46 protein-coding genes and 1 pseudogene (1 of these 47 only partly in view) are annotated in these 57,217 nt (G+C 73.3%); 20 read left to right on the top strand and 27 right to left on the bottom strand.

Annotation, left to right across the window (positions count from 1 at the left end; translation table 11 throughout):
* Positions 1-455: 455 nt before the first annotated feature.
* Together ACSNN8_RS31700 and ACSNN8_RS31695 are read right to left on the bottom strand one after the other, a co-directional pair.
* Positions 456-863, bottom strand: a complete 408-nt coding sequence (locus ACSNN8_RS31700; RefSeq protein ID WP_436653648.1) for a four-helix bundle copper-binding protein — start codon at positions 861-863, stop codon at positions 456-458.
* Positions 864-918: 55 nt separating this feature from the next.
* The gene (locus ACSNN8_RS31695; RefSeq protein WP_436653647.1) at positions 919-1,257 is read right to left on the bottom strand and encodes an STAS domain-containing protein; all 339 of its coding nucleotides are present in this window, start codon (positions 1,255-1,257) and stop codon (positions 919-921) included.
* Between the two features lie 271 nt (positions 1,258-1,528).
* Between ACSNN8_RS31695 and ACSNN8_RS31690 the strand changes: the two genes are divergently transcribed.
* On the top strand, positions 1,529-2,062 hold the full coding sequence (locus tag ACSNN8_RS31690; protein WP_436653646.1) for a LytR C-terminal domain-containing protein: 534 nt from the start codon (positions 1,529-1,531) through the stop codon (positions 2,060-2,062).
* Positions 2,063-2,079: 17 nt separating this feature from the next.
* Here the strand turns inward: ACSNN8_RS31690 and ACSNN8_RS31685 are convergent, their stop codons facing one another.
* The 4 genes from ACSNN8_RS31685 to ACSNN8_RS31670 form a co-directional block, all read right to left on the bottom strand.
* Positions 2,080-5,631, bottom strand: a complete 3,552-nt coding sequence (locus ACSNN8_RS31685) for a TIR domain-containing protein (RefSeq protein ID WP_436653645.1) — start codon at positions 5,629-5,631, stop codon at positions 2,080-2,082.
* Between the two features lie 76 nt (positions 5,632-5,707).
* On the bottom strand, positions 5,708-8,659 hold the full coding sequence (locus tag ACSNN8_RS31680; protein ID WP_436653644.1) for a BTAD domain-containing putative transcriptional regulator: 2,952 nt from the start codon (positions 8,657-8,659) through the stop codon (positions 5,708-5,710).
* Between the two features lie 266 nt (positions 8,660-8,925).
* Entirely contained in the window at positions 8,926-9,948 is a 1,023-nt protein-coding gene (locus tag ACSNN8_RS31675) for a glycoside hydrolase family 11 protein (RefSeq protein ID WP_436653643.1), read from the bottom strand.
* A gap of 361 nt (positions 9,949-10,309) precedes the next feature.
* A complete protein-coding gene (locus ACSNN8_RS31670; RefSeq protein WP_436653642.1) occupies positions 10,310-11,260 on the bottom strand; it encodes an SDR family oxidoreductase in 951 nt (316 codons plus the stop codon).
* Positions 11,261-11,444: 184 nt separating this feature from the next.
* On the opposite strand from ACSNN8_RS31670, the gene ACSNN8_RS31665 reads away from it, so the two are divergent.
* Both ACSNN8_RS31665 and ACSNN8_RS31660 read left to right on the top strand, forming a co-directional pair.
* Positions 11,445-12,290: a helix-turn-helix transcriptional regulator gene (locus ACSNN8_RS31665; protein WP_436653641.1), complete on the top strand. Its 846-nt coding sequence runs from the start codon at positions 11,445-11,447 to the stop codon at positions 12,288-12,290.
* Between the two features lie 104 nt (positions 12,291-12,394).
* Positions 12,395-13,189 (top strand): hypothetical protein, encoded by a 795-nt coding sequence (locus ACSNN8_RS31660; RefSeq protein WP_436653640.1) that lies wholly within the window; start codon positions 12,395-12,397, stop codon positions 13,187-13,189.
* Positions 13,190-13,234: 45 nt separating this feature from the next.
* Here ACSNN8_RS31660 and ACSNN8_RS31655 read toward each other — a convergent pair whose 3' ends face one another.
* Positions 13,235-14,122: an alpha/beta fold hydrolase gene (locus ACSNN8_RS31655; RefSeq protein WP_436653639.1), complete on the bottom strand. Its 888-nt coding sequence runs from the start codon at positions 14,120-14,122 to the stop codon at positions 13,235-13,237.
* A gap of 49 nt (positions 14,123-14,171) precedes the next feature.
* On the opposite strand from ACSNN8_RS31655, the gene ACSNN8_RS31650 reads away from it, so the two are divergent.
* A complete protein-coding gene (locus ACSNN8_RS31650) occupies positions 14,172-14,840 on the top strand; it encodes a TetR family transcriptional regulator C-terminal domain-containing protein (protein ID WP_436653638.1) in 669 nt (222 codons plus the stop codon).
* Positions 14,841-14,936: 96 nt separating this feature from the next.
* Here ACSNN8_RS31650 and ACSNN8_RS31645 read toward each other — a convergent pair whose 3' ends face one another.
* Together ACSNN8_RS31645 and ACSNN8_RS31640 are read right to left on the bottom strand one after the other, a co-directional pair.
* Positions 14,937-15,464 (bottom strand): hypothetical protein, encoded by a 528-nt coding sequence (locus ACSNN8_RS31645; RefSeq protein WP_436653637.1) that lies wholly within the window; start codon positions 15,462-15,464, stop codon positions 14,937-14,939.
* Positions 15,465-16,305: 841 nt separating this feature from the next.
* Complete coding sequence (locus ACSNN8_RS31640) at positions 16,306-17,349, bottom strand: amidohydrolase family protein (RefSeq protein WP_436653636.1); 1,044 nt, start codon at positions 17,347-17,349, stop codon at positions 16,306-16,308.
* A 180-nt stretch (positions 17,350-17,529) separates the two neighbouring features.
* Here ACSNN8_RS31640 and ACSNN8_RS31635 point away from each other — a divergent pair, with 180 nt between their 5' ends.
* The 3 genes from ACSNN8_RS31635 to ACSNN8_RS31625 all read left to right on the top strand — a co-directional run bounded on the left by ACSNN8_RS31635 (position 17,530) and on the right by ACSNN8_RS31625 (position 21,347).
* The gene (locus ACSNN8_RS31635; protein ID WP_436653635.1) at positions 17,530-18,930 is read left to right on the top strand and encodes a hypothetical protein; all 1,401 of its coding nucleotides are present in this window, start codon (positions 17,530-17,532) and stop codon (positions 18,928-18,930) included.
* Between the two features lie 63 nt (positions 18,931-18,993).
* Entirely contained in the window at positions 18,994-20,472 is a 1,479-nt protein-coding gene (locus tag ACSNN8_RS31630) for a gluconokinase (RefSeq protein ID WP_436653634.1), read from the top strand.
* Between the two features lie 65 nt (positions 20,473-20,537).
* Complete coding sequence (locus ACSNN8_RS31625) at positions 20,538-21,347, top strand: alpha/beta fold hydrolase (RefSeq protein ID WP_436653633.1); 810 nt, start codon at positions 20,538-20,540, stop codon at positions 21,345-21,347.
* Here ACSNN8_RS31625 and ACSNN8_RS31620 read toward each other — a convergent pair.
* Entirely contained in the window at positions 21,344-22,843 is a 1,500-nt protein-coding gene (locus tag ACSNN8_RS31620; RefSeq protein WP_436653632.1) for a diguanylate cyclase domain-containing protein, read from the bottom strand. The genes ACSNN8_RS31625 and ACSNN8_RS31620 overlap by 4 nt on opposite strands.
* Before the next feature lie 95 nt (positions 22,844-22,938).
* Positions 22,939-23,274 carry a response regulator gene (locus ACSNN8_RS31615; protein ID WP_436653631.1) on the bottom strand — a complete coding sequence of 112 codons (336 nt, stop codon included), beginning with the start codon at positions 23,272-23,274 and terminating at the stop codon, positions 22,939-22,941.
* A gap of 182 nt (positions 23,275-23,456) precedes the next feature.
* Here ACSNN8_RS31615 and ACSNN8_RS31610 point away from each other — a divergent pair, with 182 nt between their 5' ends.
* Positions 23,457-24,095: a hypothetical protein gene (locus ACSNN8_RS31610; protein WP_436653630.1), complete on the top strand. Its 639-nt coding sequence runs from the start codon at positions 23,457-23,459 to the stop codon at positions 24,093-24,095.
* 42 nt (positions 24,096-24,137) lie between these two features.
* Here ACSNN8_RS31610 and ACSNN8_RS31605 read toward each other — a convergent pair whose 3' ends face one another.
* Entirely contained in the window at positions 24,138-28,328 is a 4,191-nt protein-coding gene (locus ACSNN8_RS31605) for a polymorphic toxin-type HINT domain-containing protein (RefSeq protein ID WP_436653629.1), read from the bottom strand.
* A 471-nt stretch (positions 28,329-28,799) separates the two neighbouring features.
* Between ACSNN8_RS31605 and ACSNN8_RS31600 the strand changes: the two genes are divergently transcribed.
* Complete coding sequence (locus tag ACSNN8_RS31600; protein ID WP_436655472.1) at positions 28,800-29,759, top strand: carboxypeptidase-like regulatory domain-containing protein; 960 nt, start codon at positions 28,800-28,802, stop codon at positions 29,757-29,759.
* 56 nt (positions 29,760-29,815) lie between these two features.
* Here ACSNN8_RS31600 and ACSNN8_RS31595 read toward each other — a convergent pair whose 3' ends face one another.
* The gene (locus tag ACSNN8_RS31595) at positions 29,816-30,568 is read right to left on the bottom strand and encodes a DUF2382 domain-containing protein (RefSeq protein WP_436653628.1); all 753 of its coding nucleotides are present in this window, start codon (positions 30,566-30,568) and stop codon (positions 29,816-29,818) included.
* Positions 30,569-30,744: 176 nt separating this feature from the next.
* Between ACSNN8_RS31595 and ACSNN8_RS31590 the strand changes: the two genes are divergently transcribed.
* The 4 genes from ACSNN8_RS31590 to ACSNN8_RS31575 all read left to right on the top strand — a co-directional run bounded on the left by ACSNN8_RS31590 (position 30,745) and on the right by ACSNN8_RS31575 (position 34,172).
* Positions 30,745-31,023, top strand: a complete 279-nt coding sequence (locus tag ACSNN8_RS31590; protein ID WP_436653627.1) for a hypothetical protein — start codon at positions 30,745-30,747, stop codon at positions 31,021-31,023.
* A gap of 131 nt (positions 31,024-31,154) precedes the next feature.
* Complete coding sequence (locus tag ACSNN8_RS31585) at positions 31,155-31,931, top strand: hypothetical protein (RefSeq protein ID WP_436653626.1); 777 nt, start codon at positions 31,155-31,157, stop codon at positions 31,929-31,931.
* A 127-nt stretch (positions 31,932-32,058) separates the two neighbouring features.
* Positions 32,059-32,565, top strand: a complete 507-nt coding sequence (locus ACSNN8_RS31580; protein WP_436653625.1) for a PH domain-containing protein — start codon at positions 32,059-32,061, stop codon at positions 32,563-32,565.
* On the top strand, positions 32,562-34,172 hold the full coding sequence (locus ACSNN8_RS31575; protein ID WP_436653624.1) for a PH domain-containing protein: 1,611 nt from the start codon (positions 32,562-32,564) through the stop codon (positions 34,170-34,172). Before ACSNN8_RS31580 ends, ACSNN8_RS31575 begins: the two co-directional genes overlap by 4 nt.
* Before the next feature lie 16 nt (positions 34,173-34,188).
* Here ACSNN8_RS31575 and ACSNN8_RS31570 read toward each other — a convergent pair.
* Positions 34,189-34,413, bottom strand: a pseudogene (locus ACSNN8_RS31570) (hypothetical protein); the annotation flags it as partial.
* A gap of 197 nt (positions 34,414-34,610) precedes the next feature.
* Positions 34,611-34,892, bottom strand: a complete 282-nt coding sequence (locus ACSNN8_RS31565) for a hypothetical protein (protein ID WP_436653623.1) — start codon at positions 34,890-34,892, stop codon at positions 34,611-34,613.
* A gap of 34 nt (positions 34,893-34,926) precedes the next feature.
* On the opposite strand from ACSNN8_RS31565, the gene ACSNN8_RS31560 reads away from it, so the two are divergent.
* Positions 34,927-36,318: a YcaO-like family protein gene (locus ACSNN8_RS31560; RefSeq protein ID WP_436653622.1), complete on the top strand. Its 1,392-nt coding sequence runs from the start codon at positions 34,927-34,929 to the stop codon at positions 36,316-36,318.
* 19 nt (positions 36,319-36,337) lie between these two features.
* On the opposite strand, the gene ACSNN8_RS31555 is transcribed toward ACSNN8_RS31560, so the two are convergent.
* The 3 genes from ACSNN8_RS31555 to ACSNN8_RS31545 all read right to left on the bottom strand — a co-directional run bounded on the left by ACSNN8_RS31555 (position 36,338) and on the right by ACSNN8_RS31545 (position 38,427).
* Positions 36,338-37,120 carry a phytanoyl-CoA dioxygenase family protein gene (locus ACSNN8_RS31555; protein ID WP_436653621.1) on the bottom strand — a complete coding sequence of 261 codons (783 nt, stop codon included), beginning with the start codon at positions 37,118-37,120 and terminating at the stop codon, positions 36,338-36,340.
* A gap of 31 nt (positions 37,121-37,151) precedes the next feature.
* Positions 37,152-37,409: a hypothetical protein gene (locus ACSNN8_RS31550; RefSeq protein WP_436653620.1), complete on the bottom strand. Its 258-nt coding sequence runs from the start codon at positions 37,407-37,409 to the stop codon at positions 37,152-37,154.
* Between the two features lie 91 nt (positions 37,410-37,500).
* Positions 37,501-38,427 carry an SDR family NAD(P)-dependent oxidoreductase gene (locus ACSNN8_RS31545; RefSeq protein ID WP_436653619.1) on the bottom strand — a complete coding sequence of 309 codons (927 nt, stop codon included), beginning with the start codon at positions 38,425-38,427 and terminating at the stop codon, positions 37,501-37,503.
* Positions 38,428-38,534: 107 nt separating this feature from the next.
* Between ACSNN8_RS31545 and ACSNN8_RS31540 the strand changes: the two genes are divergently transcribed.
* Positions 38,535-39,200 (top strand): TetR/AcrR family transcriptional regulator, encoded by a 666-nt coding sequence (locus ACSNN8_RS31540; protein ID WP_436653618.1) that lies wholly within the window; start codon positions 38,535-38,537, stop codon positions 39,198-39,200.
* Between the two features lie 2 nt (positions 39,201-39,202).
* On the opposite strand, the gene ACSNN8_RS31535 is transcribed toward ACSNN8_RS31540, so the two are convergent.
* Genes ACSNN8_RS31535 through ACSNN8_RS31525 form a run of 3 tightly spaced genes read right to left on the bottom strand, consistent with a single transcriptional unit; the run spans position 39,203 to position 42,281 of the window.
* On the bottom strand, positions 39,203-40,078 hold the full coding sequence (locus ACSNN8_RS31535; protein WP_436653617.1) for a carbohydrate ABC transporter permease: 876 nt from the start codon (positions 40,076-40,078) through the stop codon (positions 39,203-39,205).
* Positions 40,075-40,965, bottom strand: coding sequence for a carbohydrate ABC transporter permease (locus tag ACSNN8_RS31530; RefSeq protein ID WP_436653616.1), 891 nt, complete (start codon positions 40,963-40,965; stop codon positions 40,075-40,077). Before ACSNN8_RS31530 ends, ACSNN8_RS31535 begins: the two co-directional genes overlap by 4 nt.
* Positions 40,962-42,281 (bottom strand): ABC transporter substrate-binding protein, encoded by a 1,320-nt coding sequence (locus ACSNN8_RS31525; protein ID WP_436653615.1) that lies wholly within the window; start codon positions 42,279-42,281, stop codon positions 40,962-40,964. The genes ACSNN8_RS31530 and ACSNN8_RS31525 overlap by 4 nt, the downstream gene beginning before the upstream one ends.
* 173 nt (positions 42,282-42,454) lie before the next feature.
* Between ACSNN8_RS31525 and ACSNN8_RS31520 the strand changes: the two genes are divergently transcribed.
* Positions 42,455-43,531, top strand: coding sequence for a magnesium and cobalt transport protein CorA (locus ACSNN8_RS31520; RefSeq protein ID WP_436653614.1), 1,077 nt, complete (start codon positions 42,455-42,457; stop codon positions 43,529-43,531).
* Here ACSNN8_RS31520 and ACSNN8_RS31515 read toward each other — a convergent pair.
* Entirely contained in the window at positions 43,498-44,088 is a 591-nt protein-coding gene (locus tag ACSNN8_RS31515; RefSeq protein ID WP_436653613.1) for a GNAT family N-acetyltransferase, read from the bottom strand. The genes ACSNN8_RS31520 and ACSNN8_RS31515 overlap by 34 nt on opposite strands.
* Positions 44,089-44,247: 159 nt before the next feature.
* On the opposite strand from ACSNN8_RS31515, the gene ACSNN8_RS31510 reads away from it, so the two are divergent.
* Positions 44,248-45,243 (top strand): DUF4331 family protein, encoded by a 996-nt coding sequence (locus ACSNN8_RS31510; protein WP_436653612.1) that lies wholly within the window; start codon positions 44,248-44,250, stop codon positions 45,241-45,243.
* Between the two features lie 24 nt (positions 45,244-45,267).
* Here ACSNN8_RS31510 and ACSNN8_RS31505 read toward each other — a convergent pair whose 3' ends face one another.
* The gene (locus tag ACSNN8_RS31505; protein WP_436653611.1) at positions 45,268-45,801 is read right to left on the bottom strand and encodes a sigma-70 family RNA polymerase sigma factor; all 534 of its coding nucleotides are present in this window, start codon (positions 45,799-45,801) and stop codon (positions 45,268-45,270) included.
* A 294-nt stretch (positions 45,802-46,095) separates the two neighbouring features.
* Here ACSNN8_RS31505 and ACSNN8_RS31500 point away from each other — a divergent pair, with 294 nt between their 5' ends.
* From ACSNN8_RS31500 to ACSNN8_RS31490, 3 genes are all read left to right on the top strand, one after another.
* Positions 46,096-47,625, top strand: coding sequence for a M4 family metallopeptidase (locus tag ACSNN8_RS31500; protein ID WP_436653610.1), 1,530 nt, complete (start codon positions 46,096-46,098; stop codon positions 47,623-47,625).
* Positions 47,626-47,768: 143 nt separating this feature from the next.
* Complete coding sequence (locus ACSNN8_RS31495) at positions 47,769-48,167, top strand: hypothetical protein (protein ID WP_436653609.1); 399 nt, start codon at positions 47,769-47,771, stop codon at positions 48,165-48,167.
* Positions 48,168-48,234: 67 nt separating this feature from the next.
* Positions 48,235-49,263, top strand: coding sequence for an extracellular catalytic domain type 1 short-chain-length polyhydroxyalkanoate depolymerase (locus ACSNN8_RS31490; RefSeq protein WP_436655470.1), 1,029 nt, complete (start codon positions 48,235-48,237; stop codon positions 49,261-49,263).
* Between the two features lie 1,002 nt (positions 49,264-50,265).
* On the opposite strand, the gene ACSNN8_RS31485 is transcribed toward ACSNN8_RS31490, so the two are convergent.
* From ACSNN8_RS31485 to ACSNN8_RS31470, 4 genes are all read right to left on the bottom strand, one after another.
* Positions 50,266-51,675 carry a cellulase family glycosylhydrolase gene (locus ACSNN8_RS31485; RefSeq protein ID WP_436655468.1) on the bottom strand — a complete coding sequence of 470 codons (1,410 nt, stop codon included), beginning with the start codon at positions 51,673-51,675 and terminating at the stop codon, positions 50,266-50,268.
* Between the two features lie 288 nt (positions 51,676-51,963).
* Positions 51,964-52,572: a dihydrofolate reductase family protein gene (locus tag ACSNN8_RS31480; protein ID WP_436653608.1), complete on the bottom strand. Its 609-nt coding sequence runs from the start codon at positions 52,570-52,572 to the stop codon at positions 51,964-51,966.
* Positions 52,573-52,659: 87 nt separating this feature from the next.
* A complete protein-coding gene (locus ACSNN8_RS31475) occupies positions 52,660-53,913 on the bottom strand; it encodes a calcium-binding protein (RefSeq protein ID WP_436653607.1) in 1,254 nt (417 codons plus the stop codon).
* A gap of 56 nt (positions 53,914-53,969) precedes the next feature.
* A protein-coding gene (locus ACSNN8_RS31470; RefSeq protein ID WP_436653606.1) for a family 16 glycoside hydrolase crosses the window boundary here: on the bottom strand, positions 53,970-57,217 show its 3' portion. It continues 112 nt past the right edge of the window; the window shows 3,248 of its 3,360 coding nt (coding positions 113-3,360); the start codon falls outside the window, past its right edge — the gene reads right to left on this strand; the stop codon is at positions 53,970-53,972.

Genomic DNA, 57,217 nt, shown 5'->3' with positions numbered 1-57,217 from the left:
CGGGGCAGGGCCGTGCGTCGCGCTGCCTCGCGGGGCAGGGCCGTGCGTCGTGCGCCCTCGCGCGGTACGGCCGTCCGTTGATCGGCTTCTCGGGTGGGAGACGGCCGGCGCTCCGCTTCGCGAGGGTGTGCGGCGTCGCGCGGTACGGCTGCCCGGGGCTCCACTTTGCGCGGCTCGGTCACCCGCTGGGCGACCTCGTCCCGTACGGCGCCCGGCAAGCCGTCGTCGGCGCGGGCGGCACGGTCCAGGAGGCTCAACGCGAAGTAGGCGGCCACCACGAGGCCGAGCAGGGACAGGAGGCGGGCGGTGCGCTGCAGGGCGGCCGCCGCCGTCTTCGCGCGCAAGGGGTCACCTCCCGCCGGCGCGTTCGTCAGGCATCGATGGGTGCCTACCCCCTGGGCGCGGGCTGACACCGGTCGGGCAGTGCCAACTCCAACGCCGTACGTCGATGTCTGTCAGCCCATGGCCTCGAGCAGGTCGCGGCAGGCCTCGCCGCAGGCCCGGCACGACCGGGCGCAGATCCGGCAGTGCTCGTGCATGTCGATGTGCCGCCCGCACTCGTCGCCGCAGGCCTTGCAGACCGTGACGCAGGCCTCGAGCAGGCTGCGGCTGACGTTGGCGTCGTAGCCGGTGTGCCGCGACAGCACCCGGGCCGTGGCGGCGCAGACGTCGGCGCAGTCCAGGTTGGTCCGGACGCACTTGGTGAGGCCGGCGACCTGGTCCTCGCTGAGGCAGGCGTCGGCGCAGGCCGTGCACGCCTCGGCGCACGCGGTCAGCGCGTCGATGGCGGCCGCCAGCCGGGACCGGTCCAGGTTGATCGGCTTCGGATAGGTCTCGATCATCGGCATCGCGGTGCCCGTCATCGTTCCTCCCCGGGGGTGGGCTCGACGGGTGCCGCCTACCCCCGGGTGCCGGGCTTCATGCGTGTGCGGTGGGGATCCCGCCGATCCGCAACACCTCGCGGACGACGGGCCGGGCGTTGGTGACGTCCAGCCGGCAGTCGCCGCGGGCCAGGCGGTACGCGTACGCCGCCAGCGGCCGCAGGCCCGCGGCGCCCAGGAAGCCGACACCGGCGAGGTCGACGACGACGCGCTGCGGGCGGCCCCGTCCGGCGAGGTCGAGCAGATGGCTCAGATGGTCGGCGGTGTCGAGGTCGACCTCGCCGTGCAGGCGCAGCAGGACGGTGGGCTCACGACGTTCGACGGAGCCCCGCAGCATCGCGGAGGGGCAGCACTCGAGGGAGTCGACGAGTATCACGAGGCAACTTCCGGCAGAGGCGCACGCCGGATGCCCTCGGTGTTGAAGACTTCGGCTCGCCGCCACCCAGCGTCGCATCCCGGGCCGCCGCGGCGCCACGGGGGAGCGCTGTGGGTCTTCTCCCGCCCGGCCCCGGAATAGGCCGCGCGACGGACCGGGCGGGTCACGGCTGAGCATCGGTGGGTTGTGACCACGACCCGTCCGGTGTGTCATTGGTCATGAATCCGGGTGCGGAGTGCACGAAATGGGGGCCGGGCGCGTCATGGCAGGCATGAGCTTCACGCGCGTGCGCGCGACCCTGGTCGTGGCCTTCCTCGTCACCGTCGCCATCGTGGCCGTGGTGGTGACGGTGGTCCGCGACAGCCAGGCCGGGGCCACCGCGCGGCGGGACTGCCCGCCCGGGGTGCCGCTGGTCGACCTCCGCCTTCCCGACCAGGCCTCCCAGGTGACGCTCCGGGTGCTCAACGGCACCGGCACCGCGGGGCTGGGCGAGCGGGTCACCACGGACTTCCGGGACCGCGGCTTCCGCATGCAGCCGACCGCCGCGAGCCGCAACAAGTACGCCGGGATCGCCGTCGTCCGCTACGGCCCGCGCACGGTCGGCGCCGCCCAGTGGATCCGGGCGTTCTTCCTCGGCGAGGCGGAGCCCCAATACAGCGCGTCCCGCACCAGCGACGTGATCGACGTCGTTATCGGCCGCCAGTACCGCCAGCTCGCGACGAAGACCGAGGTCAACCAGTCGCTCGCCCAGCTCAGCGTGCCCTCGCCGCCGCCGGGCACCTGCGCGGCTCCCACCAACCGCTGAGGGCCGGCAGTCCGGGCTCAGCAGGTGCGCCGGTACTTCACCTCCGGGATGTAGCGGGCCCACTCGTCGGCGGTCAGGCCGCGGCCGGTCACGGCGCAGGCGTAGTGGGCCGGGTCGGCGCGGAGGGTGTTCAGCTTGCTGTAGCTCCACAGCGAGACGGAAGCGGGTTCGTGGACGCGCCTGCCGGTCACCGCCAGGGTGCGCCCGTCGCTCCGGAAGGTGACCCCGCTCGCCGTGGCGCCGACGCCGGCCTGCACGGTGGCGAGGCGGACCGGTTCGGCCGGGACGGTGGTGTCCCAGATCGTCGCCCGGGACTCCGCGCCCGCGGTGACCAGGGTGCGACCGTCCGGGCTGAACTGCAAACGGCTCGCCCACCTGCCCTCGCCGGTCAGCGTGGCCAGCCGGTGCGGGCGGGCCCGGTCGGCGACGCCCCACAGGATCGTGGCGTCGTCGGAGGAGCCGCTCGCCAGGGTGCGCCCGTCGGGGCTGAACGTCAGCGCGTCCACCGATCTGCTGTGGCCGGTGATGGTGGCCCCCCGGGCCGGAGCGGAGCCGCCCGCCAGGTTCCACAGGTTGATCACCGGGCGTTCCTCCTCGGCGGTGGCCAGGGCGCGCCCGTCGGGGCTGAAGGCCACCGCCGCGCCGAAGCTCGCGCCGGTCACCTTCGCCCGCAGGACCGGACGGGACAGATTTGCCACGTCCCACAGCAGCAGGGTGGTGTTGCTGTCGACCACGGCCAGCGTCCGCCCGTCGGAGCTGAACGCCATCGCGTTGGTGCCCCAGAGCTCGTCGGTCAGGGTGGTCAGCTTCGTCGCGGCGGCGGGCCGCCTGGTGTCCGCCACCGTCAGCGTCCCGCTCTCGTCGGCGACCGTCGCGACCTTCCGGCGGTCCGGGCTGTACACGACCGCCCGCACCGCTTCGGTGCGCAGCGTCGAGTCTTTACCCGGGACGGGACGGCCGACGTTCGTGGTGTTCCACGTCCGCGCCTTGCCGTCCGAGCCGGCGACGACCAGCGAACGACCGTCCGGGTTGAAGACCGTGCTGCGCGGCGCCTCGTCCGGAACCCCGAGCGTGGCCAGACGCTCGGGAGCACCGGGCAGCCCTACGGTCCACTCGGTCGCCGTCGCGGTCGAGTCCGCGGTGACCAGCGTGCCGGCCTTCGGGTCGACGGCCACCGTCGTGATCGGACCGCGGGCCCGGACGGTGGCGAGCGCGGTGGGCCTGGTCGAACCGGTCAGGTCCCACACCACGGCGGTCCCGCTCGCGTCACCGGCGGCCAGCATGCTGCCGTCCGAGCTGAACTCCACCGTGGTGGCGTCCCCGGACAGGCCCGACACCGAGGGCGGCGGCTCCTCCTCCTCGGGCAGGTCGAGCATCGTCGGCGGCGGCAGGATCGGCGCCTCGGGCGTGTCCTCGTCGTCGGGCTGGTCGGTCAGCGGTGGCGGCGTCCGGACCGGCGCCTCGGACGTCTCCTCGTCGTCGGGCAGGTCGGGCAGATCGGGCACGTCGGGCTGGTCGGGCAGCGGCGGCGGCGTCCGGACGGGCTCCTCGGACGCGTCGGCGTCGTCCGGACTCTCGGGCAGGGGCGGCGGCGGCACCGGTGCCGTAGGTGTGGTCGTCCCGGGCAGCGCGGGCTTTCCCGGCGGAAGGTTCTGCGCCTGCGCGTTCAGCTCCTTCGCCATGCCTGCCGGGGTCATGCTCGTCATGTCGAGCAGGGTCACCGTGCCGGCCACTCTGCCGCTGTAGGCCAGGGTCTTCCCGTCCGGGCTGAACGCCATCGGCACGAAGCCGAAGCTGAAGACGCTCCTCATGCTGACCGGACGGGCCGGATCGGTCAGGTCGAACACCGGCGTCCACCGGCCCTGATCGACCATGAGGAGGCGCCCGTTCGGGCTGAGCGCCACCTGCATGACCGGATAGGGACGCCGCGACTCGACGGCGAGCTGCCGCGGGTGCCTGCGGTCGGCCGTGTTCCACACCTTCACGTCGCCGGCGCCGTCACCCGTGACCAGCAGCCTCCCGTCGCGGCTGAACGACATGGTCGTGACGTCGCCGTCGTGCTTGAGCGTGGACAGCCGGACCGGGCGGGACCGGACGGCGACGTCGAACAGGACGGCCTCGTACGTCGCGTCCACGACGGCCAGCGTCTTGCCGTCCGAACTGAACTCCAGCACGCCGTCGGTCGCCACCCTGGTCGGGAGCACGGCGAGCCGCACGGGCTTCACCGGGTTGGACACGTTCCACAGCGACAGCCGGTTGTCGGTGCCGATCGCCGCCAGCACGCCGTCCGGTGCGTACGCGGTCGCCGTCACGTCGGCGAGCGTGCCGGTGTACCGCGTCGAGGACACCACGCCGGCGAGCTGGCGGCGGGTGGTCGTGTCCGGGTAGATCCGCTGGGCCGCGGCCCCCAGCTGCAGGGCGGTCTGCGGGTCTTCGCCGATGGTCACGACGGCCTGGTTCAGCAGCCGGCGGCTGACCGCGAGCCGCTGCTGCTCGTCGGCCTTGGCCTGCTGCCGCGCGGCCTCCTCGCCCGCCTCGTGGGCCAGCCGCCGCTGCTCCTCGGCGATCTTCGCCTGCCGCTGCGCCTCGCCCTGCATCTCCCGCGCCCGCTCGGCGGCCTTCTGGGCCAGCTCCTGCTGCTCGCGCGTGCGGTCCTTGGCCTGCTCGGCGCGCCACTGCTGGCGCCGCGCCTCGGCCGTGGCATGGTCGGCCAGCTCCTGCTGGTCGCGCGCCCGCCGCTCGGACTTCTCCGCCTCGGCCCTGGCCTGCGCCGCCCGGACCTGCTGCTGCGCCGCCAGCTGCTGCAGCTGGGTCGCCAGCTCCTGCTGCCGGCGCGCCTCCTCGGCGGAGCGCTCGGCGCTGCTGCGCTGCGACTCCGCGACGCCCTGCTGCCGGAGTGCCTCCGCGGCCGCGGCCCGGGCCCGCTCGGCGTTGCGGACCGCCGACATGCCCGCGGCCGACGCCAGCAGGGCCAGCACCACGAGGGTGACCGCGGCGCCCGAGCGCAGGCGCTTGGCCCGGCGGTGCTGCCGGACGTCCTCACCCTCCAGCTCGTCCTTGCTCACGCCGTGCATCGGGGCGGCCAGCTGCGCGATCGCGTCGCGGAAGCGGGAGTGCTGCAGGCTCAGGTGCTCGCTGCCGCGCGCCCACCGCAGGTCCAGGATGAACGGCTCCTCGGCGAACACCCCGCGCAGCGCCGCCGCCACCGCCGTCGAGTCGTCGGTGAAGTCGCCGCGGACCGGGTCCCACGCCCATTCGCCGTCGGTCACCACGGGCAGGATCCGGTCGGCCGGCTTGGTGGCCAGCCAGTGCTCGATCTCGCGGTTGACCCACGGCGACTGCGCGGCCTCGGGCGAGGCGAGCAGCACGAAGTACTCCGAGCTGTCCATCGCCGTCTGGATCGACGTCCACAACCGCGGCGTCACCGACAGGCCGGTCTGGTCCCGGAAGATCCACAGGGCGCGCCGGCGGTGCCAGGGCCGGCCCAGACGGTGCAGACCACGCTGGACGGCCGGGGCCAGCCGGCCGTCGGCGGCGTGGCTGTACGAAATGAAGCCATTGAAGTTCATGGCGGGTCCCCCGTGGTCGGCGCGTGCTGCGACGACAGATTGTGCCTGGCCGCGGCCCCGGCGCAAAGTCGGTGGATCAAACCGCGAGGTCAGGGGCGGCGGGCACCGCCAGTTCCGCGAACAGCCGGCGGGCGAGATCGCGGTGCGGCCGGCCGCCTGCGTCGTCCAGGGTGGCGGCGACGCCGTCGTGGGCGCGGGCCTGCTCGTACCGGTCGCCGATCTCCCGGGCGAGGGTGAGCGCCTGCTCGTGCTGGGCGCGCGCCTCGCCCGCCTCGCCCGCGGCCCGCAGCACCCGGCCGAGGTCGTTGAGCGCCTCCGCCTCGCTGGCGCGGTCGCCGATCCGCCGCAGCAGCAGCAGCGCGCGGCGCAGGTGGTCCGCCGCCTCGCCGAGCCGGCCGCCGCGCGCCTGCATCGCCGCCAGGTCGGTCAGCACGTACGCCTCGGCCGTACGGTCCCCGGCCTGCCGCACCGAGTCGAGGTTGAGCTCCAGGCGGGCGGCGGCCCGCTCGGCGTCGGCGGGTTGCGCGGAGAAGCGGGCCAGCAGCGAGAGGACGTACGCCTCGCTGAACCAGTCGCCGAGCCGCGTGACCAGCTCGAGCGCCGCCCGGAGCCGCTCGGTGGCCTGCGCCTGGTCGCCGAGCCGGGCGTCGACCAGGGCGAGGCGTACGGAGGCGTCCGCCTGCCCGGCGTCGTCGCCCAGCCGCCGGTAGGACGACCACGCCTGCCGGTAGTGCTCCGCCGCCTGCCGGTAGTCGCCGAGCCGCCAGTGGACGCTGCCCAGGTTGCGCAGCGCCACCGCCTCGTCGGCGTGCTCGCCCAGGTCGGCGTAGAGCGCCAGCGCCTGCCGGTAGATGCGGGCGGCCTCGTGCAGGTTGCCCTGCCGCCGGTGCAGCCGGCCCAGATCGGACAGTGCCCGGGCCTGGGCCTCGCGGTCGCCCAGTGCCCGGGCCGCCGACACGGCCGAGGCGGTGACGGCCACCGCCTCGGCGACCGGACCGCCGGCGTCGAGGTAGCGGAACATCGTGCGCGCGAGGTCGATCGCGAAGCGGTGCCAGCCGTGGGCGGCGCCGTACGTGCAGGCGGCCGCCAGGTTGGGCCGTTCGGCCTCGATCCAGCCGCGGGCCGTCTCCGGGTCGCCGCCGGCCGTGGCGTCGTCCGGGTAGAGCGTGCCCATCGCGGCGACGGCGCCGGCCAGGTAGTGGTCGAACAGGCGGGTCAGCGCGGCCCTGCGGTCAGGCTCGGGGTCGTGCCCGGCCGCGAGCTCGGCGGCGTACGCCCGCAGCAGGTCGTGCATGCCGTAGCGGCCGCCGCGGCCGACGTGCACCAGGCTGGCCCGCACCAGCACGCCGGCCAGCCGCCGGGCCTCGCCCGCCCCGAGCCCGGTCAGCGCCGCCAGGGCCTCGACGTGCACGGTGTCGCCCGGGTGCAGGCCGAGCAGCCGGAACACCCGGGCGGCGTCGGCGGGCAGGTTCTGGTACGACCACGAGAACACGGCCCGGACCTCGGCGCGCGGATCGCCGGCGTCGAGCAGATCCAGCCGTACGCGGTGGTCCCTCAGCTCCTCCACCAGCTCGGCGAGCGAGACGTCGGTGCGCGCCGCGGCCAGCTCGGCGGCGATCCGCAGGGCGAGCGGCAGCCGGGCGCACGCCGCCGCCAGGTCCTCCGCGACGGCCGGCTCCCGGTCCACCCGCTCGCCGATCAGCCGGCGCAGCAGCGCCAGCGCGTCGTCCGGCGGCAGCAGGTCCAGGTTGATCCGCTCGGCGCCGTGGATCGCCACCATGCCCGGCAGCGCGTCCCGGCTGGTCACCACGACCAGGCTCGATCCGGCGCCGGGCAGCAGCGGCCGGACCTGCTCCACCGAGGACGCGTTGTCGAGCAGCACCAGCATCCTGCGGCCGGTCAGCTCGGACCGGTAGCGGGCGGCGCGCTCCTCGACGCCCGGCGGGATCTCCGGCCCGCCGATGCCCAGCGCGGTCAGGAAGCCGGCCAGCGCATCCCCGACCGCGACGGGCTGCTCGGTGTCGTAGCCGCGCAGGTTCACGTACAGCTGCCCGTCCGGAAAGGCTTCCCGGACGCGGTGCGCCCACCGCACGGCGAGCGCGGACTTGCCGACCCCGGCCGTGCCGGACAGCAGCACGACGGTCAGCGGCGGCTCGTCGCCGTCGGCAGGGGCCAGGGCCCGGTCCAGGGCGGCCAGCTCGCCGACCCGCCCGGTGAAGGCCCGTACGTCGGCCGGCAGTTGCGCGGGAACGGTGGGCCCGGCCGGCAGCGGAGCCGGGGACGCGGCGGTCAGCGTCGGGTCGGCGGCCAGGATGCGCTCGTGCAGCCGGCGCAACCCGGCGCCCGGGTCGCTGCCGAGCTCGTCGGCCAGGCTGTGGCGGATCCGCCGGTACTGCTCGTCGGCGTCGGCCTGCCGCCCGCACCGGTAGAGGGCGAGCATGAGCTGCTCGGTCAGCCGCTCGTCCAGCGGATGCCGGGCCACCGCGGCGGACAGCGACGGCAGCAGCTCGGTGTGCCGCCCGAGTCGCAGCAGCACGTCGTTGTGGTCGAGCTCGGCGGCGAACCGCTCGCTCGCCAGCGACCGCCGCACCGCTTCCAGCCACGGAGTGTCCAGCCCGGCGAACGGCTCCCCGCGCCACAGGCCGAGCGCCTGGGTGAGCAGGTCGGCGGCGGAGCGGTCCGACTCCGCGTCCCGCGCCTGCGCGACCAGCCGGCGGAAGCGGTGCAGGTCGACCGTCTGCGGGTCGGCGGTCAGCACGTAGCCGCCGGGGCGGCGCTCGATGCCCACGTCGCCCGCGTCGGCGAGCGCCCGCCGCAGCCGCGACAGGTAGCTGTAGAGCGCGCCGTCGGCCCGCTGCGGCGCCTGCTCGCCCCAGACCCGGTTGATCAGCGTGTCGACCGGCACCGGACGCCCGGTCTCGACCAGCAGCGCGGCGAGCACGCTGCGTTGCCGGGCATGCCCGAGGCCGACCGGCCGGCCCGCGATCGTGGCCTCCACCGCGCCGAGCACCCCGAACTCCGCCGTCAACTGACCTCCGCACGCTCACCGGCTCCGACGGCTCCCACCAGGACATTCAAGATCCTCACAAGGAGCCCGACCAGTCTTGCATGCTTCCCACAAGGTGCTGCGACCACTATTGACCACGTTGCAGGGAACAGGTCGCCCTCGCCCGGCTGCGCGCAGCGTAACGGGGGAATCGGGACGCAAGGGTGATACCTGGAGCGACGGGCGACCTGCCCTGCACCAGAACTGCGACGGGCGCGGCGGAACGGGGCCGCCGCGCCCGTCGAGGATCAACTCGTCCGGCAGGTGACCGTGGGCCAGGTCCAGTTGCCGTTGGCCATGATGGTCACGCCGAAGTTGTTGCCGTTGCCGTTCGGGCGCGCGGTGACGGCGCCGCTGGTGCCGGTGACTGCGGCGTTCCAGCTGTTCTGGATGCTCTGCCCGCCGCCCAGGTTGAGGGTGACGGTCCAGTTGCTGGCGTTGCTCACCGCGACGTTGAGGTTGAACCGGTCGCCGTACTGCTGGCCGGCCGAGAGCGTCGCGGTGCAGTTGCTGCCGCCGCCGGTCGGGGGCGGGGTGGTGGGGTTGCCGCCGCCGCTGCTGGTGCCCTCGCGGACGGTGATGTCGGAGCTGCCGCTGCTCTGGTAGCCCTCGGTGGCCATGATCTGGTAGCTGTGGTTGGTGCCGAGGTTGAGCCCGGCGCGGGCCCAGGCGTCGAAGTGGTTGGCGATGGTGATGGTGCCGCTGCTGCGCTTCTGCTGCCGGACGCTCCAGAACTGGTAGAACGTCTGGTTGCCGTCGATGGAGGGCGCGTTGACCCGTTGGCTGCGCAGGATGTCGTAGGTGCCGCCGTCGGTGGTGACGGTGCCGAGTCGCTGGGCGCCGCTGCTGGGGTTGTAGCTGCCGAAGTTCTCGACGATGTAGTACTCGATCAGCGGGTTGCGGGTCCAGCCGTAAAGGGCCAGATAGGTGTTGTTGTTGCCCGGGTTGTAGGTGCCCGAATAGGTGACGGTGCGGCGGGTGCCGGTGGCCCAGCCCTTGCCGCCGACCCAGTTGTTGGTGCTGCGGTCCCACGAGCTGGAGTAACGGCCGTCGGCGCGCAGCGTCATGCTGGCGTTGCCGCTGTCCTTCCAGAACGAGAAGTAGTAGCCGTTGTGGGTGCCGGTCAGGTTCGAGGTGAGGGTCCGGTCGGCCTCGGCGTGGGCGCTCGGAGCCGCGATCACCGTGCCGGCGATGCTCAGCACGGCGGCGCACGTGGCGCCCAGCAGCAGCCGCATCCGGCTGCGCCTCGGTCGGGGAGCGGTTTCTGTCATTCCTGCTTCCTCCTCATGGCAGCGGTCCGCGAGCCGGCAGCGGTGCGGCACGACCCGGCGGATTCCCGGCGGTCCGGTGGCAGACCCCCGGGGAGCGGTGTCGTACGCGCTGCGGTGCGGCGGCACTCGTCGTCAGATCGACGAGTGCCGATTCCTGACTGGACCGTACGAGGGAGGCCGCGGAGTGTCAACAAGTTGCGGAGCGATTCCGGAACTTGTGCTTCCCTGCGTACGACGTCTTGCCTGCTCACGATCCTTTCCGGCGCTCACCTCCGAAGGCCCGCTCGGAGGCTCGCCGGGCAGGCTACGGAAGTTTCGGCGCTTGCTGCTCGTTCGCCGCCGCGCTGACGCGGGCCGCGGGTCAGAGCGCGGGCGCCGGGAAGGCCGTACGCGTCAGGTCCTCGGAAATCTGCCAGATGCGCCGCGCGTCCTCCTCGCTGCGCAGCCGGCGGTAGAGGGGCTGCTCGACGGGTGCGCCGGCCAGATGCTGGAAGCCGCCGGGGCCGTACAGGCGGGCGCCGCGCGCGTCCGGCGAGGTGGCGGCGTACAGGGCCGGGAGGGCGGCGCTGTCCGGCGTGCCGACCAGGATGCCGCGGCTGCCGAGGGCGCGGACGAGGCGACCGCCGAGGGTGGGCCGGGCCCGCCCGACCTCGGGCCGGGACTGCAGCAGGCTCGTGGGGGCGATCCCGGGGTGCGCCAGGTTGCTGGTGATGCCCCAGCCGCCGGCCTCGCTTCGCCGGTCCAGCTCCAGGCCGAACAGTCCGAAAGCAATCTTGGACTGGCTGTACGCGCGCATGCCGTCGTACGTCCGCTCCCAGTTCGGGTCGTCCCAGTGGATCGCATTGGCGCTCGCGGCGATGCTGATCTGCGAGGTGACCCGCGCCCGTCCCGCCCGCAGCAGCGGCAGCAGACGGCCGGTCAGCGCGAAGTGGCCGAGGTGGTTGGTGCCGAACTGCAGCTCGTACCCGTCGGCGGTGGTCTGGCGCTCGGGCGGGGTCATCACGCCGGCGTTGCCGATCAGGATGTGGATCGGCCGGTTCTCGGCGAGCAGCTCGTCGCCCAGCGCCGCCACCGAGCTCAGCGACGACAGGTCGAGCCGCCGCAGCGACAGCGCGGCCCGCGGATGCTGCTGCCGGATCGCGGCGACCGCGGCTTCCCCCTTGCGAGCGTTCCGTACGGGCATGAGCACCTCGGCGCCGGCCCCGGCGAGGCGCGTCGCCAGGCTCAGCCCGACGCCGTCGCTCGCGCCGGTGACGAGGGCGAGCTTCCCGGTGAGGTCGGGCAGGGTGAGGTCCGGTTGCGGGCGTGCCATCGGTGACTCCGATCGTTGGTGGTGCTCTCCAGGCTGCGCCGCGGCCGCGGGCTCAGCCACGGCCTGTCGATCCCCCCTTTTCGCGGGTGACCGGCCGGTAAAGGGGGATCGGCTGTCCGTGGTTGCCGGGCACGATCGGCGGTAGAACAGGCGGGAACCACCGAGACGCTGGAGGAACGTCGTCATGATCGATCGGGCCGGGCTCGCCGAGTTCCTGCGCCGCCGCCGCGAGTCGCTGCAGCCCGAGGACGTCGGTCTTCCGCGCGGCTCGCGGCGCCGCACCAGCGGGCTGCGCCGCGAGGAGGTCGCGATCCTCTGCCACATCTCCACCGACTACTACAGCCGGCTGGAGCGGGAACGCGGGCCGCACCCGTCCGAGCAGATGATCGCCTCGATCGCGCAGGGCCTGCACCTGTCGCTCGACGAGCGTGACCACCTGTTCCGCCTCGCCGGCCACCACCCGCCGCCGAGGGGCGCGGCCGGCGAGCACATCGCCCCCGGCCTGCTGCGCATCTTCGACCGGCTCGCCGACACCCCCGCCGAGATCATCACCGAGCTCGGCGAGACGCTCCGGCAGACCCCGCTCGGCGTCGCGCTGACCGGCGACAACACCCGTCACGCCGGGCCCGCGCGCAGCATCTGCTACCGGTGGTTCACCGACCCGGCCTCCCGGGCGCTCTTCCACCCCGACGACCACCCGACGCACTCGCGCGTGTTCGCCTCCGGGCTGCGCCACGTGGTCACCCTGCGCGGGCCCGGCTCGCGGGCCGCGCACCTGCTGAACCTGCTGCTGGACACCAGCGAGGAGTTCCGCGCCGTCTGGGCCGAGCACGAGATCGGCGTACGCCACACCGACGTCAAACGCTTCGTGCACCCCGAGGTCGGCGAGCTCCAGCTGACCTGCCAGTCGCTGGTCGACCCCGAGCACTCGCACGTGCTGCTCGTCTACACCGCCGTACCCGGCACGGAAAGCTACGAGAAGCTGCGGCTGCTCTCGGTCATCGGCACGCAGGAGATCCTGACGTCCTGAGCCGAATCCCCTTGCGCTGCGCGGCTCCGATCCGCATTCTGGAGCACTTTGCATGTGCCGGGCGCCGGCGGAGGGCGGGCGCGGCCGGAGGATCGGAGAGCACCTTGACCATGCCCGAACAGCACGCGGCCGTTCTGCACCGTGTGCGGAACGCGATCAGCGCCGACGACCGGTTCCTCGGCCTGGCGGCCGGCGGATCCCTGCGTGCCGGCACCCTGGACGCCTACTCCGATCTCGACTTCATCGTGGTCGTGAAGGACGACGAGCACGCCGCGGTGATGGCCGGCATGCACGAGGTCGCCGCGTCCTGCGGCACGCTGCTCGCGGCGTTCACCGGCGAGCACGTCGGCGAGCCGCGGCTGCTCATCTGCCTGTTCGACGATCCGCTGCTGCACGTGGACCTCAAGTTCCTGCGCCTGGACGAACTGGGCCGGCGCACCGAGGACCCGGTGGTGCTGTGGGAACGCGGCTCGGCCGTCTCGGACATGCTCCGCCGGACCTCGGCCACGCCGCCGTCGCCCGACGCGCAGGGCATCGAGGACCGCTTCTGGGTCTGGGTGCACTACGCCGCCACCAAGCTGGGCCGCGGCGAGCTGTTCGAGGCCCTCGGCTTCCTCGGCTTCCTGCGCGAGAACGTGCTCGGGCCGCTGCACTCGGCCAGCCGTGGTCAGGAGCCGCGCGGGGTGCGCCGGCTCGAGGACCTGGCTCCCGGCTTCGCCGCCGAGCTGCGCGACACCGTCGCCGGACACGACGCCCGCCAGTGCGCCGACGCCGTGTGGCGGTGCGTCGAGCTGTACCGCGAACTGCGCCCCGCCGGCATCGTGCACCGCACGGCCGCCGAACGGGCGAGCACGAGCTACCTGGCCGAGGTGACCGGTGCCGGATCGCGAGTCGGTTGAGCCCATGCGTCACGGGTGAGGGCTTGCTGCAGCGGTGAACCGTCGTCACACGACGTCAGGGCGGACCGGGGTGTCAGCGGCGAATGCGACGATCCGTGCGGCGAGTTCGTCGGGATGCCACAGGACCAGGTCGTGGCTCGCTTCGGGGATGACCTCGGCGACGGCGCGCGGCATGCGAGCAGTGACCGTGGCCGCGATCTCCCCGGCGTCGTACAGCTGGCTGTGGCCACCCACCAGCACCAGCGTCGGCGCCATGACGCGTCCGAGTTCGTCGTCGGTGAGCGGGGTGGGCAGGATGTGCTTGCGCCGGAAGCCGAAAGTGGCTTTGACCAGCGGCATCGCCTCGTCGTCGCGCAAGGCGAGGTTGCGCAGCGGCCGAGCCAGCGCGCGCCGGATCGGCCTGGGCGTGAAGCTGGCCAGTCCGCACGCGATCACCCAGGCCAGGAACTTCGGCCCGACCTTGCCGAAGCCGCCCGGGTCGAGCAGCGTCAGGCTCGCGACCGCATCCGGTGATCGCAATGCGTGACGCAAGGCGATCCATCCACCGTACGAGGTGCCGACCAGATGGGCTTGGCTGACGTCCAGCGCCGTGAGGATCTCGTCAAGCCACAGGGACCATTCGTCGCCGTTGTCGATGGCGCGGGTCTGAACCGACGGGCCGGGCTCACCGACGGGGTCGATCGCGATCACCGGGCGAGATGCGGCAAGCCGGCCGACGTACGCGTGCCACATCAGCGACGGCCCGCCCGAGCCCGGCAGCAGCACGAACGGACTCTGCTCGCCGGAACCGAGCCGGTGGACGCGGGTGGTGCCGAAGCTCGTCACCACATCGGAGTCGACCGACGAGGACGGCCAGAGCCGGGCGACCAGATCGTCGTAGACGGTGAGGAAGCGGTCGCGGGCCCGATCATTGCGAAACTCGCCGACTGGCATGGTGGCCTCCGTCCGGCACCCTGTTGTGATACGAGCGTATCATCAAGCGGTGCCGACACGGGTGGACCACGAGCAGCGACGACGGCAGATCGGTGAGGCCCTGCTGCGGATAGCAAGCACCCGTGGCCTGCAATCGGCCACCATGCGGGAGGTGGCCGCCGAGGCCGGTGTCTCGCTGCGGCTCGTGCAGTACTACTTCCACACCAAGGAACAGCTGTTGCTGGCCGCGCTCGCCTACCTCGCCGAGCAGCTCACCGAACGGGTGTCGGCGAGCATCCGGGCTCTCGGCCCGGTCACCTCACGCACCGTCGTCTACGGCACGCTCACTGCGATCCTGCCGACCGACGAGGAGAGTGTGCGGCTGACGCGGGCCTACACCGGCTTCTACACCTTGGTCTTCAGCAGCGAGGCGGAGATGGCCACCCGGCACGGCGCCACCTACCCCGACAAGCTGGAATCACTGCTGGCCACACAGATCGCCGCGGCTCAAGAGGCGGGCGAGGTCGCAGCCGACGTGGACCCGGCGCTGACCGCGGCAGCGCTGCTCGCGCTGACCAACGGCCTGGGCTCCAGCGTGCTGGGCGGGCAACGCGACGGCGCCGCGGCCCTGCGGATCCTCGATGACCAGCTCGGCCGGCTGTTCCGCGCCGGGGAGTCGTCGACCCCTGCTCCAGCCCGACCGCCTCCTCATCGTCGCGACCGGGACGACCAGCGCTGACTCGCTTGCCGGCTGCTGCGCCCGGCGGGTCCCGAGGCTCACCGACCGTGCCGGAGGTCGTGCTCCGACACCGTCGCCGGCTCCGCGAATCGCACGCTAACGCCGCCACGTCCTTCGCTGCGCCTGCGCCGAGCGGCTGGTCACCTTGGGAAAGGCGGGCGGCTCGTACGGGGCCGGCCAGATCTGCAGGAGGTATTCGTCGAGCGGCGGGTCGTCGATGCCGCGGCCGGCGCTGTCCGACGCGCGGTCCATGCCCCGCGCGTGGTAGCGCAGCCGGTAGGTCGCCGCGCCGGCGGGGAGCGGGGAGAGGTCGTGGGTCTCCTCGCCGCCCCAGCAGAACAGCATGAACCGCTCGTCCTCGGTCGTCATGCTGATCTCGGTGACGTCCTCGAAGTCGCCCGAAGCCGCGCCCGGGTCCCGTGGGTCCATGGTCACCGTCAGCAGGACGTATCCGGTGTGCAGGCTGGTGCCCAGGACCGCCCCGTTGCCGACCGCGCCGATCATCCCCGTGCTGTCGGGCCCGCCGAGGTAGGCGCCGAGGTCCGAGCCGTCCGCCCGGTTGACATAGATCTGGCTGTACGCGGTGAAGACGTCCCCGTAGAGCACCACAGTTCCAGGACTCACAGACTGCAAACCTAGCCGTCCGCGGAGGGCGGGCGGAGTCGAATCGTCGGCGCATCCGTGCAGCTTCGCTCGCCTGTACGTCCTCCGCGGTTCAAGTAGCGTGACGTGCGAACTCGTTGACATCTTCCACTGACGGAATCCGGATCGGGTTCGCCAGCCTATGGCGTACTGGGTGAGGTCGGCGATTCGGCCGACGGCGAGCTCGTTCTTCCTCCGAGGGCCTGCGCACCTGAGGTTGGAACCTGCGGCGCGGCCAAGGGGCTCGCTCCACAGGCCAGGCACGAGGTGTACTGCCCGGCCATGACGCCGGCGCGATCCGTCGAGCGACCCATCGGGATTCTTGGCGGATCTGGCAATGCAGCGGGGTGCCGGCTACTGACCAGCCGCACCCCTCTACATCAATGCACGTCATCTTTCAACGATGAAGGTGGAAGGGCTCGCCCGCCGCCCTGATCATGTCCGCTCCTGCTCCGACTGGGCAGAAGTCTTGTGTCGCTCTGACCACGTGCTGTGTAGGTACCGCTATGTGCTCGCTCGTGTTCCGTCTGGTCTCGTGTAGAGAAGGCTCGTCCGGTCGTCGGCACCGAACCAGCCACAAAGTATTGACCAGAGGTCGGACGGAGCCCGCGAGGGCTGCCACTTCGGCACAGCGTACGCAACACACTGCGCTGGCTGCTGCGGCGACACCCGATCGGCTGAGTGGGCAGTCGCTAAGTCGGTCGACAGGATGCGTCGGGTGACGGTGAGGGCGCAGGCGCTCTGGCCGGATGGGGAGTGCAGTCAGCTTGGTGAATGTGGGCGGCTGTCAGCGCCATCACGCCCGGTTGCGGCAGGGGGAGGCTCAGCGGACGCGTCTGCCGCGGACGATGACGGCCCGGGGCCTGTCGAGCTGACCGAGGTCGGCGCGCGGGTCGGTGGCGTACACGACCGCGTCCGCGACGGCGCCGTCGACCAGGCCGGGCAGCCCGAGGTAGGACCGGGCGGACCAGGAGGCCGCGGCGAGGGCCTCGTGCGGGGGGACGCCGGCGGTGGCCAGCGCGCGGACCTCGGCGGCGATGCCGCCGTGCGGGCGGGAGTCGGTGCCGGCCAGCACGGTGACCCCGGCCTCGACGGCGGCGGCGGTGAGGCGGGCGTGGGCGCTCGCGCCGGGCACGTACCAGCTTCTGCGTACGTCCTCCGGATCGGCGAGGGTCTTCGCCAGCGAGGCGGTGATGACCGACAGGGTCGGCGTCAGCGCGATGCCCCGCTCGGCCATGCGCGGCAACAGGTCGAAGTCCAGGCCCATGCCGTGCTCCACGGAGTCCACCCCGGCCTCGACGGCGACCGACCCGCCCGCGCCGTGCTGGGTGTGCACCGCGAGGCGGCCGCCGACCGCGTGCACCCGGTCGACGGCCTCCCGCAGCACGTCGACCGGCATCACGGCGTCGTCCGGCAGCCAGTCGACCACCACCTTGGCCCATCCCGTACGGGCGGCCTGCTCGGCCGCGACGGCGGGCAGCTCGGCGAGACCGGGGCGCCGGCCCCATCCCTGCATGAACTGCCCGTGCTGGGCGATCCACGGGCCGGCGTGGAAGGCGCGCGGGCTGTCGTCCGCCCGGCCGAACCACTCCGGCGGGTCGCCGGCGAGACCGGGCGCACGGATGAGCGTGACCCCGGCGTCCAGGTGCGCCCGGAGGTCCTCGCGCAGCACGTCCGCGTCCAGGGGCAGGCCCGGCCGCTCGGCCCCGGGATGGGTGTGCGCGTCGACCAGCCCGGGCAGGATCCACCCCTCGGCGACGAGCTCGGCGCCGGCCACCGGGTCCCGGGTCCACCGGTCGCCGTCGGCATACAGGTCGATCGGTTCGCCCTCGGGAAGAGCGAAACCGCGGACTCGCAGAACCGTCACCACGTCACCCCCGCGCCGATCCACCCGGACGAGCAGACGGCCAGCATGCCACCTCGCCGATCGACCGTGGGGCCCCGAGCGGCGCAGCGCCGGAGTGCGGCTTGCGGTGGGTGAGCAGACCTATGCTCTGCTCGTGACGCACATGATCTTCACCGCGCGGGAGAGCGCGCGGGAGAGCCGGTGACCCGTCCCGGCGCGCCGGCGCTGGACGGGGCGCGGATGGGCCGGTGGAGCGCCGCGGCGGTGCCGTGGTGGGTGCCTCGAGGCGTGCTGGTTCTCGGGTGGGCGGTCGCCGTCCTGGTGGCGGTGGCGGGGGATACGAGCTCCTGCACGCCGCAAGAGCCGGCCGTGTGCGGGCCGGACGTGTCGTTCGCGGTGGCGGCCGTGGTCCTGCTGGCCACGCCGGTGCTGTTGTGGTGGCTGCCCCTGGCCGGCTGCGCGGCGGGAGTCGTCTTCGCCGTTCTCGATCTGGTCTTCGACGACGTACGGGCGGCGAACGTGGCCTTCGCGCTGCACGGGCTGCTCTGCCTGGCCGTGGCGGCCTGGTCGGTCGCGGCGCGGCGCCGGCAGGCGGCGGTCGTCGCGGAGGTGGCCGGGACGGTACGCCTGGAGGCGGCGCTCGCCGAGCGGCTGCGGGACACGTTCCCGGGGTGGGGAGCGCGCACGGTGGCCGCGGTCCTGCTGCTGATCGCCGGGACGGCCGGCCTGGCCTGGTACGGCCATCGGACCGATCAGGTGACGCGGCACGAGTCCGCGGCGGTCCGCACGGACGCCGTCGTCCGGAGTGCCGACGACGCCGACGATGTGATCGTCGTGGAGGCGCCGCGGCCGGTGCGGCTGGACGTCGTCGGCTCGTACGAGGTGGGTCAGGTCGTGCCGGTGCTGGTGGACGGCTCCTGGGTGCGCCCGGTCGCCGAGCCCGAGGACGTGACGCCGTGGCTCGGCGGCGGGCTGGGCGCGCTCGGCCTGGCCGTCCTGCTGCTGGCCCGGGAGCAGCGGATGCGGTCGGCGCGCCGGCGGCTGCTGAGCGGGCCGCTGCCCGCCGTGGAGGTGACCGCCGTGCCGGACGACCAGCGTCGCGCGGTCCTCGAGGCGGGCATGGCGCTGGTGCCGGTGGCCGCTACCCCGACGCGGCTGCCGAGGCCGCTCCTGACCGGCGAGGACGTGGACTGGACCGACGGGTGGGCGGCCGCAGACGAGCCGCAGACCGTGACGGTGGCCGGTGACCTGCGCGACGGCGGCTGGGTCCTGCTGGTCACGGACTCCGCCGTCCTGCTGCCCGAGGCGCCTCTGCGGACGCCCTGGCGACGCCCCGAGAAGGTCGAGGCGCCGAGCCGCCCGCCCGGTCCGCGCGAACGGGCGCTCGGCGCGGTGTCGTTGCTCGGCTTCGCCGCCGCGCCGGCCGCCGTGCTGACCGGCCTGCCCGACGGCTGGTGGCAGACTCTGGTCGTGCTGGTGGCGGGCGGTGCCCTGGCGTACGAGGGGTGGGGGCGGCTGGGTGGCCGGCCGAGGGGCGGCTTGGCGCTCGGCGTGGCCTACGTCCTGGTCGCGATCGCGGCCGTCCGGTGGCAGCATCACTAGTCACCGCGACGGCTAGGGTTGATCAGGGTCGTCCGGCCCCTGCCACCGACGACGAGGACGGCGATGACTTCCACCGACGACGTCACGCTCGACGCGGCGCTGGACCCGCTGGTCCTCGCGCTCGACATCGGGTCCACCGCGACCCGCGGCGGCGTGCACGACGCGTCCGGCCGGCGGGTGCACGGCCTGCAGCACAAGGTGCCGCACGCGTTCACGGTCGCGCCCGACGGCACCTCGGTCATCGACCCCGATCAGGTGACCGCGGAGGTCGAGCAGGTCCTCGACGCGGTGACCGGCGACCCGCGGCTGGGCACGCGCATCGCGGGCGTCGCGATGGACACCTTCGCCGCCTCGCTGATCGGGGTCGACGCGGCCGGGCGCGCGCTGACCCCGTGCCTGACGTACGCCGACTCCCGCAGCGCCGGCGAGGTCACGGCGCTGCGCGCGGAGCTCGACGAGCACGCGGTGCAGCAGCGCACCGGCACCCGCCTGCACACCAGCTACCACGCCCCGCGCCTGCGCTGGCTCGCCACCGCGCAGCCGGGCGTCGTCGCCGGGGCCGCGAAGTGGTGGTCGCTGGGGGAGTACGTCTGGGCGCGGCTCATCGGGCAGCCGCTCGCCGGGACGTCCACGGTGGCGTGGACCGGCCTGCTCGACCGCCGCACCGGCGAGCTCGACGCCGAGCTGCTCACCGCCGCGGGCATCGGCGCCGAGCAGCTCTCCCCGCCGCGGGACATGAGCGAGCCGGCCCCCGCGGCAGCCCCGGCCCGCTGGCCCGCCCTCGCCCGGGCCGCCTGGTTCCCGGTCATCACCGACGGCTTCGCCAGCAACATCGGGTCGGGCGCCACCGACGCCACGGTGCTCACCGCGGCGACGGCCACCAGCGGCGCGCTGCGGGTGCTGCTGGACGGCCCGGCGGACCCGCTGCCGTTCGGGTTGTGGAACTACCGGGTCGGCGCGGGGCAGACGCTGCTCGGCGGGGCGATCAACGATGTCGGTCGCGCAGTGAGCTGGGCGCAGAACACGCTGCGCCTCAGCCCGGAGCTCGCGGACGTCCTCACCGCGCCGCCGAGCGAGGCCACGCCGCTCGTGCTGCCGTACCTGACCGGGGAGCGCGCACCCGGCTGGGTCGGCGGCGCCCGCGCGGTGTTCGGCGGGGTGTCGGCGGCCACGGAGGCCGACACCCTGTTCCGCGGGATCGTCGAGGGCGTGGCCATCACCTATGCCCGCGTCGCCGACGAGCTGCACCCGGCCGCTCCGGGGATCGTGGAGGTCGCGGCGGCGGGGCGGGTGAGCAACGACCAGCCGGAGTGGCTGCAGGTCCTCGCGGACGTGCTGGGGCGGCCCGTCACGCACGTCACCCGGCGGCGCGCGACCCAGCGTGGCACGGCCCTGCTCGCGCTCGGCGTGCTGGCGCCCGACGTGCCCCGCGCTGCCCGCACGACCGGGGCGACGTACGAGCCCCGGCCCGCCCACGTCGAGCACTACGCACAGCGGCGCGCCCGGTTCGCCGAGGTGTACGACGCGCTCGTGCGCGGCTGAGGACGCGCCCCGCGGGCGTCGCGCACGCGACTGTGCGAGGCGGCCGGCGGCGGCACGATGGGGTGGTGTTCGCGGTCAACGGTGCGGTCCGGGTGGCGTACGACGATCTCGGCCCGCCCGGCGGTGAGCCGATCCTGCTGATGATGGGGCTGGCGGCCTCGCGCTTCTGGTGGCCGCCGGGGCTGCTCGACGCGTTGCAGCGCAACGGCTTCCGGCCCGCGGTCCTCGACCTGCGCGACGCCGGCGAGTCCACCCGCGTGCCGCGGGGGTACACCGCCGAGGATCTGACCGACGACGTGATCGCCGTGGCCGACCATCTGGGCCTGGCGGCCGCGCACGTGTTCGGACTGTCGTTCGGCGGCGTCGTCGCCCAGCGGGTCGCCCTGCGGCACCCCGGCCGGGTCCGCACGGTGACCTGCTTCGCGGCCGGCTCCAGCGACGCCGGCCTGGCCCGGGTGGTGCTGCGCTACCTGCGCTGGAGCACCCAGCTCAGGATGCTCCGGCGCACGCGCCGGAACGGCACGGACGAGGAGAGGGCCGTCGCCCTGTTCCGGATCGCGGGGTACCCCGGCGGCGACGACTTCGCCCGTACGGCCGTCGCCCGCGACCGGGAGCACGGCATCCGCAGCATGCAGGACACCGCCGCGCAGCGCCGCCAGATGGGGGCGCGGTGGCACGGGCCGAGACTGTCGCGGATGCGCGTGCCGGCGCTGGTGATGTGCGGCGACGCCGACCCGGTGCTGCACACCCGCGCCTCGCGGGAGACGGCGGCCGCCATCCCGGGCGCCCGGCTGTCGATCCTGCCCGGCGTAGGCCACGTGCCGTCGCCCGGCTCGTGGGACACGATCGCCACCGCGGTGCGCGACCTGCACTAAGCCGCGGATGCCCCGCTGCCGACCGGGTCCGGCCAGAGGGCCGCGTCGAAGGCCACCACGCGGTTGCGGCCGCCCCGCTTGGCGGCGTACATGGCGGCGTCGGCCTCGCGCAGCAGCTGCCCCGGGCTGGACGCGCCGGGCTCGCCGCCGGCGATGCCGATGCTCGCGCCCACCGCGACGGAACGGCCGGTCAGGTCGAGCGGCGGGCGCAGGGCGTCCAGCACATCCCCGGCCAGCAGCACCGCTCCGTCCGGCCCGGTCGTGGTCAGGATCGCGAACTCGTCGCCGCCCAGCCGGGCCACCACGTCGCCGGGCGCGGCGGTGGCCAGCAGACGTTCCGCCACCGCCACCAGCGCACGGTCGCCGCACTCGTGGCCGTACGCGTCGTTGATCGGCTTGAAGCCGTCCAGGTCGACGTAGAGCACGCCCACCCGGGCGCCGGCTTTCCCGCCGAGCGCCGCCTCCAGCGAGTCCTCGAACAGCGCCCGGTTGGCCAGACCGGTCAGCGCGTCGTGGTTGGCGCGGAACCGCAGGTCGTCGACGGCCGCCGACAGCCTGCGGGTCAGCGACCGGTTGTCGGTCATGGTGACCAGCTGCCGGATCACGACGAACAGCGCCAGCGCGAGGCTGAAGCCGTACAGCGCGGGGTCGACGCGGTGCTGGGCGATCGGCACCGCCACCGCGGTCACGAAGGCGAGCGAGAAGGGCACGTACGGCAGGTTGTGACGGGAGCTCTGGCGTTCGGTCATGGACGCCTCGCCGGCGAGCGTGCTCCTGCGGGGCACCGCCGCGGCCAGCACCACGAAGGCCGTGAACCACAGCAGATCCGGCAGCGCGCCGAAGCGGTACTGCCCGTCGACGACCAGATAGGCGTAGCTCGAGTCGCCGGCGAACATGATCACCATGCCGACGGCGGCCACCTCCAGGGCCGGGCGCACGGCCGGACGGGCATCGCCGATCACCAGCACCAGGACGCTGACGATCAGCGCGTCCGCCACCGAGTACGCGATCGACCCGAGGCCGGTCGCGCCGGCGCGGTACTGCGGCCCGATCGCCAGTGCCCAGACCACCAGCAGCAGCGAGGTGCCGATCAGCAGGCCGTCGAGCAGCGTCCGCAGGCTGGCCGTCGGGCGGCGCACCATGAGCACGGTGGCGACCGGGGTGCCGATCATCGTGACGGCGAACAGCGCGTTGGCGGCCGCCGGGATCGGCACGTCCGCACCGTCGATCGACCATCCGTGCGCCAGCCAGAGCGTCTCGGCCAGCGCCCAGGCCAGCACGCCGGTCCCGAGCATCCCGACGCCGGCTCGCAGCCGGCCCGTACTCCACCGCGCCGCCCGGCACCACAGCACCCCGACCACGGCTGCCGCCGCCACCACGGCGAGCTGGCTCACCCGGCCGCCGACCGCGGCGGGCAGTGGTGCGAGCCGGACGACGACGCAGTACGCCAGCACAGCCGCGACGGCCGCCACGAACCGCACCTGCCTCGTCGTCATCGCGCTCCCGTCCGGCTGCGGAGTCCCCGTCGGGAACGGGTTCCGGCGGGGGACCCATCGGCCGCGTGCGGCCGGACTTGAGGGCGCGGGCCGGGTCAGCTGCGGGGCCGCAGGCCGGCCCGGTCGCGGGCGCCGCGGCGGTCCGCGGTGTCGCCGAGCAGCCGCTGGGCGGCGACCGGCGACAGCACCGTGTGCCCGGCCGCGGCCACCCGCACCAGGTCGGCCAGCTCGTCCGGCGGGGTGGACTTCAGCAGGAAGCCGACGGCGCCGGACTGCAACGCCCGGACGACGTACTCGTCCAGGTCGAACGTGGTGAGCGCGACGACCCGCGGGGGCGAGGGCAGCGTCGCCAGGTGCTCCAACGCGGTCAGGCCGGCGCGGACGGTGAAACCGCCGTCCGGCGCGGGTCCCGCGGCGAGCGTGCCGCCCACCACCTCGACCCGGTGCCGCAGCCCGTTCAGCCCGCTGCAGCTCCGGGTCGGGCGTACGGGTCGCCGGGGTGTTGGAGACGGTCGCCTCCACGCCCCGCCGGTCGTAGCGCCGCGCCCCGATCCGCCGGCGGTGACCGCGACCTCGGTCCGCGGCTGCCCGGTGCTCCTGCGACAATCTCCCGATGATCGACCCGTCGAGCATCCGCACGGACGAGTTCCTCCTGCAGTGGTACGGCGCCGGTGATGCCGGGCAGTTCCGTATGCCGGTCGCCGGGCAGTGGCTTCCCGCGCCGCTCCGGCACTGGTACGAGCTCACCGCGGGCCTCGCCGAGCCGCGCGGGCGGGTCAAGCGTTTCCTGGCACCGGAGGACATCCGGGCGGAGGACGGGAAAGCCGTCTTCGTGACCGACGCGACCGGCGACTGGCGGTGGGCGTTCGACGTCGAGGAACCCGGCGTGGTGTACGACGGCGAGCTCTACGAACAGTGGCATCGCAACGAGGAGGACCTCGAGCAGTTCCTGACGCATCACGCCGTGCAGGAGGCGGTCCACGGCGCGCGGCGGCTGTACTGGCACACGCACGTGCCCGAGAGCCTGGTGCCCGCCGTGGTGGACGGCCTGGAGCAGATCGGTTTCCCGCAGTGGCGGTGGCCGGCCGAGGACGACTACCGCTACTTCCTGGGCGATCTGATCGTCGCCGAGGTCGTGCCGGACTTCGGGCCGCCCGGGCACTACCAGGTGCACGTGGCCTCGCCGGACCCCCACCGGCTGTCCTATCTGGACCAGCTGGGCGCGATCGACTGGCAGCGGGCGGGGGAGTAGGAACGGGCCCGGATCAGCCGATCCGGGCCCGTTCCCCGCGGTCTACCTGCCCGTGTAGGTCGGCCGCTGCACCTTGCCGTTCTTGTCCCGGTACACGACGGTCAGTTGCGCGCCGGTCGGCAGCATCGCCGCCAGGTTGTTGTCGCAGACGGAACAGACGTAGTCGCCGGTGATGAACAGCGTCGCCTTCTTGTCCTCGACCTTCCAGTTGCTCATCCACACGTGCATGAGCGCAGCGCTCTGCGCCTCCAGGTGGTGGTCGTAGCCCTTGACGGTGCCCGGCGCGGCCTTGCCCACGGCCGCCGGGTGGATGTTGCGCTTGCCCGACGACAGCGGGTACAGGCCGCCGTTCGGAATGAACAACGCGCCCGTCATGGCGCCCGGGTACTTGAACTTGCCCTTGGCGTCCTGCGCGTGCTGCAGGCCGACGTCGTCGGGCGGGCAGTTGGCGTTGTGGGCCAGCAGCGACCGGCCACCCGCGACGACGTAGTACGTGTGGAAGCCGTCGACGGTGAGGTTGTGAACGCGCAGGTTCGCCCTGTGGTGCCGGACCGCGGTGATCGCCACGGTGGTGCCGGCGCCGGTCCGGAGCCACTGCTGCGGTGACAGGTCCCCGGCGTCGACCCACTGCGAGAGGGCCGGCACCCAGAACGGATGCGACTCGGTGGCCGTGACGGTGCCGGTGCGGTCACCGCGCGGGCCGTCGACGTCCACGACGATGTCGACCAGCTTCTTCTCGCCGGCGCTGGTGATGGTGCGGCTGACCTTCTTGCCCGCGGTCGCGCCGGTCACCGGGTCGGTCGAGAGGACCCGGTCACCGGCCCGCAGCTTGTCGATCGCCCGGGTGCTCCCGTCGGCGAGCAGCACCGGCGTGCCGGGCCGGAAGCTGCTGGGCACGTAGGGGCAGGCCGCCTTCTTGCGCTTGGCGAGATCCTGGAGCTCGTCCCGCTTCTTGCGGGCGTCCTTGACCTTGTCGAGGAACTTGAGAAGCTTCGGCGCCAGCTTCGTGAGCTTCCACGTGGCGTTGAGGATCTTGCTGGCCGGCAGCAGGTTGACCAGGCTCCACAGGCACGCCTCGACGTTGCCGTCCAGGACGCAGGACTTGATGTCACCGACCCCGGACAGGTCCATGAACAGGTCGTAGGCGTTGTCCCGCAGGAAGTCCATGAGGCTCTGCCCGGCGAGAGCCTGCGCCTCGGTCAGCGCCGCCTGCTGCTCCGGATCGAGGTACTTCATCGTGTCCTCGTCCGGCGGGCCGGGCGGTCCCGCGATCGCGTCGGCCATGGCCTCGGCGTCCCGCTTGCGCTCGGCCTCCTCGGCGCGCTCGGCGGCCTGCTGCGCCTCCACGGCCGCCTGCAGCGCGTTGCGCGCCGCGGTGGCCGCGCTGTCGGCGTGCCCCTGTGCACTGGTCGCCGCCGTCCGCGCGGCCGCGGCGTCGGCCTCGGCCCGGTCCGCCGCGCCCCGGGCGGCCGCGGCGTCGCTCTCCGCCGCGCTGGCGGCCCGGTTGGCCGCGTCCGCCTCGCCCTGAGCGGCCTCGGCCGACTTCCCGGCGATCGCCGCGTCGTTCGCCGCCTCGTTGGCGGCCAGGCGAGCCGCTTGGGCGTCCGCCTCGGCCTGCGCGTCCGCGCGGGCCGCACCGGCGGCGGCGGCGCGAGCGGCCGCTCCGTCGGCGGCGGCCTGGGCGGCCGCCTTCTTGGCCTCGGCGGCCGACGTGGCGGCGTCGGCCGCCGACCGGGCGGCCTGCGCGGCCGCGGTGAAGGCCGGCTTGACCTGCGCGTTGGCCAGATCGGCGGCGTCCTCGGCCCGCTCCGCGGCGACGACCGCCTCCGCGGCGCGGGCGGCGGCGGCCGCGGCCTGCTCCGCGCCGATGGACTTCGCCTGGTCGGCGACCAGCTTCACGAAGTCGGCGTCGATGTCGGCCCCGGTGAACGGGCTGACCAGCCCGATCGCGGTGTTTGCGGGTTCCGCGATGCCCGCGGCGGACTGGCGTGCCGCGTTCGCCGCGCTGACCGCGATCTCCGCCTGCGCGGCGGCCGCGACGGCCTCCGTGGTGGCTGCCTCTGCCTCGTCCTGCGTGCGGTTGGCGGCCCAGAGCGCCCGTACGGACTCCTCGGCCGCCTGCTCGGCCAGCCGCACCGCCGCGTCGGCGGCACGAGCGGACCTGGCCTCCTGAGCGGTGGCCACCGCGGCCTTGGCGTCGGCCCGCACCCGGGCCGCGTGGGTGGCCCTGGCGCTCGCCTCGGCGCGGTCCGCGGCGGCATCGGCGGCCGCCGCGGCAGCAGCCGCAGCCTCCGCCGCCGCCCAGGCGCGCTCGGCGGCCTGCTGCGCCTGCGTCGCGGCGGCACGGGCATTGGCCGCGGCGCCGGTCGCGGCGTTGGCCGACGAACGCGCCGCGCGTGCCGCCGTGCCCGCCACCCCCGCCTGGGCGTCGGCCTCGTCGGCCTGCCGCTGGGCCTCCTGCCGCTCGGAGTCGCTGCTCGCGGCGGCCACACCCGCCCGCATGGCGGCCTGCTTGGCCTTGGCGGTCTGCTCCGCCCGCTCGGCGGCCTGTGCCTCGTCGCGCGCCGTGCGGGCCTTGCCCTCCTGGTCCCAGGCGCGCTGGGCGGCACCGGCCGCGGCGCTGTCGGCCGCCTCGGCACCCCGGCGGGCGCTGTCGGCGACTGCCGCCTGCGCCTCGGCGTTCGCCCGCTCGGACCGGGCGATGGCGGCCTGCCGGTCCGCCTCGGCGCGGTGCTGCGCGGCGGCGGCGCGTTCGGCCTCGGCGATCTGCCGCTGCTTCTTGGCCTCGGCCGCCTGCGCCTCCGCCTCCTGCCGGTGCCGGCGGGTCTTCTCGGCCCCCGCCCACGCCTTGGCCTCGGCGGCCTGCGCCTGCTCGCGGGCCTTCTTCGCCCGGGCGGCCGCCGTCTTCGCCGCCGTCGCCTGCTTCGCCGCGGCCGCCGCCAGCTTCGCCGCGGACCTGGCGTGCTCCTCCGCGTGCTGACGCCACTTGACGGCCTGCTGTGCGTGCGCCTCGGCCTGCGCCTGCGCGCCCTGCGCGCTGTTGGTCGCGATCGTCGCGTCGATCGCGTGCGCCGCGGTCTGCGTCGCGCCGACCGCCGCGGTGGCGGCTTCGTTCATGCCCTGGGCGATCAGCGACCACTCGACCCCGTACTCCAGGCCGGTGTCGATCAGCTCGTCCGCCGCCGTGGTCGCGGTCGCCGCCGCCGACGCTGCCTGGTCGGCAGCGTTGCGGGCGGCGGTGAGGTTGTTCGCGGTCTGCGTCTTGGCCGCGTTCAGCTCGGTGGCCTTGCCCGCGACCGTGCCGCCGCCCGCCAGCACGCGCTGGGCGTGCCGGGCCGCGTTGGCCGCGCCTGCCATCGCGTTCGCCGCTCGCTGCAACGCGCGCACACCCTCGCCGTGCGCCCGCAACAGCCGGGTGCGGGCCTCCGACGCGCGCTTGGCCCGCTGCGCCAGGTCGGTGAGCTCCTCGGCCGCCTTGTTGCGGGCCTCGAGGTCCTTGAGGTATTGCTCCCGCTCGGCCGCGTCGGCCTTCGCCGCCGTCAGATAGCCGGTGGCGAGGAACGCGGCGATCGCGGCGTCGTCGCCGGCCAGCGCGGCCTCGGCGGCGCGCTTGACGTTGGACTCCGCGGGCGCCGCGGCGGCCACCAGCCGGACGCGCTCGCGCAGCGTGGCGGCTCGCTCCTGCGCGGTCCTGGTGGTCTGCGCGTCGCGCTCGCGGGCGATGTCCGCGCCGTACGCCAGGAACGCCGCCCGGTCGCTGTCGGTGCCGGCCAGGACGCGGTCGACCTCGGCGTTGAAGTAGGTGCCGCCGGTGCCCTTCATCGCCTTGACCTTGGCGAGGTTGTCGGCCGCCTCCTGCTTCTTGCGGGCGGCCACCTGCTTGTCCAGCGCGGGTTTGTCGACCGTCGCGAACTTCTGGATGACCGCCGGGTCGCCGGTGGCGAGCGCGGCCAGGGCAGCGTCGCGGATCTCGGGCTCGGGGGTCAGCGCGGCGACGTCCGCGACGGCCTTGCGCCACCGCTCGGCCAGGGTGTCGACGCCCGTCGAGCCGTTCCACGACTCGGTGACCAACGGGGGGATCGGGATCGGATCGGCGTCCCGGAGCGCCTTGGCGGTGGCCGCGACGGCGGCCGGTCGGGCGGGCGGGGCGGCGGAGGCCGGCGGCGCCGGCTGTACGGCGACGGCGACCAGCGCGGTCAGCACCGCCATCGGCAGCGCACGGATCCGCGGCACGTTCTTCACCACAGCGAGTCCATTCCTCGAGATGGGCACGACAGAGCAGCACGCGCCGGGCCGTACGGCGCGGGCGCGCGCGGAAAGCGTGGGAAACGGCCGCTGTCAGACGGCGTGCCGGGCTCCGGCGGCGGACGCCGGGCCGGCACACGGCAATCGGTCAGTGACGTTCATCTGTTTCCCCCGTGTCTTCGACGAACGACGACAGCACTCCGAACTTCGATGAAGTCCGAAATACGGGCGTGATCTAAGCACGGCACCGGGGCTCTGCTCTATCCCGTCGCGCTCGCCGCGGCCCGGATCCGCGCGAGGAGCAGCGAAAACAAATTCGAGGAAGCTCGGCGGCCCGCGCCGAGCGTGACGCTGTCATTACCGGCTTCGTGCCATCCATCGGTCTCGTTCCCCGGACCGGCGCGACAGATCCATAGTGTCTCGGCGTACCGACACAACAACGGGGAGTGCACAGTGGAAATGAGACGAGTACGCCGCCGGGCCGTGCTGGCCGCCGCCCTGGCCGGGATCGCCGCCGCGACGTCCGTGGCCGGGGTCGCCCACGCCGGCGAGCCGACCGGCAGCATCTCCGGCGTCGTCCGCGACACCCGCGGGGCCGTCGTGCCGGACGCCGCCATCGGGGTCTACCTCAACCCGTCCAGCGACGCCGTGCAGGAGCTGCAGGCCGACGCCCGCGGCCGGTTCACGATCAAGGGGCTGAAGACGGGCGCGTACAAGGTCCGGGTCGGCCTCGGTGGCTGGTCGGAATGGGCGCCGGGCCGCGTCACCGACCCCGAGCAGGCCAGGACCTACCAGGTGCGGGCCGGCCGCACCACGGTCGCCAACAGCGTCGTCACCGCGGCCGGGGTCATCGCCGGCCGGTTCTTCGGCCCGGACGGCAAGCCGGCCGCGAACGCGAGCGTGAACATCACGAACGTGAACGACGCTTCCGAGCACGGCGGCGTCACCGCGGCCGACGGCACCTTCCGGATCCGGGTCCAGCCCGACCAGACCTTCGTGGTCAGCTACGCGGTGGGCGCCCTGAGCCAGTACGTCCCGCACACCTTCGACCGGTCGCAGGCCACCACCTTCTTCGTGGCGTCCGGGCAGACCGTCCGCGTCACCGACCGGGCCATCGCGCTCGGCGGGATCTCCGGCCGGATCACCGACGCCGCGGGGGCGCCGGCCGGCAACGTGTACGTCAGCATCATCAACGTGGACACCATCGCCAGTGCCGAGACCAACACGCTGGCGGACGGGACCTACGACTACCGCGGTCTGCTGGCGCCGGGCCGGTACAAGGTGAGCTTCACCGCCCCGGGCGGCCGGCAGTACGCGCACCAGAAGCTCGACTACGAGACGGCTGACATTGTCACGGTGACCTCGGGGGAGACCACCGTCGTCGACGACCAGCTGCTGTGGGTCCCGGCCCCGCAGTAGCCGTTGGCGAGCAGCAAGCCGCCCCGGTCGCCAGGCGACCGGGGCGGCTCTCGTTCTCAGTCCAGGGTGCGGCGGCCCTCGTCGGGCAGGTCCACCTCGATGCGCTCCTTGCGCACCTCACCCGCGACGGTCTGCTCGTCGGTCACCGTCTCGGTGCCGAGCCGTACGCGCTCCACCGGCACGACCTCGGTGTCGAGCGTCGGACGCTCGGCGCGCAGCACGATCTCGTGCTCGGCCTCGGTGATGTCGGGGCCGTCCAGCGCCGCGGCCCGGTTCGCGTCGGTGATCGGCTCCCGCTCGATGCGCGCCTCCTCCCGCATCACCGGCACGGAGACGTGCTCCTGCTCGGTCACCACGTACTTGCGCAGCCGCGCCCGGCCGGCCTCCTCGGTCACGGTGCCGGCCGTGAGCCGCTCCTCCGAACGGGTCATCGCGTCGTCGACCCCGCGGGCCGCCTGCCCCGTCGCGCCGCGGTAGGTGCGGTAGCTGTCCTCCCAGCTCATCCCGTAGTACTCGTACAGCAGCGCCACCTCTTCGTCGGACAGCGGCTCGTCCTTGCCGGCGTCGACGTCGGGGGCGTCCTTGATGGTCGCCTTCTCGAACGGCACGACGACCCGGTCACCCTGCACGTCGGCGCCCTGCAGCGGCACCAGCGACTCGCCCAGCCCGAACCAGCCGGTCCGCACGCTGGCCCAGGCGGGCTGCCCGGCGGCGTCGCTCCACACCGCTCCGATGCTGCCGACCTTGTCGCCGGTGCGGTCGTACACGTCGCTTCCGTACAGCGAGTTGATCTGCTCCTGCGTGATCACGTGGCCTCCTTGGTGGGGGGTCTGACAACCCGTCAGCTACCCACCGCGTGATCGCACCCACCTGGTCCTCCCGCAGGTCACTCCATAGGGACGTCAACATCACCCGTGGGCCGGTGATCAGGTTCGGCCGGTGTGGCGTACGGGTAAGGTCCTCGCCCGCTCGCTACTGTGGACGCATGGTGATGGGCGGGCTACGCAGGGTGCTGTTGCGCTCCCTGCCTGTCCTGCTCCTGCTGGTCCTGGCCGTGGCGCCCCACCGGCCGGCTTCGCCGCCGCAGCGCGCCACCGTCTCCTGCGCCGCCGAGCCGGTCGTGAGCGAGCCCGCGTCCGCGGGCCCGGTCGCCGAGCCGCCGGCGAGCACTGTGGAGCGGCCCGCCGACCGGGCCGCCGTTCTCGCGTCGCAGTTCACCGCGGGCGCCCGCGGGTGCCGCGCGCCGCCTGCCGCTTCCGCCTGACCAGCCGCCCCCGATCCGCTCGGCCGGCCGGTCGCCCCCGTGCGGTCGCCGGCCGCCTCGTTCCCGGCGACACCTCTTCCCCGAACCCCGTCTCGTTCGGCCTGCGAGCGAGCTCCCGGATGGATGCCGACATGAACGTTGTTGCCGAAATGCTGCTGACCGACCCGGCCCCGGTGACCATCTGGGCGGTGCTGATGCTGCTGTCGTTCCCCGCCGTGCTGGTGCTGGGCAACCCGGCCGCGATGCGGCATCCGCGCCAGGCGGCCCGCGAGTGGGTCGCGACGCTGCGCGGGCGCGCGGGGCAGCACCGCGACCTGGCCGTCGAGGCCGTCGAGGCGGCCCGGTTCGCGGGCGAGCTGCGGGTGGCCGCCGACCGTGCCGCCGTGGGCGCGCAGCGCTGGCACCAGCTGTGGGAGCAGGCCGGCGACGAGCTGACCGCGGCCTGGCAGGCGTGGCTGGACGCCGACGCCCGGCTGCGCTCGGCGCTCGCGGTGGCGGCGTGGGGCACGGCGTTCCGGGTGCCGACCGGCGAGGAGTACGTGTCCCGGGAGCGCTACCTGCACAGCGCGCTGGCGGCCGCCGTCGAGCGGGGTGAGCTGCCCGCCGCCGCGGTGGCCGACGCGGCCGCGGGCCGGGACGGATGGGACGCCCGGCTGCACCCGGCCGAGCAGGACGTGGTGATCGCGCGGGCGTCGGCGGAGTGGCTGCGCGGGCGCTACGAGCAGGCCGTCGCCGCCGAGCGGGCCGCCTGGCAGGACGCCGAGCGGGCGCACCGTGCCCGCGGCAGCCTGCGGGACGAGGCCCACCTGGCCGCCGTCCGGGCCGGCGAGCTCAGCCGCTTCCTGCCGGCGCCCGCCCGCATCCCGGCGACGGCCCGCCCGGCGACGGTTGCGGTCCCCGCGGTCTGAGCCGCGACCGTCCCGCCCGCACCCCCGGCCGGCGGGCCCGGCCGCATAGACCAAAGAGAACGGGCCGGGCTCGCACCGAGACCAAAGTCGATATCGGCGCTGGACCAGGGTCGATAGCGTGAACTGCATGGTTGCGCAACGTGAATCCGCCTGGGAGATCAGGCCGCCACGGCACCGGGTGGACCGGCGGTTCATCGTCTGGCAGACGGCCCAGGCGGTGTCGTGGAGCGCGGTGGTGCTGGGCGGGGTGGGGGCCGTCTTCCGGTTCGCCGAGGTGACCCGTCCGTGGCTCGGCCCGGTGCTGATCGTGCTGGCTGTGCTGCTGGCCGTGGAGGTGTTCGTCGCCCCCACCGCGCGCTACCTGGTCCACCGGTGGGAGGCGACCGACGACGCCGTCTACGCGCTGCAGGGGTGGTTCACCCGCACCTGGCAGATCGTGCCGATCAGCCGGATCCAGAGCATCGACACCGAGATCGGGCCGCTGCAGGGCCTGCTCGGGCTGGCCACCATCCGGGTCACCACCGCATCGTCCGAGGGCAAGATCTCGATCGAGGGTCTGGACGCGACGGTCGCGCGGGCCACCGTCGACCGCCTGCGCGAGGTCACCGCGGCCACCGCGGGGGACGCGACGTGAGCGCCGGCGACCCCGGCCCGTACCCCTGGCGCCGGCTGAGCATCCGGGCCGTGTACCTCGACCTGTTGCGGATCCTCGGCTCGCTGGTGCCCGGCTTTCTCGGCCTCACGCTCGGCGACGACGGCCCGATCTGGGTGCTGGTCGCCGGCTCCTGCGCTGGGCTGCTCGGCGCGGCGGGCGGCCTCGTGCGCTGGCTGACCACCCGCTACCGCGTCACGCCCGGGGCCGTCGAGATGCGCAGCGGGCTGCTGCAACGCAAGCACCGTACGGTGGCCCGCGACCGCATCCGCACGGTCGACAGCACGGCCAAGCTCCTCCACCGCATCCTGGGCCTGCGGGTGGTCCACGTCGGCTCCGGCGACGCGGACTCGTCGTTCGACCTCAACGCGCTCGACCACCGGCAGGCCGAGCTGCTGCACCGCGAACTGCTGCCGGGCGCCGCCGCGCGGCCCGCCACGGACACCGGGCCCGCGGAAACGGTCATCGCCCGGTGGGACCCGCGGTGGGTGCCGCTCAACGCCGTGACCGTCTGGGCCGCGCTCACGGCGGCCGGACCGCCGTTCGCCCTGTACTGGTCGCTGCGGCCGTTCGGCATCGACCTGCTCGACCTCGGGCGCGACCTGCTCGACCGGCAGCCGCTGGGCCCGGCCGGGATCGTCACCGTGGGCGTCCTGGTGGCGTACGTCGCGGGTTTCGCCGGCACCGCGGTCTCGTTCGTCCTGCAGAACGCCGGCTTCCGGCTGGTCCGCACCGGCACCCCGCCGCGGACCGCCCTGGTGACCCGGCGCGGCCTGCTGAGCACGCAGACCCTGCAGCGCGACGACCGCCGGCTGCGCGGCGTCCAGCTCACCGAGCCGCTGGCCTGGCGCTGGTACGGCCTGGCCGAGACCAAGGTGATCACCACGGGGCTGCGGCCGGCCGGCGAGGCGGGCACCGGGTCCGTGCTGCCGCGGGTGCGCCTGCCCGAGGCCCGGGACGTGGCGGCGCGGATCCTGGCGGACGACCACCGGCCCCTGGAGACGGCGCTGCGCCGGCATCCCCGCGGGGCCCTCCGGCGGCGGATCGGCTGGGCGCTCTGGGGCCCGGCGCTGGCCTCGGCGGTCGTCGCGCTGTTCGTGCTCAGCGGCGCCCTTCCCGGCTGGGCGTGGCCGCTGCCGCTCGCCCTGGTGCCGGTGACCGTTCCGCTGGCCGTGGTGGCGTACCGGTCACTGGGGCACGCGATCGCCGGGCCGTACCTCGTCGTCCGCAGCGGCGCGACCCAGCGTCACACGGTGGCGTTGCAGCGCCGCGCGGTCATCGGCTGGACGCTGCGCCAGTCGGTGTTCCAGCGCTGGGGCGGCCGCATGACGGTCGGCATCGCCACCGCCGCGGGCGCCCGGCACTACGAGGCGTACGACGCCGGTGTGGACCAGGCGATCGCCTTCGTCCGCGGCGCCACGCCCGAGCTGGCCGCCGGGATCCTCAGGCCGCGGGCGGCACCCGCTCGATCGACCAGTTCGACACCAGGTGGCGGATCCCCAGCGCCCGCGCTGTCCGGTCGCCCAGCAGGCCCGGATCGAAGCGGGAGCCGCCCTTCCACGCCCCGATCCGTGGGCGGTAGCCGGTGATCGCCTCGATCCGCTCGATCGGCTCGACCACCTCGCGCCGCACGTTCACCTCGGTGACCTCGGCGACCGTGGCGTGCCCGGCGGTGTGGAAGCCGATCTCGTGGGCGGCGGCGATCTGACGCCACTCGTCGTCGGTCACGTTCGCCAGCTGCGGGTCGTAGTGCTTGAACAGCGGGAAGAAGTACGCCCGCAGGCCGAGGGCCGCGCACTCCTCGGCCCCGAACAGGGCGGCGTCGCGCATCCCGTCGTAGAACGCCACGAACACCCGCGGGCCGTCGGCCACGGCGGGCTCGTCGGGGTCGAACCGCGGCCCCAGCCCGGCGACGTGGCGCAGCGCCCTGCGCACGGCCGCGCGGTTGCCGGCGGCGATCTCGTGGAAGTTGAGGGCGACGATCGGCGAGCGGGTCAGCGCGGCGCTGTGCCCGGGCGTCCAGCGGGTCACCGCGCCCCCTCGTCCTCGTCGCGCGGCGCCATTCGCTCGCCCAGGGCCGACTGCAGGCGGTAGGCGTCGACCGAGAACAGGGCCAGCGCGTCGAGGTCGATGCCCAGGCCGGCCGCCGCCCCCGCCACCGCCTCGGACCCGCCGGCCGCGTCGCCGGCCGCCGCCAGGGTGTCGTCGCCGAACAGCACCATCGGGATGGCCGTGCCCTCGACGGACTGGCTGAGGATCATGCGCTTGAGCGTGGTGGAGTTCGTCTCCGGGTTGTGCTCGGTCGGCACCGGGTGGATCTCCTGACGTGAGTAGGGTGTCCCAGTGTCCCTCACCGGTGTGACCAGCCACTACCGCACGGTTCTGTCCCGCTTCGGCGAGGTGGTCGACTTCGGCATCTCGGCGCTGGACCGGCTGGGCGTCCCCGTGACCAGCTGCTCGCTCGCCGTGGACGGCCGGTTTCGCCACCACGGCAACGGCTACGGGGCGACGCCCGAGGCGGCCGAGGTCAGCGGGCTGGGGGAGCTGGCCGAGGGCGTGCTCACCGCGGCCGGGCTGGCGCGGCGGCACGCGGCCGGGCGGACCGGGTCGTACGCCGAGATGGTCGCCGCCGAGGGGCGCGACCGGGTCACCGATCCACGCACGCTGGGGTTGCCGGCCGGCTCGCCGTACGACGAGGCCATGCCGCTGGTGTGGCTGCCGGTGACCCGCCGCTCGACCGGCGAGAGCGTGTGGCTGCCCGAGGACTTCGTGGCCAGCGAGCCCGGCGAGGTGCGCGGCGCCCACCGGCTGATCACGCCGATCACCAACGGGCTCGGCGCCGGGCTGGACGACGACCGCGCGGTCACCCACGGGCTGCTCGAGCTGCTGCAGCGGCACACCAACGGGCTGCGCTTCCGGGCCCTGGACCGGCGCTCGCCGGTGATCGCGCCCGGCACGCTGCCGGCCCCGGTGCGCGAACTGGCCGACCGGCTCGCGGCGCACGGTGTGCGGCCGGTGCTCAAGCACGCGGCGACGGAGCTGGGCGTCGTCTCGACGTACGCGATGGGGGTCGACCCGCTGCCGGGCGCCGGCATCCGGGTGACCGCCGGTGGCGAGGCGGCGCACCCGTCGGCCGAGGTCAGCCTCACCAAGGCCCTGCTCGAGTACGCCAACTCGCGCTCCCGCAAGGCGTTCTGCTTCGGCGATCCGGCGGCGGCGCGGGCGGTCGCTCCCGCGGCGTACTGGGACCGTCTCGGCGAGATCGGGCGGGGCGAACAGCGGGCGTACGAGTCGATGACCGCCTGGGCGCGGATGCCGCAGCAGACGCTGAGCGCGCTCACGGCGCCGGACGAGTCGCGCACGGTCGCCTACGCGGACATCGCCGGTCCGGCGACGCCGTGGCCCGCCGACCGTGACGTGCTCGTCGCCCGCACCGAGATCGACGGGGTCGTCGCGGCCAAGGTCGTCGTGCCCGGCCTCGAGGTGGAGATCCTCTCGTACGGCCGGATCGGCGAGCACGGCGTCCGCGACGCGCTCGCCGGCGAGCTCGACCTGGTGCGGGTGCAGCCGCGCCCGTCCGGCACGCACACCGCCCGCGTGGTGCTGACGCCCGAGGCCGAGGAGCGGCTGGGCGGCCCCGCCTGGTACTCGTACGCGGTGGCGGACGAGATCGTCGGGCCGCTCTATCCCCTCTACCGCGAGCCACCCCGCCACTCGGTGTCCGTCGCGGGCTGAGGACGGCACGCCTGCCGGGTCACGCGCCGTGCAGGGCGGCTCGGATGGTCGCGCCGATCGGCGGGGGCCCGGCGTCGGTCACGCGCAGGACGTACGGACCGAGCCACAACTCGTCGCTCGGCTCGAGGGGTGGCTGCGCCAGGAACCGGGGGTGTTCGCCGTGGTGCGGCTGGGCGGCGTGCACCAGGAACGGGTGGCACAGGAAGACGTCACCGGCCCGGCCCGTGGCGAACACGACGGGTCGATGCTCCGACGCCGCCGCCACCTCCGCGCTCACGGCCATCATCGGAGTGCCGCTTTCGCCGTACGGGGCCAGGACCGCCGGCACGTCCATGTGGGACCCCACGCGGATCCGCGTCGGCGCGTCACGGTCGCCGACATCGGTGAAGAGGAACAGCATGAGCAGCGCCCGGCCGGTGGAGTGCACGTTGACCCGGTAGCCGGACTCGCCGGGCGGCTGATAGCTGCCCTCGATGTGCCATCCCGCATCGTCCGGCTCCTCGGCGTGCGGGAACCGCAGCGGGAAGGAGCCGAGCGACCCGCGCGGCTTCCACCGCCCGGGCCCGGCCAGCGCGTCGAACGCGTCGTGCAGCATCGGGGTGTTCGCCGCCGCCCGGAACGGTTCCTGCGCCATGTCGCCCACCCGGTACACCGGCCGGCTCCAGGTCGACCGGTCGCCCGGCACCGCCTCGATCTGCTCCCACAGCAGCTCGGCGCAGGCCGCCGTGACGTCCGGGGGTACCGCCCGCTCCACCTTGACGAACCCGTCGGCCATGAAGCGCTCGATCGACTCGCTGTCCATCCGCACAACATCGCCACGCGTCGCCCGGCCGTCAACCGACTTCCGGCCGCTCTCCGGCGTGCGAGCCGTCACGGCAACAGGCGCCGGGCCGGCGGCGTCCACCGGGCGTGGGCGTACGCGAGGTGGTGAACGCCGCGGGCGGCAGGACAGCGACCACCTCGGCCAGGATGTCGCGTTGAGCCTTCTCGCCGAACGCCGCCCACGGCAGCCCGCTGATGACGACGTCGGCCCGGCCGAGCCCGCGCTCGGCGAGGACCTCGCGCGGCCGGGTGGCGTCGGCGGCCGCCACGTCGACCGCCGGGTGCAGCGCCGCGAGCCGGGCGGCGAACTGCCTGTTCAGTTCGACCGCGAGGTGCCGACGAGCTCGACGACGCTGTAAGTCATCGGGCGGCCTTCGCGGCGGTGGCGGCGGACGGGAACGTCACGCCGGTGAGGTCCTCCGAGACGGCCCACAGCCGTTGCTGGACGGCGACCTCGTACGAGCCGGCGCTCGAGGTGACCAGCCGGGGGTGGCCCTTGATCTCGAAGCGGCCGCCGGGGCCGTAGTACTGGCCGCCCAGCACGGCGGGGTCGGTCGCGGCGCGCAGGGTGGGCAGGGCGCCCATCGCGGGAGTCTGGGTGATCAGCGGCGCCAGCGCGGTGAGCGGCAGCCGCAGGGCAGCGGGGGAGTTGCGGACCAGCTCGGTGCTGGACAGGCCCGGGTGCGCGGCCACCGCGACGGTGGTGCCGTGCACGGCGAGGCGGCGCTGCAGCTCGTAGGTGAACATCAGGTTGGCCAGCTTGGACTGCCCGTAGGCGCCGGCCCGGCTGTACGAGCGCTGCCAGTGCAGGTCGTCGAAGTGGATCGCGGCGCGGATGCGGTGGCCGGTGCTGCTGACGGTCACCACGCGCGAGCCGGGCACCGGCAGGAGCCGGTCGAGCAGCAGCCCGGTGAGCGCGAAGTGGCCGAGGTGGTTGGTGCCGAACTGCATCTCGTAGCCGTCGCGGGTGGTCTGCTTCGGGGTGTACATGACGCCGGCGTTGTTGATGAGCAGGTCGATGCGCTCGTAGCGGGAGCGCAGCGCCGCCGCCGCGGTGCGGACCGAGTCGAGCGAGGTCAGGTCGAGCGCCTGCACGGTCACGTCGCCGGTCATGCGGGCCGCTGCCTGCCGGCCTTTCTCGACGTTGCGCACGGCGAGCACCACCGACGCGCCGCGCTCGGCGAGCGCCTTGGCGGTCTCGAAGCCCAGTCCGGTGTTGGCGCCGGTCACCACGGCCACCCGGCCGTGCTGGCCGGGGATGGTCGCCGTCGTCCACTTCTCGGTCATGTCCTGCCCCTTGCTCTTAAGTACCGAAGGTATCTTGCAGGGACGACATTAAAGTACTGCCAGTACGTTGTCAACGTACCGGGGGTACGTAAGTTAGGGTGGTGGTCATGACGTTTCAGCGGGCACGCACCGAGGAGCAGCGGGAGATCCGCCGCCGGGCGATCCTGGACATGGCGTCGGCGATGCTGGACGAGATGCCGGTGGCCGCGGTGACCCTCAACGAGCTGAGCCGCCGCGTCGGCCTGGCGAAGCCGAACGTGCTGCGCTATTTCGAGTCGCGCGAGGCGGTGCTGCTGGAGCTGCTGGACCGCTTCCTGCTCGAGTGGCTGACGGAGCTCGCGGACGAGCTGGCCGCCGGCGTCGACGAGAAACTGCCCATGGCCGAGCGCGGGACGGCGGTGGCCGAGATCCTCAGCCGGTCGCTGTCCGGCCGGCCCGTGCTGTGCGAGCTGTTCGGCGCGCAGGGCAGCGTCCTGGAGCACAACGTCTCCGTCGAGGTCGTCGCACGCTACAAGCGCGCCTCGCTGGACCGGCTGACCACCATGGCCGCCCTGATCCGCAAGTGCCTGCCGGAGCTGGGGGAGAACGCGACGTTCTGCAGCCTGCAGACCATGCTGACGGCCGGCGCGCTGTCGGCGTACAGCACGCCGCCGCCCAGCCTGCGGGCGGCCTACGAGGCCGAGCCCGACCTGGCCCGCTTTCACCTGGACCCGAAGGACTACCTGAAGCAGGCGCTGACCGCGACGCTGCTGGGCGTGCTGCCGCGCCGCTGACGTCAGCGGATGCCCGTACGGGCGATGCCCTCCACGAAGTAGCGCTGGAAGATCGCGAACACGACCAGCATCGGCAGGATCGACAGGAACGACATGGCCAGCAGCGGGCCGAAGTTGTTGCCGAACTGCTGGATCAGGAACTGCAGGCCCACCGGCAGGGTGTACGAGTCGCTGTCGGTGAGCACGATCAGCGGCCACACGAACTCGTTCCACCGCCACATGAACGTGAAGATGACCAGCACCGCGACGAGCGGCCCGGACAGCGGCAGCACGACCGACCGGAACGTCCGCAGGTGCCCGGCGCCGTCGACACGGGCCGCCTCGAGCAGCTCGTCGGGGATGGAGAGGAAGAACTGGCGGGCCATGAACAGCCCGAACGCCTCGGCGAGCCGCGGCAGGATGACCCCGCCCAGGCTGTTGAGCAGGTTGAGGTCGATCACCAGCTGGAACTGCGGCACCATGATGACCTGGATCGGCACCATGAGCGTGCTGATGATCAGCAGGAACAGCAGGTTGCGGCCGGGGAAGCGCAGCTTCGCGAACGCGTAGCCCGCGCACAGGTTGATGCCGACGGTCGCGACCACCGACACCACGGCGATGACGACCGAGTTGCCCAGCCAGCGCAGGAACGGGTACTGCCGCCACGGCTCGACGTAGTTCTCCAGGTGCCACGCGCCCGGCCACAGCGACACCGGCAGCGTGGTCAGCTCGTCGGTGCTCGCCACCGACACGCGCAGCATCCAGTAGATCGGGAACATCAGCACCAGCACGCCGGCGACCGCGAGCGCGACGCGGGCCCGGTGCCGGCGCGGCGACGACCGCTGATCGTCCGCGGGCGGGGCCTCGACGCGGCCCGGGGGAGTGGCGACGGTGGTCATGAGGCCTCGTCCCTTCGTCGTTGCAGCCGCCACTGGACCACGGTGAGCGCCAGCACGATGACGTAGAGGATCGTGCCGATGGCCGCCGCGTAGCCCTGCCGCCGCTGGTTGAAGCCCTGGTCGTACGCGTACTGGACGAGGAACGTCGTGGAGGTGCCCGGGCCGCCGCGGGTCAGCACGTACACCACGTCGAAGACCTGGAAGCTCGTGATGATCGAGTAGACGATCAGGAAGAACGTCGTGGGCGCCAGCAGCGGCCAGGTGATGCGGCGGAACCGGCGCCAGCCGGCGGCCCCGTCGACGGCCGCCGCCTCGTAGATCTCGCGCGGGATGCCCTGCAGCCCGGCCAGATAGACCACCATGCCGAAGCCGATGCCCTGCCAGGTGGTCACCGCGATGACCGACAGCATGGCCGCCGCCCCGTTGCCCTGCCAGTCGACCGCGGGCAGGCCCAGCTGGGTCAGCAGCTGGTCGACGATGCCGGTGACCGGGTCGAACAGCCGCAGGAAGATGACGCCGGCCGCCACCCCGGAGATGACCACCGGCACGTAGACCAGCGCCCGGAACAGGCCGCGCGCGGGCATCCACCGGTTGAGCAGCAGCGCCGCACCCAGGCCCAGGGCGACGCTGAGCGGCACGGACACCGCGGTGAACACGACGGTGTTGCGCAGCGCGGTCCAGAACGTCGGGTCGGAGGCGATCGTGCGGTAGTTGTCGAGCCCCAGCCACCGCATCCGGCCGAAGCCGCTGTAGCGGTGCAGGCTGTACCAGAACGTCAGCGCGATCGGCACGAACATGAAGACCGTGAACACCAGCAGCGCCGGGCTGGTCAGCACGATTCCGGCCCACGCCTCCGCGCGGCGGCCTGCGGAGCGGACCGTGCTCAAGCCTCCAGAGCCTTCTGTACGCCGGCGGTGAGCGCCCGCACCGTGTCGTCGGTGTTCGCCGAGGGGTTGGACAGGTACTGGTCCATGGTGTCGATGAGCGCCTGGTTGATGCCCGCGAACGCCCGCGAGGTGGACGCCTTGACCAGGCCGTCGGGCATCGTGGTGGCCTGCTGCTGGAACACCGGCATCAGGTCGGGGCGGGTGGCGTACGCCAGCTTGGCCTCGGTCAGGTCCTTGCGCACCGGCAGCACAGTGGTCTGCTCGCAGAAGCTCTGCATGTTCTCCTTGGTCACCAGGAACTTGGCGAACTCCGCGGCCACGTCCGGGTTCTTCGCCCCGTCGGTGACGACGACCGCGTTGCCGCCCAGGTCGGTCGCCGCGGCGGTGTCCTTCATGAGGTACGTGACGCCCCACTCGAACTTGTCCTTGACGGCCGCGTCGATCGAGGGGATCAGGAAGTCGCCCGCCTGGATCATCGAGATCTTCTGGGTGGGGAAGATCTCGTCGGGGTACGTCGGCCGCTTGACCAGCACGCTCGGGGCGTGCAGGCCCTCGGTGTAGAGGCTGCGGGTGAACTCCAGGGCCTTGCGCGTCTGCGGCGTGTCCAGCGCCGGCTTCTCCAGCGCGTCGTCGAGCAGCGTGCCGCCGGCCTGGTACAGGGTGTTGAACCAGCGGTACGCGCCGAACAGCTGGTAGTTGAACGCGAACGGCGCGACGCCCGGGTTGGCGGCCTTCAGCTTGCGCAGCACGTCGGTGAACTGCTCCCAGGTCCACGCCTGGTCGAGTGTCGTGGGCACCGAGGTGATGCCGGCCTTGGCGAAGTGCGCCTTGTTGTAGACCAGCGCCGAGGTGTCGGTGTGGTGCGGCACGCCGAACGGCTTGCCGTCGGATTGCACCGCCGACCACAGCGCGGGCAGGAACGCGTCGCCGAACGAGTCGTCGAGGTAGTCGCTGAGGTCGGCCAGCGCCCCGTTCTCGGCGTAGCTGCCGACGTCGGTGTACGAGACGCGGAACAGGTCGGGCGCCTGGTTGGCCTGCAGCCGCCGGTCGACCACCGTACGGATCTGGTCGTACGGCAGCACTTCGATCTTGATGTCGGCGCCGCGCGCGGCCTTGAAGTCGGCGGCGAGCTTCTTGAACGCCGCGGCCTCCTGCTCGTTCGCCCAGGTGGTGAACGTCGCGCTGCCGCTGAGCGGCCCGCTGGTCGCGGCGGCGCCACCGCCCGCGTCGTCGTCCGAGGAGCAGGCGGCGAGCCACCCGGCCGCGCTCGCCGCGCCGACCGCCTTGAGGAATGTTCGCCGTCCGAGTGCTGACATGCCGCCACCTCCGCTTTCCCGTGCCCGTCGTGATGCCGTTGATAGCCGTAATTCGACGCAGCAAACGACGCAAGTTATCACAGCCGATCTGTCCCGTCACGGGTAGCATGCGGTCCGGCACGCTGGGTTGACCAGTGCTGGTTGATCGACGGACCGATACGCTTCGGGCGGGGGTGAACGAGATCTTGGACGCCCGGCACACCTGGCAACCGCCCCGCCCGCCCGGCCGGGGGCGGGCCGACCACACGGCGATCGTGGGCTGCGACCTGTTCGTCGACGGGGTCGCGGTGGAGAGCCCCGGCCCCGCCGCCGACCTGGCCCGCCTCCACGAGCAGGCTCGCGAGCAGGACGGCGCCTTCGTGTGGCTCGGCCTGCACGAGCCCACCGAGGCGGCGCTGACCCGCGTCGCCGAGGTGTTCGGCGTGCACCCGCTGGCCGTCGAGGACATCCTGCACCGCGAGCAGCGCGTGAAGATCGAGCGCTACGAGGACATGGTGTTCCTGGTCGTGCGCGCCGCGCAGTACGTGGAGCACGAGCGGATCACCGCCACCAGCGAGATCGTCAGCACCGGCTTCGTCCGGCTGCTGGTCGGCCCGCACTTCGTCATCACGGTGCGGCAGGGCACCGTCATGGAGCTCGGCTCGCTGCGGGCCGACCTGGGCGCCGACCCCGCGCTGCTGGCCCGCGGCCCGTGGTCGGTGGTGCACGCGATCCTGGACCGCCTCGTCGACGTCTACGTCGACATCGCCGCCGCGATGCAGACCGACATCGAGCTGACCGAGGCGGCCGTCTTCGCGCCCGGCACGCCGGTCACCGTCGAGCAGATCTACCAGCTCAAACGCCAGCTGATGAAGTTCAAGGCGGCGGTGCTGCCGCTGCAGCGCCCGCTGGCGGCGCTGGCCGGCAAGCAGTTCGCCGACCTGCCCAAGGAGGTCCGCCGCTACTTCGGCGACGTCGCCGACCACCACATCGCCGCGGTCGAGCAGGTGATCGCGTTCGACGACGTGCTCAACGCGCTGCTGCAGGCCCGGCTCGCGCAGCTGACCGTCGACCAGAACAACGACATGCGCACGATCGCGTCCTGGGCGGCCATCGCCGCGCTGCCGACCGCGATAGCCGGCGTCTACGGCATGAACTTCGCCCACATGCCCGAGCTGACTTCGCGGTACGGCTACCCGACCGTCATGCTGCTCCTGCTGCTCAGCGCGACGGTGCTCTACCGGGTGCTGCGCCGCGCCGGCTGGCTCTGACCCAGCCGCCCGGCGATCCCGGCGCCGTTCAGCGCCTTGTGCAGCACGAGGAAGTCGCACGGGGTGACGAGCCGCGGGGCGAGGGCCGGGTACGCCTCGGCGAAGTCGCCCTTGCGCACGACCTCATAGCCGATCCGGGTGTACCAGTCGCGCAGGAACACCTTGACCGGGTGCTCCCACTGCGTGGGCCAGAGCAGCTCGAGCTGCGTGACCGGCAGCCCCCGGGCGCGGGCCCAGCCCTCCGCGAAGGCGATCAGCTCACCGCCCAGGCCGGCGCGGCGCCGGCCGGGACGGACGGCGAGCATGCCGGCCTCGCCCTCGCCGCCGGGCAGCTGCTGCACCCGCGCCACGCCGAGCAGGACGCCGCCGTCGCGGGCGACGACGAGCTCACCCGCCCGGACGATCGAGGCGACCTCGCGCTCGTCGGTCCGGGGGCTGTCGCCCGCCCAGATGCCGCTCTCACCCTCCCGGTACACGGTGTTGACCAGGGCGGTCACCTCGGCGACGAAGGCCGCGTCCCCGGCCCCGGCGGGGTCGGCCACGACGATGGCGGTCACGGTGCTCCTCTCGATTCGGTGCGGCGCCCGGATCGTGACCTGGGGCACATCCGTGAACAGCGGTCCCCGGGCGACGTTGTGGACGGGTGCCATCCCGCCGCCGGTGCCGGACCGTTTCCTCGGATCGGCATCGGCCCGACATTCGTCTGGACGCCCATCATGTCTCATCACCTCGACTCACCCCTCGCCCGGCAGGATCCCCGGCTCGACATCACCGACCAGTACGTCTTCGACGCGCCGGGCGCGACCGTGTTCGCGATGAACGTGCGGACCTCGCTGGCCGGCGACGACACGCCGCTCGGCTTCCACGACGAGGGCCGCTACGAGTTCAAGGTGCACTTCGACGGCTCGCCCGCCGAGGAGCTCACGTTCCGCCTGTCCTTCGACGCCGAGCAGAACTTCCGCGTGGTCCGGCTCGCCGGCGCGGAGGCCGCCGACGACGCCGCGGCGGGCGCCGAGATCGCGCGCGGCCGCGCCGGCGAGGCGGTGGACGGCGACGGCGGCGTAAGGGTCTGGGCCGGGCGCGCGGCCGAGCCGTTCTATCTGGACCTGCGGCAGCTCGGCGCGATCGACCAGGTGGTCCAGCACGGGCAGCGGGCCGACCTGCGCCCGCCCGCCGACGTGGCCAGCACGTTCACCGGCTCGACGGTGTCCACCATCGTCCTGCAGGTGCCGCACACCGACCCGCAGCTGTCCGCCGGGCGCGGCATCCGCGTCTGGAGCGTGGCCAAGCTGGCGACCGACGCGGGCGGCTGGCGGCAGATCAACCGGGCCGGGCTGCCGATGATCTGGCCGATCTTCCGCGACCACGACTCCGAGGTGTCCAGCCGATCCAACGAGACGCTGCCGGCCGGGGACCGGGACAGCTACGGCAAGGCGGTCGAGGACATGATCCGCGAGACGGTCCGGCGGCTGGGCACCACGACCCGGCCGGACGCGTACGCGGCCACAGTGGTCGAGCGCCTGTTCCCGGACACCCTCCCGTACGTTGTCGGCACCGCGGCGGCCTTCTCGTTCGCCGGCTTCAACGGCCGCCACTTCGGCGACAACGCGCCCGAGGTCATGTTCTCGCTGGTCACCAACTCCGCGGTGAGCACCGGCCTGGGCCCGGTCGTGGCCGGCTCGGCGGATTTCCCGTACGTGCGCCCGGCCTGACCACGGCGTCCGGCGGGAACGCGGTCACCGCCGGCCGATGAAGCCTCGCGCGAGCAGGGCCTCGCGCAGCGCCCGCAGCCCGTAGAACGTGCGGGAGCGCACCGTGCCCGCGGGGATGTCGAGGATCGCGGCAGCCTCCTCGGCGGTGCGCTCCCGGACGAAGATCTCCACCAGCACGTCGCGCTGCCGCCGCGGCAGGGCGGTGAGCGCGGCCCGGACCTCGCTGCTGTCCAGCAGCCGTTCGACGTCGTCCCGGCCGCCGGCCCACGCGTCGATGCGGTCCTCGAGGTGTTCCGGCGGGCGGGTCCGGGCCGCGCGGACCTGGTCGATGACGATGTGCCGGGCGACGGTGAGCAGCCAGGCGCGGTTCCAGCGGCCGTCGGCGTTGCGCGCCTGCGGGTGCCGCCACGCCCGCAGCAGCGTCTCCTGCACGACGTCCTCGGCCCGGTGCCCGTCGCCGCCGGTGAGCCGGGTGACGTACGCCAGCAGCACCGGCCGGTGCACGGCGTGCAGGTGGCGCAGGGCCTCCGCGTCCGGCGGGAGCTGGTCGCTGGTCATGCCGGCTCCTCCGTTTCGACGACGGCCCGCGCGGCGGCGGTCGTGACGGGGTCTTTCTGGAATCACTCAAGTTCTCGCCGTCACTGCGCATCATGCCACATGCTCGCTAGGACTCCTAACTATCTTTGCGTGCAGCGAACGCTCCCGGTGGGAACGATGCGAGGGTTTTCCCTATTACGCGAGATCGACCGTCGTATATAGCGTCACTCCTGTCTCACCCGGTGCCGGCCAACCGCCGGTGCCGGAGGCCGAGCCCGCCCACTACCCCCGTCGGGCGGGAAAGGAGTACGCAAGATGGTACGAACCCCCTTGGGCATCGCGCTGGCAGCCGGGACAGTGGCGGCCTCCGCGCTCGTCGCGGTGTCCGGTCCGGCAGCCGCGCAGGCGCCCACCCCGTCCGTGGACGCGGTCGCGAAGGCCGACGCCGTGGTCGCCTCCCGCCCGTCGGTGCTGCGGGCCGGCTCGCACGACACCTTCCGGCGCCACCAGGTCTACCGGTCGGCGGGCCTGACGTACGCGGCGTACGAGCGCAGCTACAAGGGCTTCCCGGTCAAGGGCGGCGACCTCGTGGTGGTCACCGACAACGCCGGCGCGACCCGGTACACGTCGGTCGCGCAGAGCAGCCCGATCGGCGAGCTGTCGACCGTGCCGCAGGTCGCCGAGAGCGCGGCGATCGCGACCTCCAGGGCGCAGCTCAAGACGGTCACGGACGTCGAGGCGACCCGGCTGGTCGTCGTCGCGGCCGAGGGCAAGGCGGCCAGGCTGGCGTACGAGACCACGGTCAACGGCACGAGCGCCGAGGGCGTCAGCCGCCTCACCGTCGACGTGGACGCCGTCACCGGCAAGGTGATCTCCACGGAGGAGCACGTCACCGAGGCGACCGGCACGGGCACCGGCTGGATCAACGGCACGGTCTCGCTGAACACCACGCAGTCCGGCTCGACGTACTCGCTCAAGGACCCGTCGACGACGAACCTGAGCTGCCAGGACGCCTCCACCCGGACGACGTTCAGCGGCTCGGACAACGTGTGGGGCAACGGCAACGGCACCAGCAAGGAGACCGGCTGCGTCGACGCGCTGTACGTGGCGCAGAAGCAGAAGGCGATGCTCTCGGCGTGGCTGGGCCGCAACGGCCAGAACGGCTCCGGCGGCGCGTGGCCGATCCGGGTGGGCCTCAACGACCAGAACGCGTACTACGACGGCACCCAGATCCAGATCGGCAAGAACACCGCGGGCCGGTGGATCTCGTCGCTCGACGTGGTCGGCCACGAGCTCGGCCACGGCATCGACGACAAGACCCCCGGCGGCATCTCGAGGGGCGGCACGCAGGAGTTCGTCGCCGACACCATCGGCGCCGCCACCGAGGCGTACGCGGCCAACGCGAACGACCCGTTCGACTACCAGGTCGGCGAGGAGGTCAACCTGGTCGGCAGCGGCCCGATCCGGTACATGTACAACCCCTCGCTCGCCGGGGACGCCAACTGCTACTCGAGCAGCACGCCGGGCTCCGAGGTGCACTCGGCGGCCGGGCCGGGCAACCACTGGTTCTACCTGCTGGCCCAGGGCAGCAGCGGCAACGGCCAGCCGGCCAGCTCGACGTGCAACGGCACCACGGTGACCGGCGTCGGCATCCAGGCCGCCATCAAGATCATGTACAACGCGATGCTGCTGAAGACCTCCAGCTCCTCCTACGCGAAGTACCGCGTGTGGACGCTGCAGGCCGCGAAGAACCTCAACCCGGGCAGCTGCACCCAGTTCAACGCGGTCAAGGCCGCCTGGAACGCGGTCAGCCTGCCGGCCCAGTCCGGCGAGCCCACCTGCTAGCACCCCCTCACCTCCCGCCGGGGCCGGCGCGTCGTCATGACGCGCCGGCCCCGGCCCCGTCGTGCCAACTTGCGGCGCCCGCTTGCCGCTGACCGGTCCGGGCGCGCACCATCCATACAGATGGTCTGTGGATGGTGGCGAGGATGATGAACGAGATCGAACGATCGGAAAAGATCACTATCAACCTCGGTCCGGTCGACCTCGGCCAGATCGACCTGCTGGTGCGGGAGGGCTTCTACGGCAACCGCACCGACTTCATCCGCACCGCCATCCGGGCGCAGCTCGCCACCCAGGCGAGCGCCATCGAGCGCACGGTGAGCCGGCGGACGCTGGTGCTGGGCATCCAGCAGTTCAGCCGCGCCGACCTCGAACGGGTCCGGGCGGCCGGCGAGACCGTACGGATCAGGGTCCTCGGTCTGGCAGTGATCGCCGACGACGTCTCCCCGGAGCTCGCGTCGCAGACCATCGCGGAGGTCGAGGTGCTGGGCGCGTTCCGTGCCGGCGCCGCGGTCAAGGCGGCAATCGCATCGCGCATCGTCTGATGTGCACCGGCCCCGCTCGCGGGGCCGGACGGTGGTATCGGAAAGGATCCACGTGGACCAGCACCAGATGGACCGGATGGCGGAAGCGACCCGGCTCACCCGCGACGGGCGCCTCACCGAGGCGATGGCTCTGCTCCGGTCCGGCCACAACGGCGGACTCGGCTCGGCGCTGCCCCAGGACGTACGCCTCCCGGACGGTTTGCGGTCGCTGCTGCGGCGGCACCGGACCGCCGCCCGGCCCGCCTCGACGGCGCCCGGCGAGTTCCTCGACCGCGACGGCGGCGAGCGGTCCTACAAGCTCTACGTCCCCACCGGATACACCGGTCAGCCCGTGCCCCTGGTCGTCATGCTCCACGGCGGCACGCAGAACGCCGACGACTTCGCGGCCGGCACCGGCATGAACGACCTCGCCGAGCGGCACACGTTCCTGGTCGCCTACCCCGAGCAGTCGCGCGCCGCCAACCCGATGGGCTACTGGAACTGGTTCGAGCCGGCCGACCAGCGCCGCGGTGCGGGCGAGCCGGCCGCCATCGCCGGCATCGTGGCCGAGATCGGGGGCGCGTACGCCGTCGCCGGCGGCAGCGTGTACGTCGCCGGCTTCTCGGCGGGCGGCGCCATGGCCGCGGTGATGGCCGCGACGTACCCCGACGTGTTCGCCGCCGCGGGCGTCCACTCCGGACTGGCCGCCGGCGCGGCGCACGACGTGCCGTCCGCGTTCGCCGCGATGCGGACCGGCCCGGCGAATCCGCAACGGACGACGGTGCCGCTGATCGTGTTCCACGGCGACGCGGACCCGACCGTCGCGCCGGTGAACGCCGACTGCCTGATCCGCGCCGCGGTTGCGGGCGGCGGGCAGCCGCTCACCGAGGCACACCGGACGCCCGGCGGACGGGGTTACACCCGCACCGTGCACCACGCCGCCGACGGCGCACCGGTGGCCGAGCTGTGGACCGTGGAGGGTTCCGGGCACGCCTGGTCGGGTGGGAAGCCGGAGGGGTCCTACACCGATCCGCAGGGGCCGGACGCTTCCGCCGAGATGGTGCGCTTCTTCGCCGAGCACGCCCGCCCGGCGCCGTCCGCCGACCCGACCGCCTGACAACCGAGCCGGCCGACCGGGATTTCCGCCGGTCGGCCGGGTCATTCGGCCCGGGTCTTTCGGCCTGGGTCGGTTCGCCTGAGTCGGTCGGCTTGGGTCTGTCGGTCTGAGTCTGTCGGTCTGGGTCGGTCCGCTTGGGTCGGTTGGCCTAGGTCTTCCGACCCGAGTCGGTTGGCGCGGTTCGGTTGGCCTGGGTCGGTTGGCTCGGGTCTGTCGGTCTGGGTCGGTTGGCTTGGGTCGGTCAGCTTGGGTTCGTTGGCCCGGGTCGATCGGCTTGGATCTGTAGGTCTGGGTCGGTTGGCCTGGGTCCGTTGGCCCGGATCGGTCAGCTTGGGTCGGTTGGCTTGGGTCCGTTGGCCCGGGTCGGTCCGCCCGGGTCGGTTGGCGCGGGTCGGTCGGCTTCAGTCGGTTGGCTCAGGTCTGTCGGTCTGGGCGTGTCGGCTTAGGCGCGGCGCGTCGGTCGGCTCCGAGCCGGCTGCCCACGAGGTCGGCCGTGCTCCGCGCCGTAGCGCAGGTGCTTGGTGATGCGATAGCGGTCGCCCTCGGTCGACCGACCGGGCGTGCTCGACAACCCGGCCCACCGCGTCGCGGGTGGTGCACGCCAATCTGGCAAGCCGCGAGCCGGAAGTCGGTGCCCGCGACCCGCGAGCCGCGAGCCGGAAGTCGGTGCCTGCGAGCCGCGAGCCGGAAGTCGGTGGCCGCGAGCCGCGAGTGGGTGGTCGCGAGCCGCGAGCCGAAATCGGAAGTCGGTGGTCGGGAGCCGGAAGTCGGTGGTCGGAAGCCGCGAGCCGGAAGCGGAAGCCGGGTGTCGGTGGTCGGGAGCCGCGAGTCGCGAGCCCTCCGACGCGGTGGCGCCGGCTGCGGCTGTGACCACCGCGTGGGTCGGGCGTTGGGCGTTCCGTTGTCGCTGCTGGGCTGCGTTGTCGCCGGGATCGCCCGTCCGGGCCCTCTTGCGGTGCTGAGGCGCGGTGCTGAGGGTCCGGACGGGCGGCGTGGCGGGGATCAGGCAGCGGTGCAGGTGACGGTGGGAGCGGTGTTGGTTCCCGAGTACGAGGCGGTGAAGCCCCACGAAGCGGTCGCGCCGGCGGCGAGGCTGCCGTTGTAGGGCATGTTGCGTGCGGTGACGGTGCTGCCGGTGGTGGTGATCGTGGCGTTCCAGGTGTTGGTCAGTTGCTGGCCGCTGGGCCACGTCCATGTGACGGTCCAGCCGCGGATCGCGGTGCGGCCGGCGGTCACGGTCACGGCGCCCTGGAAGCCGGTGCCCCAGGAGCCCGAGACGGCGTAGGTGGCGGTGCAGCCGCCCGACGGGGCCGGCGTGGTGAGCACAGGGGTGGTCGGCGTGGGAGTCGTCGGGGTGGGGGTGGTCGGGGTGGGAGTGGTCGGGGTGGGGGTGGTCGGGGTGGGAGTGGTCGGGGTGGTGGGCGTCGTGCCGCCGTAGATGGTGGCCTCGCGGGCGGTGGCCTTGATGCCGTTGGCGCCGTTGAAGAGGCGGTCGCCCCACGAGGTCAGCTGGGCGGGGTTGAAACCGGTGACCATGTCGAGGTACTCGACGCCGCCGCCGTTGCCGCTCCACGACCAGCCGAGGTAGCCGATGCCGCGCGCCTGGGCGGTGGCCAGGATGGTGTCCTCGTCGGGGTTGCCGTCGGAGTGGTTGTGGCCGAACTCGCCGATCACCAGCGGCAGCCCGGCGGTCTGGAACCGGCCGATGTAGTCGGTGATCTCCGCGGCGGTGTCGAAGACGCCGTACATGTGGATGCTGAAGATCGTGTTGTGCTGGGGGTCGGACGCGAGCACCGAGGCGGCGTTGTCGCGCATGATGAACTGCCAGTCCTGGCCCCAGTTCGGCGCGTCCACCATCAGCGCGTGCGCGAAGCCGGCGGCGCGCAGCCTGGCGATGGCGTTCTTGGTGTCGGCGATCCAGCCCGTGGCGTTGGTGTTGCCGTACGGCTCGTTGCCGATGTTGAGGATGACGTAGTTCTCCTGGCCGTCCAGCGCGCTCTTGATGCCGATCCAGTAGTCGACGGCGCGGGCCAGCGTGGTGGCCGCCGCGTCCTCGCCGTAGCCGGTCGTGTCGTGGGCCTCGAGGACGCAGATCAGCCGCAGCCGCTTGCACTCGGCGACCACCCGGGCGACGTCGGTGGCGTCGTTGCGGGTCCAGCGGTCGCCGGTGCTGAGCACCACGCGCACGGTGTTCGCGCCCTGGGCCTTGATGTCGGCCAGCGAGGAGAAGCGGTCGGCGTACCAGGTGTGCGCGTGGTTGACGCCGCGCATGACGAACGGGTTGCCGTTGCCCTCGAGGATGCGGGTGCCGCTGACCGTGATGCCGGTCGCCGCGGCGGCGGGCTGGGCGGTCGCCGCCAGGCTCAGCCCGGCGGCGACCGCCATGGCGGCCAGGCCGCCCAGCCATCTCATTCGCTTGCTCACGTTCCACCTCTTCGTCCGGGGATGTTGGGAGCGCTCCCAGGTCAGGGTGGGACAGGGTGACAGCGATGTCAACCATCGTGAGACATCGATGTCATCCGGTCGCCGCAAGAAGGGGGTAACCGGGTGCCGGCGAGCAGGCGCCCGGCGGGGCGGCGGCGGAAGGGCCCGGGCGGGGTGGCGGCGGGGACCGGGCGAGGCGGCGGCGGAGAGGGGCCGGGCGGGGAGGGGCCGGGCGAGCCGGGCGAGGGGGCCCGGCGGGCCGGCCGCGAGGAGGCGTCAGGCGGGGACCTGCTCCTTGACGTCGTCGTAGCCGGCCGCGGCGGGAGCGGGACCCGGCGCGTAGATCACCCGGATGACGCCGGTCGGGAAGGCCTCCGTGGCGAGCACGCTCAGGTGGTACGGCGCCTCGCCGTCGTCGAACAGCCGGCGTCCCTTGCGGGCGGCCACCGGGTGCACGAGCAGGCGCAGCTCGTCGACCAGCCCGGCGGCGAGCAGCTGCTGCACGATCGAGATCGAGCCGGGGACGAGGATGCCCTTGATCGTGGGGTCGGCCTTGAGGGCGGTGACCGCGTCGACCAGGTCGCCGTCGATCAGCTCGGAGTTGCGCCAGGTGAACTGCAGCGGCTGCCGGGAGGCGACGACCTTGCGCAGGTCGCCGAGCTGCTTGGCGAACGACGCGTCGTCGCCGCCGGCCTCCTCGCGGCCGGGCCAGGCGCCGGCGAAGCTGTCGTACGTCTCGCGGCCGATCAGCAGCACGTCGGCGGTGTCGTAGTCCTCGCTGACGGCGCGTCCCATGTTCTCGTCGAAGTACGGGAAGTGCCAGTCGGGGTCGATCTCGGCGACGCCGTCGGCCGAGACGAACAGCGTGGAAATGACCTTCGCCATGGTGGTGGTCCCTTCGTATCAGGTGGTTTCGGTGGTTGGACCGCCGCACCCCGGCGAAGTCATCGGCGCCCGCGGAAAAACTTCCGGTCAGGACCTCGTACGTTCGCAGCCGGCCAGGTCGTCGACCGGGTCGGCCAGGCATTCGTCGCCCGCCGGGCCGTCGGCGCCGCCGTCGAGCAGGCCGGGCGTGCCGTCCACGTCGGAGAGCCGGTCGTCGCCGTCCTCGCCGTACAGCGAGTCCCGTCCGTACCCGCCGGCCAGCCCGTCGTTGCCCGCGCCACCGCGTACGGTGTCGGAGCCGTCGCCCGCCTCGATGATGTTGGCGGCGCCGTTGCCGAGCAGCACGTCGTCGCCGTTGCCGCCGGTGACGTCCTCGACGTCGGCGCCGACCGTGTCACCCTCGCCGGCCCGGCCGTCGTCGCCGCTCGCGCCGTCCAGGTCGACCCGCACGGCAGCGGCGTACCTGACGTACACCACCCGGTCCCTCTCCGAGCCGCCGAGCAGCACGTCGGCGGCGGGCGCGCCCAGGGCCGGGTCGTCGCCGACGAGCCAGTCGTCGCCGCCGCCGCCCTCGAGGTGGTCGCGGCCCTGCTGGCCGTTGAGGTCGTCCTTGCCCGGACCGCCGAAGAGCCGGTCGTCGCCCGCCTGGCCCAGCAGGACGTCGTTGCCGGTCCCGCCGTCGAACGCGTCGTCGCCCGCGCCGCCGGTCATCCGGTCGGCCTCGGCGCCGCCGGAAAACAGGTCGTTGCCCGTCTCGCCGGAGAGCGTGTCCGCGCCGTCGCCGCCGTACAGCGAGTCGTCGCCCGAGCCGCCGTTGAGCGGGTCCGCGCCGTCGCCGCCGGAGAGCAGGTCGTTGCCCGTGCCGCCGATCAGCTTGTCGTTGCCGCCCAGCCCGTACAGCTTGTCGGCGCCGCCCTGGCCGTCGAGGTTGTCGTTGGCCGAGCCGCCGACGAGCTTGTCGTTGCCGTCGCCGCCGTACGCGTACAGGTAGAGGTCGGTCTTGTTGACGACCACGTCGTCGCGGTCGTAGAGATAGACGGTCGCGCGCATCGGGGTCTTCAGCGTGCAACGCACCTTGGTCGGGTCGCCGGGGACGGCGCGACAGCCCGTCCCCGCCTTGATCGCCGTCACGTCGTCCACGGTGACGGTGGCGCCGCTGCGCGAGACGATCACGGAGTTGGCCCGGCCGGTGGCGGCCCGGTACTGCACCTGGGTGCCGCCGGCGGCCGTGACGACGCCGGGGCTGCCCGCGGCGGCGTCCGCGGGAACGGTGGCCAGGGCGACGGCCCCGGCGCTGAGCAGAACGGCGCCGGCCAGAGCCGGACGAACGAAGCGACGCATGCGGATCCTCCCGTGATGAGCGTCGCGATTCTAGATCGTCCGGCCCCGGCCGGTGATCATGCCGGTTCGATCCAGATGGTGCGGTAGCGCACGTTCGCGCCGGGGTCGCCGTGGTCCTGCAGGCGGATCGGCAGGGCGGCCGGGCTCTCCGCGGCGCCGTTGCCGGTGGGCCCGTCGATCGCGACGTCGTTGTGCACGGTCACGCCGTTCCAGACGACCGTGACGCGGGCGTTCTCGGTTTTCGTGGTGCCGTTCCACCGGGCCGCGCGGAACGTGACGTCGTACGTCTGCCAGGTCTCCGGGGCCGTGGCCGCGTTCACCGAGGGCGCCCGCTTGAGATAGATGGCGCCCGCGTCGTCGGCGGCCGGAGTCGCCTTGCCGTACGAGTCCAGCACCTGCAGCTCGTAGCGGTCCTGCAGGTAGATGCCGCTGTTGGCGCGCTGCTGGCCGGTCACGTCGGCGGGCAGGTTCGGCAACCAGAACTCCACGTGCAGCTTGAAGTCGCGGTACGTCTGCTTGGTGCGCAGGTCGCCGCCGAGCACCTCGGCCGAGCCGCCCGAGACCGGCCAGGTCGGCGCGGTGCCGTCGGCGTTCTGGAACGCGTCGAGGTTGGCCCCGTCGAAGAGTGTGACCCGGCTGGGGCCGTTGTGGGTCCAGCGCTGTTGCGCGACGTCGGCCCATTCCCAGATCTGCACGGCCGTGCCGTCGGCGCTCGCCCCGCCGGCCGCGTCGAGCACCTTGCCGGACGCGGGGTTGAGCAACGAGCCGTTCGCCTGGGCCTGCCACACCTGGGCGGCGCTGTTGTTGCAGGTGTAGAGCTGCACCCGGGTGCCGTTGGCCGTGCCGGCGTTGTCGACGTCGAGGCACTTGCCCAGCGCCCGCAGCGTGTCGCCCTCGCGCGTCCAGCTCTGCGCCGAGGAGTTGTTGCACGTGTGCAGCTGCACCTTGGCGCGGTCGGCGGCGTTCGCGTTCTCCACGTCCAGGCACTTGCCGCCGATCCCGGTGATGGTGCCGGTGCCGGCGCTGCTGCCGGAAGCGGAGCCGACGGTGAGGCTGTCGAGGTTGACGTGCCCGATGTCGCCGGTGTCGACGCTGTACGCGACGGTGTTGCCCCCGGCCCGCAACGGCACCGAGTCGGGCAGCGTCGCCCACGTCTCCCAGGTGCCGGTGTCGGCGAGGCTGACCTGCTTCACGCGCGTCCCGTTGACGTACAGGCTGATGGTCTTGGCCCCGGCGGACGGGTTGGGGCCGTTGCTGTAGCGCAGCGAGATCGGGTACGTGCCGGCGGACGGCACGGTGACGGTGAACGTGGTCGCGGCGCCGACCGTGCTGTGTCCCGCGGCGAAACCGGAGCCGGTGTACCCGGTGTGGTCGCTCGCGACCGACGTGCTGCCGCTGAGCCCGGACCACTCCGCCTCGACCCGGTCGGACTTGAGGATCGTGCCGTCGACCAGGCTGGTGAGCGTGTACCAGGCCTCGGTGCTCCACAACGAGCCGCCCGACGCGGACGTGAACGGGCGCGGTGAGCGCACGTGCACGACCCGGCCCGGCTTGAGCCCGGCGAGCTTGAGCGTGACCTTGAGCCGGTCGGCCGACAGCGTCGCACCGCTGACCGTGAGCGTCTCCTCGTCGATCTTCGGGCCGCCGTAGTCGGGCGTCGGGACGTACCGCCACTGCTCGGCCCGGTAGCGCGTGGCCAGCTGCGCGGCGGTGGCCTCCGACACGGGCTGCGTGTACTCCAGCTCGAAGCCGCCGGCGACCGCGCGCATCGCCTTGATGTCGAAGACGCTCGTGCCGTTGGGCGTGAGCTTCTGCAGCCCGTAAGTCAGCTTGCCTTCCTGTCCCCAGTTGCCGCCCGCGCCGAGCCCGCCCGCGTAGAGCGCGCCGTCCGGGCCCTGGCTGAGCCGCAGCACGCCCATCTCCAGGCCCTGGGTGAGCCGGAAGACCGCGCCCTGGTACTGGCCGTTGACCTTCTCGAGGTAGGCGCGCTGGACACCGCCGTACGTGACGTCGCCGAAGAGCATCTGACCGGCGTACGGGCCGGAGGTGAGCATCAGCGGCGTGCTCGGCGAGTTGGCGATCTCGTTCTGCGGCAGCCAGAGCACCGGCGCGGTCACCGGCTGGGTGTCGAACGGGCCGTCCGGGTTGGTGTAGTGGCCGAAGAAGCGGTCCTGCTTGACCTGCACCAGCTTGGAGGCGGGCAGCCAGCCGCCCTGGTTGTCGAGCACGAAGATGTCGCCGTCGGGCCCGAAGGTGAGCCCGTTGGGGGTGCGCAGGCCGCCGGCGACGTACTGGACCGCGCCGGTGGACCGGTTGATCTTCAGGGTGGTGCCGCGGTGGGGCGAGCCCTGCGGGTCCGTCGTCGCGCCGCCCAGGTTGATCGAGACGGACAGGTTCAGATAGAAGTACCCGTCCTGATAGAGCAGGCCGAACGCGAACTCGTGGAAGTTGCCGTCGAACGGCCAGGTGGCGACCCGGCGGTACTGGTCGATGGTGCCGTCCCCGGTGGTGTCGGTGAGCTCGGTCAGCTCGTGCTTCTGGGAGACGTAGATCTTCCCGTCGACGATCTTGAGGCCCATCGGCTCACGCAGCCCGGTCGCGATCTTCCTGTACGTCACCTGGGCGGGCGACGTGCTGCCGGTGACCCCGCTGAGCACGTACACCTCGCCGGCCACCGTGTCGCTGCCGCCCCACGTGGCGATCGCCAGGCGGCCGTCCGGGAACCAGTCCATCGCGCTGACCTGCGGGTTGAAGCCGGACGGGCGCAGGTTGGCCAGCGTGTAGCCGGGGTGCACGCCGGTCAGCGGCAGCCCGTCGCCGGGGCTGTCCCCGGCGCCCTCGCACTCCTTGCGGCCAGGGGCGGTCACCCGGACGACGCCGGCGTCGGTGCTCAGCGCGCTCGCCGGGACCACCGTGTACGCCGTGGCGCCCGGCGGCCGCCACTCCAGAGTCAGTTGCTGGCCGCCGTCGCGCTCGAAGTAGTCGAGGCTCAGCGCGTGGTAGCCGGTGGTGCTCAGGGTGACCGAGCCCTCCTTCGCGGTGGCCCCGTGCGCGCCGTCGTGGTCGATGACGGTGGCGCCGTCGATCCTCAGGCGCGAGCCGTCGTCGCTGGTCAGGCGGAAGGCGTACGTGCCGGTCGCGGTGATGCTGAGGTTGCCGAGCACCTCGGACTGGAAGCGGTCCTCGAGCCCGAAGTCGGCGGCGGTCGTCCAGTTGATCGTCGAGAGCTTCTTGTCGACGTTGGGCGTCTGGCCGGGCTTGAGCGTGCAGAGCGCGTTCAGCGACGTCTGCAGGTCGTACGTGC

The sequence above is a fragment of the Actinoplanes sp. URMC 104 genome, assembly GCF_051386375.1.
Lineage (GTDB): Bacteria > Actinomycetota > Actinomycetes > Mycobacteriales > Micromonosporaceae > Actinoplanes.
The sequence above is the reverse complement of the archived record's forward strand: the minus strand, read 5'-3'. Positions and strand labels throughout refer to the sequence as shown.

Excerpts from the sequence above, each read along its gene's own strand:
- ACSNN8_RS31700 (WP_436653648.1), bottom strand. The coding sequence starts at position 863 with ATGACGGGCACCGCGATGCCGATGATCGAGACCTATCCGAAGCCGATC.
- ACSNN8_RS31690 (WP_436653646.1), top strand. The coding sequence starts at position 1,529 with ATGAGCTTCACGCGCGTGCGCGCGACCCTGGTCGTGGCCTTCCTCGTC.
- ACSNN8_RS31685 (WP_436653645.1), bottom strand. The coding sequence starts at position 5,631 with ATGAACTTCAATGGCTTCATTTCGTACAGCCACGCCGCCGACGGCCGG.
- ACSNN8_RS31675 (WP_436653643.1), bottom strand. The coding sequence starts at position 9,948 with ATGACAGAAACCGCTCCCCGACCGAGGCGCAGCCGGATGCGGCTGCTG.
- ACSNN8_RS31670 (WP_436653642.1), bottom strand. The coding sequence starts at position 11,260 with ATGGCACGCCCGCAACCGGACCTCACCCTGCCCGACCTCACCGGGAAG.
- ACSNN8_RS31665 (WP_436653641.1), top strand. The coding sequence starts at position 11,445 with ATGATCGATCGGGCCGGGCTCGCCGAGTTCCTGCGCCGCCGCCGCGAG.
- ACSNN8_RS31655 (WP_436653639.1), bottom strand. The coding sequence starts at position 14,122 with ATGCCAGTCGGCGAGTTTCGCAATGATCGGGCCCGCGACCGCTTCCTC.
- ACSNN8_RS31630 (WP_436653634.1), top strand. The coding sequence starts at position 18,994 with ATGACTTCCACCGACGACGTCACGCTCGACGCGGCGCTGGACCCGCTG.
- ACSNN8_RS31620 (WP_436653632.1), bottom strand. The coding sequence starts at position 22,843 with ATGACGACGAGGCAGGTGCGGTTCGTGGCGGCCGTCGCGGCTGTGCTG.
- ACSNN8_RS31610 (WP_436653630.1), top strand. The coding sequence starts at position 23,457 with ATGATCGACCCGTCGAGCATCCGCACGGACGAGTTCCTCCTGCAGTGG.
- ACSNN8_RS31600 (WP_436655472.1), top strand. The coding sequence starts at position 28,800 with ATGAGACGAGTACGCCGCCGGGCCGTGCTGGCCGCCGCCCTGGCCGGG.
- ACSNN8_RS31590 (WP_436653627.1), top strand. The coding sequence starts at position 30,745 with ATGGTGATGGGCGGGCTACGCAGGGTGCTGTTGCGCTCCCTGCCTGTC.
- ACSNN8_RS31585 (WP_436653626.1), top strand. The coding sequence starts at position 31,155 with ATGAACGTTGTTGCCGAAATGCTGCTGACCGACCCGGCCCCGGTGACC.
- ACSNN8_RS31580 (WP_436653625.1), top strand. The coding sequence starts at position 32,059 with ATGGTTGCGCAACGTGAATCCGCCTGGGAGATCAGGCCGCCACGGCAC.
- ACSNN8_RS31555 (WP_436653621.1), bottom strand. The coding sequence starts at position 37,120 with ATGGACAGCGAGTCGATCGAGCGCTTCATGGCCGACGGGTTCGTCAAG.
- ACSNN8_RS31545 (WP_436653619.1), bottom strand. The coding sequence starts at position 38,427 with ATGACCGAGAAGTGGACGACGGCGACCATCCCCGGCCAGCACGGCCGG.
- ACSNN8_RS31540 (WP_436653618.1), top strand. The coding sequence starts at position 38,535 with ATGACGTTTCAGCGGGCACGCACCGAGGAGCAGCGGGAGATCCGCCGC.
- ACSNN8_RS31535 (WP_436653617.1), bottom strand. The coding sequence starts at position 40,078 with ATGACCACCGTCGCCACTCCCCCGGGCCGCGTCGAGGCCCCGCCCGCG.
- ACSNN8_RS31525 (WP_436653615.1), bottom strand. The coding sequence starts at position 42,281 with ATGTCAGCACTCGGACGGCGAACATTCCTCAAGGCGGTCGGCGCGGCG.
- ACSNN8_RS31510 (WP_436653612.1), top strand. The coding sequence starts at position 44,248 with ATGTCTCATCACCTCGACTCACCCCTCGCCCGGCAGGATCCCCGGCTC.
- ACSNN8_RS31505 (WP_436653611.1), bottom strand. The coding sequence starts at position 45,801 with ATGACCAGCGACCAGCTCCCGCCGGACGCGGAGGCCCTGCGCCACCTG.
- ACSNN8_RS31500 (WP_436653610.1), top strand. The coding sequence starts at position 46,096 with ATGGTACGAACCCCCTTGGGCATCGCGCTGGCAGCCGGGACAGTGGCG.
- ACSNN8_RS31495 (WP_436653609.1), top strand. The coding sequence starts at position 47,769 with ATGATGAACGAGATCGAACGATCGGAAAAGATCACTATCAACCTCGGT.
- ACSNN8_RS31490 (WP_436655470.1), top strand. The coding sequence starts at position 48,235 with ATGGACCGGATGGCGGAAGCGACCCGGCTCACCCGCGACGGGCGCCTC.
- ACSNN8_RS31485 (WP_436655468.1), bottom strand. The coding sequence starts at position 51,675 with ATGAGATGGCTGGGCGGCCTGGCCGCCATGGCGGTCGCCGCCGGGCTG.
- ACSNN8_RS31480 (WP_436653608.1), bottom strand. The coding sequence starts at position 52,572 with ATGGCGAAGGTCATTTCCACGCTGTTCGTCTCGGCCGACGGCGTCGCC.
- ACSNN8_RS31475 (WP_436653607.1), bottom strand. The coding sequence starts at position 53,913 with ATGCGTCGCTTCGTTCGTCCGGCTCTGGCCGGCGCCGTTCTGCTCAGC.